Source organism: Mesorhizobium sp. M0028, from assembly GCF_040323855.1.
Taxonomy (GTDB): Bacteria; Pseudomonadota; Alphaproteobacteria; order Rhizobiales; family Rhizobiaceae; genus Mesorhizobium.
On record NZ_JAMYVG010000002.1, the window covers coordinates 109,668 to 163,713 of the forward strand.

The window sequence follows — 54,046 nt, forward strand, 5'->3', positions numbered from 1 at the left end:
GGCACCTCGGAAGTCGAGCATGTGCTGGCGACGCAGACGCTGATCCAGCGCAAGGCAAAGAACATGCTGGTGCGTGTCGACGGCGCGCTGCCGGAAGGCGTCACCGCCAAGGACATCATCCTTGCCATCATCGGCGAAATCGGCACGGCCGGCGGCACCGGCTATGTCATCGAATATGCCGGCGAAGCGATCCGTGCGCTGTCGATGGAAGGCCGCATGACGATCTGCAACATGTCGATCGAAGCCGGCGCCCGCGCCGGCCTGATCGCGCCCGACGAGACCACCTTCGCCTATGTCAAGGACAAGCCGCGCGCCCCCAAGGGCGAAGCCTGGGATGCCGCGCTCGCCTATTGGAAGACGCTGCAGTCCGACGAAGGCGCGCATTTCGACAAGGTGGTCGTGCTCGACGCGGCAAAGCTGCCGCCGATCGTCTCCTGGGGCTCCTCGCCCGAGGACGTCGTTTCGGTCCAGGGCATCGTGCCGAACCCGGACGACATCACTGATGAGAACAAGCGCACCTCCAAGCAACGCGCGCTCGACTATATGGGCCTGACGCCGGGCACCAAGATCACCGATATCGAACTCGATCGCGTCTTCATCGGCTCCTGCACCAATGGCCGCATCGAGGATCTGCGCGCCGCCGCCAAGGTGATCGAGGGCAAAAAGGTCAATCCGCGGGTCAGTGCGATGATCGTGCCGGGCTCCGGCCTGGTCAAGGAACAGGCCGAGGCCGAAGGTCTCGACAAGATCTTTGTCGCCGCCGGTTTCGACTGGCGCGAGCCGGGCTGCTCGATGTGCCTTGCCATGAACGACGACCGGCTGAAGCCGCATGAGCGCTGCGCCTCGACCTCGAACCGCAATTTCGAGGGCCGCCAAGGCTTCAAGGGCCGCACCCATCTGGTGTCGCCGGCAATGGCGGCAGCAGCAGCGATCGCCGGCCATTTCGTCGATATCCGCGAGTGGAAATAGCGCAGGGCACGCAGTCGGATATGAGTTGCCCGAGCCGCAGTGCGGTTCGGGCATTTCTTCAGCTGGGGCGCCTGACGAATTCGTGGAATCCCTCACGGCGGCCGGGTTGGTCCTTTGCGACGACCAGCGCCAGTTGGCGCTCGTCGAAGAGCTTGAACCATTCGTCCCATTCGACCAGTTCATAGCCGCCGGCATTGATCGGGCGTTCGGCCTCGTCCTGATCCTGGTAGGCGTGCTGGCCGAAGACCAGCCTCAGCATGGCCTGGGTTCCGGCTTCAGGCGACACGTCGACGATCGCCGGAAAGCCGGCGCGCGCCGCGGCCCATGAGCGAATTGCATCGTGATCGGTCAGCATGATCGTGTCGGCCATCAGAGCGTCTCCTGGTTGCCGTCGTGAAACGCCGCCCGCCGTTCCCGGTTCCGTCCAGCAGCTTCACCGATGAATCCGTCGTATATTCGCCTTCGCTTAACCGCTTGTTTGGGCTTCCGCTCTAATGTCTCCTCAGGGGAAGCGAGGGGAACTTACAGCGCTTGGACACCGGCCTGCTCATAGCGCTGCTCAATCCAGGCATCGCCCTCACACTCGGCGCGGCATTTCTCGTGCTGTGGTTCTATCAGCGCCACCGTCCCTATCTGATCGTGCTGGCGGCGGGCTACTCGGCCTCGGCCGCAGGCTTCCTGCTCCAGTATTTCACGCTGCCGGTCGGTATGGCGCCGACCAAGCTCATGTCCATCCTATGCTTCACCTTCGCGACCTGCTGTCTCGCCGGCGCGGTCATCGCGCGCTACGGGCGGCGCGTGCCGTATCCAGCGATAGGCATTCTGGCGGCCGGCGGCCTTGCCGCGGTCTCATGGTTTCTCTTTGCCCGGCCGGATATCACCTGGCGGATCCTTGCCATCAATTTCAGCTTCGGCGGCATCAGCCTGGTTGTCGCCGCCGAGCTGCGCGTGGTGCGCAACAACGGCCCGACGGAAATGATCCTGTTCGTGCTGTCGCTGCTTTCCGGCCTGAACTTCCTGGTGCGGACCCTTGCCGTCGTCATCGCGCATGGTCCATTTGCCAGCTATGAAGGGCTTTACTCCTCGTCCTATTGGACGACGGCACTGCTGTCGCATGCGCTGCTGTCGCTGCTTATCGCGCTTTGCCTGTTCGGCGCCGCCGCGCTCGATGTGATGAAGGCCCTGAAGACCGAAACCCTGACGGACCCGCTGTCGGGCCTGCTCAACCGCCGTGGCTTCGAGGAGCGCGCCATGCTTGTCCTGCAGCACTGTGCCACGGCGCGATTGCCGGTTGCGCTGGTGTTGGCCGATCTCGATCATTTCAAGGCGCTCAATGATCAGCATGGCCACGCGGCCGGGGATCGCGTCATCGCCGACTTCGCCGCCAAGCTTCTATCGGCTGCAGGCACGCGCAGCGTTGCCGGCCGCATCGGCGGCGAGGAGTTCGCCGTGCTCTTGCCGCTCAGTGACCTTGGCGCGGCAAGACTGTTTGCCGAAGCCATTCGCACGCTCTATTCGGCGGGCAGAATCGACGGGCTTCCGCCCGACACAAGAGTGACCGCGAGCTTCGGCGTGGCCGCCCGTACGGGCGACGAAGGGCTGGACCCGCTGATGCGCCGTGCCGACGAAGCGCTCTACAAAGCCAAGAGAAATGGCCGCGACAGCGTGTGCCTGTCCTATCAGCGGCCTGAAACGGTGTTCTTTCCCGATCGGACCAGTGCCGGCTGAGCGTCAGCGGCGGCCTCGAATTAACGTCTTTTTCGCGCCTCGGTGGTTTGCTGTTCGGCGGGGAGTGCCAAAAACGCAATGGGCAGCGCCAATTTCATCCTGGTGATCAACCTGTTCGTTGCCGGGCTGCTGGCGGCGGCCTTCATGACGATCGCCGTCTATGGCGCAGGACGGGTGTCGGCGCGCTGGCTTGCGTTCGGCTATGTACTGGGCATGGCCTATTTCGCCATCGAATTCAGCATCCCTGCCTTCGACAATGCACGACCGCTGGTTGTTGCAGCCTTTGCCGCTTTCCTTGGCGCTACCGTCGCCTTCAATGGCGGGCTTGCCCATAAATACGGCGTTTCGCGCCCTTGGCCGCCGATGCTCTTCTTCCTGGTCTTCGCCACCGTGGCGGTCTACGTCGTACAGGACCTGCAACGTCAATCCTTTGTGCGCATGGCGGCCTACCAGTTTCCCTATGCGGCCATGCAATTCACCGGGCTGACGATCGTCTTGTCGTCCAGGCAAAGACGCGAGCGGCTCGACTATATGCTGATGGCTGTCCTGGCAGCCAGCACCTTGCAGTTCGCCAGCAAACCCTTCATCGCCCATACGCTTGGCGGCTGGGGCGCCAACCCGCAATCTTATGCGCAGACCAGCTACGCGTTGGTGTCGCAGTCTATCGGCACCGTGTTCGGCCTGGCGCTTGCGCTGGTGACGTTGGCTATCCTGGTCCGCGACGTGCTCGCCGAGGCGACGTCGAAATCGGAAACCGATACGCTTTCACGGCTGCTCAACCGTGGCGGCTTCGAGCGCCATGCCGAGATCGCACTGCGCGACGCCATGCGGCGGGCTGTCTCGGCGGCACTGGTCATTGCCGATCTCGACCATTTCAAGCGCATCAACGATACGTACGGCCACGCGTCCGGCGATCGGGTCATCGAGACCTTTGCCGGTTTTCTCCGCGATGCCGCGGCCGACCATCATGTCGCCGGCCGGATCGGCGGCGAGGAATTCGCTATTTTCCTGCCGGGGACCAATCTAGCCGCCGCCCGGCTCTTTGCCGAGGGCACGCGTACCGCCTTCGGTGCCACGCCCATCGACTGCCTGCCGGCGGATCATCGCTGCAGCGCCAGCTTCGGCATTGCCGAGCTTGGTCCGGGCGAAAGCTTTTCCGACCTGCTGCGGCGCGCCGACAAAGCGCTCTATCAGGCGAAGGGCAGCGGCCGCGATTGCGTGCGTGTCTCGGCCGGGCCGGCTGCTGCCCAGCCGGCGCCGGCGACAAACGGCAGCGCGGCCGTCAGCGGCACGGGCTGAGCTCCGGCATCTCGCCGTCGGAGAGGCCGTACATATAGCTGCGGCCCTTCACGAAAACCGGCGGCCTGTAGCAGTCGCCGTTTCGGACCTCATCCGAGTCGTTTTCATAGATCACCTCGGGCTGGCCGGCGCTGGTGTAGTCGGACAATTCCTTGGCCAGCTTGCCCTCGCCGACGAGGATGCGCTTGTAGCCAGCGGCGCTTTCGATGACTAGGTTGCCGAAGGAATCGGCATAGACGCGGTCGTGGTGGCGCGTTCCGGCGAATGCCGGTGCGGCGATGCCGACGGCGAGCGCCGCCAATAGGAACCCACGAAGGCACGATCTTGCTGAATTCGAATGCATGGCGAGCTGCTCCATTGCTGAGAGGCAAGCCTCCTCGAATCAGAAATTAACCTTTTATTAACCTTTGTTAAGAGGGCAACCGCCGCCGCTGCGAGGTCTCGGAAAACATGGTTAATATTCGAGCGGCCACCGGCCATCATTCGGCCATGCTTGTTCCCACCATCGCCGGCATCGAGCGCGACTCAAAAAGCATGAAATCCGGCGGCTTGCCGGGGCATCGCGGCCGGTTTCGAGGCGCGGGGAAGCAGCATATGAGATTACGCCGCACGTTTCGAATAGCGCTGGCCGTCTCCTCGCTGCTGGCTGCCGCCGCCTGCACGCCGCAGACCAGTGCGTCCAAGCTCGGGAATACAGTGGCCGCTTCTGTCGCGATCACTCCAACCGAATCGACACCGCAGCCGCGCACGGCGACCTACAAATGCGCCGACGGGAGCATGATGACCATCGAGAATCTCGGCACGTCGGTGCGTGTGCTCGGCCCGGACGGCACCAGCGCCGAGCTGCCGGCCTCACCGGCCAATCAGACCAGCCGTTACGGCGAGGCGCATGACGCAATCGTGATCGACGGGCGTGACGCGCTGGTGATGAAGGGCGGTGCCTCACCGGTGGCCTGTAAACGCTGATCGACCCGGTGCGGCAGCCATATTTTGCAGTGCAGCGACATTGTGCCGGCTCAAGGCCACAGCCCTAATCGATTGAAGCTGAAACCTTCGCTTTCATCAGACTAAATTACGTTTTCAAAACGGTTTTCCGGCTTTGACGCGGTGCAAAAAGAGCATTAGAAACCGGCTGTCCGAAGTCGCAACCGGAAGCGGTAATGCCGCATTTCCACCTGAGGCTCCAGAGACGCCGAACTGGGGGAGCCATGAGCAAATCACCAGCCACCCGCGAATTTACCAGACGTGAACGGCCGCTTTCGCCGCATCTGACCGTCTATCGGCCGCCGATCACCATGACGATGTCGATCGTCCACCGCATCACCGGCGGGGCGCTCTATTTCGGCACGCTGCTGGTCGCGCTGTGGCTGATGGCGGCGGCGAGTTCGGAGGCGACCTTCAATGCCGTCAACTGGGCCTTCGGCTCGTGGCTCGGGCGGCTGGTGCTGTTCGGCTACAGCTGGGCGCTGATGCACCACATGCTGGGCGGCGTGCGCCATCTTATCTGGGACACGGGGGCCGGGCTGGAAAAGCATACGGCCTCGAGGATCGCCTGGGCGACGCTGGCCGGCTCGGTCACGCTGACGCTGCTGATCTGGATCGCCGGCTACATGGCGCGGGGGAGCCTGACATGACCGGCAAAAACACCGATATGCGCACGCCGCTGGCCAGGGTCCGCGGCCTCGGTTCGGCCCGCGAGGGCACCGGCCATTTCTGGCGCCAGCGGCTGACGGCGATCTCCAACATCCCGCTGGTCCTGTTCTTCGTCGGCTTCCTGATCGCACTCAACGGCGCCAGCTATCTCGAGGTGCGCGCCGCACTTGCCAATCCGTTCGTGGCACTGGTGCTGGCGCTGGTGCTGCTGTCGGTGCTCTACCACATGCGGCTCGGCATGCAGGCGATCATCGAAGACTATGTGCATGGCGAGGGCACCAGGCTGGCGTTGCTCGCGCTCAACACATTCTTTCCCGTAGTCGTCGGCGTCGCCTCGGTCTTCGCCCTGCTTAAACTGGCATTTGGAGGCTGATTTTTGGCCAAGGACGCGAAGAACGCCAATACGGCTTCCGCCTATAGCTATGTCGACCACAAATTCGACGTCGTGGTCGTCGGCGCCGGCGGTGCCGGCCTGCGCGCCACGCTCGGCATGGCCGAGCAGGGCCTGCGCACCGCCTGTATCACCAAGGTGTTCCCGACGCGCTCGCACACGGTCGCCGCTCAGGGCGGCATCGCCGCCTCGCTCGCCAATATGGGCCCCGACAACTGGCAGTGGCATCTCTTCGACACGGTCAAGGGCTCGGATTGGCTGGGCGATACCGACGCGCAGGAATACATGGTGCGCGAGGCGCCGGCGGCGGTCTACGAACTCGAACATTACGGTGTGCCCTTCAGCCGCACCGAGGACGGGAAAATCTACCAGCGCCCGTTCGGCGGCATGATGATGAATTTCGGCGAGGGGCCGCCGGTGCAGCGCACCTGTGCGGCCGCCGACCGCACCGGCCATGCCATGCTGCACACGCTCTACGGCCAGTCGCTGAAGCACAATGCGCAGTTCTTCATCGAGTATTTCGCGCTCGACCTGATCATGGAGCCGGACGGCACCTGCACCGGCGTCGTCGCCTGGAACCTCGACGACGGCACCATCCACCGTTTTTCGGCCAAGATGGTGGTGCTGGCGACCGGCGGCTATGGCCGCGCCTATTTCTCGGCCACCTCGGCGCATACCTGCACCGGCGATGGCGGCGGCATGGCCGCACGCGCCGGCCTGGCGCTGCAGGACATGGAGTTCGTGCAGTTCCACCCGACCGGCATCTACGCCGCCGGCTGCCTGATCACCGAGGGCGCGCGCGGCGAGGGCGGCTATCTCGTCAATTCCGAAGGCGAGCGCTTCATGGAGCGCTATGCGCCGTCGGCTAAGGACCTTGCTTCGCGCGACGTGGTCTCACGTTGCATGACGCTGGAGATCCGCGAAGGCCGTGGTGTCGGCCCGAAGAAGGACCACATCTTCCTGCATCTCGACCATCTCGACCCGGCCGTGCTGCACGAGAGGCTTCCGGGTATTTCGGAATCGGCAAAGATCTTTGCCGGCGTCGACCTGACCAAGGAGCCGATCCCGGTGCTGCCGACCGTCCATTACAATATGGGCGGCGTGCCGACCAATTACTGGGGCGAGGTGCTCAACCCGACCGCCTTGAACCCGGACCAGGTGTTGCCCGGGCTGATGGCCGTCGGCGAGGCCGGCTGCGCCTCGGTGCACGGCGCCAACCGCCTGGGTTCGAATTCGCTGATCGACCTGGTGGTGTTCGGCCGTGCGGCGGCGATCCGGGCCGGCAAGGTGATCGACCGCACATCGGCGATCCCCTCGCCAAACGAGGCCGCCGTCGAAAAGATCATGGACCGCTTCGACCGGCTGCGGCACGCCAACGGCTCGACGCCGACAGCGGTTTTACGCGAAAAGATGCAGAAGGCGATGCAGGAGGACGCTGCGGTGTTCCGCACCCAGGAATCGCTGGAAAGCGGCTGCAGGCGCATTTCGCAGATCTGGGGTGAACTCGGCGACGTCAAGGTGTTCGACCGCTCGATGATCTGGAACTCCGACCTGGTCGAGACGCTGGAGCTGGAAAACCTGATGGCCAACGCTATCACCACCGTCTATGGCGCCGAAGCGCGCAAGGAAAGCCGCGGGGCGCACGCGCGGGAGGACTTTTCGGCCCGCGACGACGCGAACTGGCGCAAGCACACGCTGGCCCGGCTCAACGAGGCCGGCGAGGTGGCGCTCAGCTACCGGCCGGTGCACACCGAGACGCTGCTCAAGGAGGCAGACGGCGGCATCAATCCGGCCAAGATCGCGCCAAAGGCCAGGGTGTATTGATCATGGCGCTGGCGGCAGCTGGATATTCCGGCACGCCCCTTCCGGCCAAGCTCGGCCTGAAGGACGGGATGATTGCCGCCTTCGTCGCCCTGCCGCCCGAACTCGACGATCTGACCGACGCCGTCGACTTTGCCCACGTCGACCGGCTGGCTGACTGGTCGGCGATCTCTGGCGTTCATGAGAAATACGATGCCGTGCATGCTTTCGCCCGGCGGCGTGTCGAAATCGAGGACCGTCTTGGCGACGTAGAAGCGGCGATTAAGCGGCACGGCATGGTTTGGGTGTCGTGGCCAAAGAAGGCATCGAAAGTGCCGACCGACGTCACCGAGGACGTTATCCGCCCCGAGGCGCTGAAGCTCGACCTCGTCGACGTCAAGGTCGCCGCCATAAACGGGATCTGGTCCGGGCTGAAGCTCGTCATCCGAAAGGACCTGAGATAATGGTCGAACTCACGCTTCCGAAAAACTCGAAGATCATGGCCGGAAAAACCTGGCCGAAGCCGGAGGGCGCGACCAACCTGCGCGAATACCGCATCTATCGCTGGTCGCCGGACGATGACGAGAACCCGCGCATGGACACGTATTTCGTCGACATGGACGATTGCGGGCCGATGGTGCTCGACGCGCTGCTCTGGATCAAGAACAAGATCGACCCGACGCTGACGCTGCGCCGTTCCTGCCGCGAAGGCATTTGCGGCTCCTGCGCCATGAACATCGACGGGTCGAACACGCTGGCCTGCACCAAGGGCTGCGACGACATTTCCGGCGCGATCAAGGTCTACCCGCTGCCGCACATGCAAGTGGTCAAGGACCTTGTGCCCGACCTCACCAATTTCTACGCCCAGCACGCCTCGATCGAGCCGTGGTTGAAGACGGTGTCGCCCGAGCCGGCCAAGGAATGGCTGCAGAGCCATGAGGACCGCGAAAAGCTCGACGGGCTCTACGAGTGCATATTGTGCGCCTGCTGCTCGACCTCCTGCCCGAGCTACTGGTGGAACGGCGAGCGCTATCTCGGCCCGGCGACGCTGCTGCAGGCCTATCGCTGGCTGATCGATTCCAGGGACGAGGCAACGGGCGAGCGGCTCGACAATCTCGAAGACCCGTTCCGGCTCTATCGCTGTCACACGATCATGAACTGCGCCCAGACCTGCCCCAAGGGGCTCAACCCGGCCAAGGCGATCGCCGAGATCAAGAAGATGATGGTGGAGCGACGGGTTTAGCAGCAGATGAAGCAGCTACCTGCCGATTTTTCATCTGACGCCGTCGCGGCGATCCGGGCGCGACTCGATGTCGTGCGAACGCAAGGCGTGACGATCCTGTTCGCCATCGAAAGCGGCAGCCGCGCCTGGGGGGTTCCCGTCTCCCGACAGCGACTATGACTGCCGTTTCGTCTATGTCAGGCCGGCATCGGATCACCTTGTGTTGGAACAGGCACGCGACGTGATCGAATTTCCCATCGAAGGCGAGATCGATGCCGGCGGCTGGGATCTGCGCAAGGCCTTGCTGCTCGGGCTCGGCGGCAATGCCGTCATCGTCGAATGGGCAAAATCATCAATCGTCTACGAAGAGGTCACGGGATTTCGGCGGCGCCTTCTCGACCTGCTTACCGAGATCGTCGATCCGGCAAAAGTAGCGCGTCACTATCTCGGCCTGGCGCGTTCACATGTTGCCAAGATCGGCAGCTTTTCCGGCGAGGTGAAGCTGAAGAAGCTGTTCTATCTCATTCGACCATTGGTCGCGTTGGACTGGATGGAGCAGCGCGGCCTCGCCGGCCTACCGCCGATGAACCTTGGCGAGTGCATCGACCAGATCGAGATGCCAGTGCAGGCAAGCGATGAAATCCGCAGCCTGATCGACCGCAAAAGCCAGACGCGGGAAATGGGGACCGGTCTCATCCCGACGGCGATCGCGCGCTATCTTGAGGCGCGCTATGGTCACCACGAAATGAACCTTGCCGGCGTGATCCGGGATGAAGCCCGCCAGGCGCGAAACCGTGTCCTTGCAACCGACTTTTACCGCCGGGAGGCTGAACTTCAATGAGCGATGAGCTTCCCATCCTCTCCCCCATCGAGGCGCGTGTGCTCGGCTGCCTGATCGAGAAGAAGGAGCTGACGCCCGACGTCTATCCGCTGACGCTCAATGCGGCACTTGCCGCGGCCAACCAGAAGACGGCGCGCGAGCCGGTAATGTCGGTCGAGCTTGCCGAGGTTAGAAGGGCGCTTGGCCAGCTCGAGCAGAAGGGCCTGGTCAGGCAGGTGTTCGCGTCGCGCGTCGAGCGCTATGAGCATGTCGTGGCGCAGCGCTTTTCCCTGACCTCGGCGCAGATCGCGCTGCTCGGCCTGTTGCTGCTGCGCGGCCCGCAGACGGCCTATGAATTGCTGGCGCGAAGCGAGCGCATGGCACGGTTGCCGTCGATCGACGAGCTTCGCGGCAATCTCGATCTGCTGATCGGCCGCAGGCCGCCGCTGGTGCAGCAGATCGACCGCGGCCCGGGCCAGCGCGAGGACCGTTATGTCCAACTGCTCAGCGGGCCGGTGCAGCTGTCGGCTGCCGCGGCGCCCCAGCAATCGCCCTTGCCGGCCTCGAATCTGGAAATGCGCGTGCAGGCCCTCGAGCAGGAGGTCGCGGCATTGCGCGCCCGCCTCGACGCGCTGACCGGCGAGGGGCACTGAATCGCGACCTCATCTCCTGCTGTGGACGCCGCTCGCCTCGCCTCCCGGATCGACCAGCCGCAACTGCCGGCCATTCAACTGCCAGCTCAGCGAGACCGGCTTCAGGTCGCCGGCGCCGAACTTCCAGGTGCCGGTCAGATCGGGCCGGCAGCCATTGACGGATTTGTAGGTTCCGGCCTTAGGCGTGAAGACCAGCGTCGAGCCGTGCACGGTCGTCGTGCCCGTCTTCAGCGTCAGCGACTGGATCTGGCCGCAGCCGTCGACCAGCGAGGATTCGAACAGCGCATATTGCGTGCGCCCGTTGGCGCCGAAGGTGAAGGAGATGCTGCCGCCGCTGCCCGGCGCACAGTGGCCGAGCGTCGTGCAATAATCGCCGCTGGCGACTGCAAAGCCCCATTTGCACCCCATTTGCCGACAAGTGCTGGTGGTATCGAGCCCTGGCGCGAACGGGCTGTCTGCCCCTTGCCTTGGCCGGCGGCATCGGCCGGGCCGACGGCCAGGCAACCGGTCAGGCCCGCCAGTGTGACAAAAACCGCCAGGCGCGCGGGTGAGGAGCCGGTCAGCATCCCTTGCTCGCGATAAGCTTGTGCAGATGGGCAAGCCGCGTGGCTATGACATTGTTGACGATCGCTGTTTTGCCAGGCGGTGCCATGCCGCCATATTTCTTCGGCGAAGGCCCATGGTTCCTGGCCTCCTCGTAGCCGGCGGCCTGTTGCCGCAACTCGGCACAGGACATGCCGGCATATTTCGCCTGCTCCTGCGGGCTGATGACACCCGATTGCGCCATGCCGATGGAGTTTGCCGCCGCCATGCCGCCGAGGCCGACAGCCGCGGAAATCGGATTGAGGCCGACGCAGCCGGAAAGGCCAAGGCACAGCATCGGCGCCGCCAAAAAGGCATATCGCAGGCTCATGGCTGACGCTCCCCGATGCGTGGTGGCAGCTTTAGGTCGCGATCATGGGTGGCGGTTTTTCCGAGCGCAAGCGACAGGAGATAGACGCGCGGATTGAAGCCCGCCGAGGCGAGCGCCGACAGCGTCCTGAGCAGTTGCAGGTGATACATCGAACCCCCTTGTGGTGGTCATTGCCGATGGATTTCCGGTTTTGGAAACGGGCTGCAAACTACGTCCGATGAGACAAGCCGGCTTGGACGAGACGGCCCTAAAAACGGCCTAAACGGCCCTGTATTGACGTTTCAGGGGGCTCGGCGCATATCAGCGCGCTCTCGGGCTGGGGGATGCCGATGAATGCGACGACCTCGTTCAGGCTGATGACGGACGCGTTTCCGGAGCAAGATCGCGTCGAGGTGATGCGCGAGGTCTACGGCCGCACGGTCCTCAAGGTCGAGCTCGATCCGCTCGCACCGACGCGTGTCGACATGAAAGTGCGTGCGCTGCCCGGCCTCGGCATTGCCACCGGCACTTCCTCGGAATTCCGGGCGCATCACTCGATGCCGCTGATCGACAGCGACGACCTCATCCTGTTGGCGGCGCTCGATGGCGCGAGCGTCATGAAGCATCGCGGCCGCGAGGAACCGATCGGCAACGGCCGGGCGCTGATGATGAGCGGCGAAGAGGTCGGCCTCAACCTCATCCAGCCCGGCGGCATGCGCTTCGTCAATATGAGCTTCTCGCTGAGGCAGCTTTCGCCGCTGATCGGCGATCCGGCTTCGGTGCTTATGCAGCCGTTGCCGACCACGAGCGGGGCGATGCGGCTGCTGCTCGACTATGTCCAGTCGATCCAGGATGCAGACGATGCGCTGACGCCGGAAACCTGGCAGCTGGCCGCGACTCACATTTTCGACCTTGCCGCGCTTGCCATGGGGGCGACCAGGGATGCCGCCGAAATTGCGCGTGGCCGCGGCGTGCGGGTGGCGCGACTGCGCGCCATCAAGGCCGATATCCTCGCCCATGGCGGGCACGGCGAGCTGTCGGCCGACGACATCGCCGCCCGCCACCATCTCTGCGCCCGCTATGTGCGAAAACTGTTCGAGAGCGAAGGCACGTCGCTGTCGGACTTCATGCTGCGCCAGCGGCTAGTGCGCGCGCATCGCATGCTGGGCGATCCTTCTCATGCCGACCGCAGCATCACGGCAATCGCCTTCGATGCCGGCTTCAACGACCTTTCCTATTTCAACCGGGCGTTCCGCCGGCGCTATGACGCGACGCCGTCGGACGTGCGCGCTGCGGCCTTAAAGAACTGACATTGGGTTACGCCCGGGCATGATGGGAGCCCGTGGGGCCCCCGACTCTCAAGACTGGGTTCCTCCCCCACCGCGAAGCGGGGGAGAGGTGGCCGCGAAGCGGGGGAGAGGTGGCCGCGAAGCGGCCGGAGAGGGGGCTTCATAGAGCGCGGTTCCCCTCTCCCTGGGGGGGGGGGCGGCCCCCCCCCCCCCCCCCCGGGGGGGGTTGGGGGCGCCGCGCGGGGGGGGTCGGGGCCCCCCCCCCCGCCCGGAGAGGGGGCTTCATAGAGCGCGGTTCCCCTCTCCGTCTCGGCTTCGCCGAGACACCTCTCCCCACTGTCGTGGGGCGAGCAACCCAAGCTGGAATAAAGCCGCGATCTTCCCTCTATCCTGCCAGCCCCCCGCAAGGGAGATCGGATGGCCGCTATGCTGTCGCCAATCATCGACCGGCTGTTCGATGCAGGTTTGCTTACGGCTCACCCGAGACTGGCGTCGAGCGATACTTTGATGGCGCCGAGCGCTTTCGAGACTGGGCATTCGGCCTTGGCCTTTTCGGCCAGTTCCTTGAACTTGGCGGCATCGATGCCCGGCACCTTGCCGACCAGCGTGATCGCGCTGCCGGTGATGCCGGTGCCGGGGACCAGCGTTACCACGGCCTTGGCGTCGAGCTCGGCAGCCGGAGTGCCGTTCTCGGCGAGGAAATGCGAAAGCTGCATGGCGTAGCAGCCGGCATGGGCGGCGGCGATCAGCTCTTCCGGGTTGGTGCCGGATTTGCCGCTCTCGTCCTCAAAACGCATCTTGGCAGAATAGGGCGTACCTTTCAGCGTCCCGCTCTGGGTTTCGAGCGTGCCTTTGCCTTCCTTGAAAGTGCCTTTCCAAACGGCGTTGGCGGTGCGGTCCATCAATTCCTCCTTGATTGTCGTGATTGAGCCCGTGATCGGCATCCAGTCGACTATAGCGCGCGCTGGAGCGAAGGCCACCCGCGCTTTCGTATCGGCGGCAGCGTGACACATCATGGTCACGCAAAAAATCGCTCGGGAAAAAAATCGCGAAAAAAATATGCGTGCAAAAATGTCGACTTCCATCTGTCCCGGCCGTCCTGCGGGCGGCCATGGAATTGGTGGCTGGATGGAGGATCACATGAACAATCTGTTTTCTGCTCACTGGACAAACACCAGCCACAGGGCCGGTGAACAACAAGCCGACTGGTCGCGCCTGCCGCCTTCCGGCTTCGGCCGGCTGCTTGCGGCGATTGCCATTATCGGGATTGCGGTGTCCTTTCTGGATTATGCAGCGGGGCTCGATCATACAGCGGGCAAAGGCCCGGCCGAGATTTCCCTAGCCTCGGCTGCCGCTTCAACCCAGGAATGGAGGTAAAGATGAAATACGTTTGCCTGGTCTACGGCGAAGAAAAAGATCTCTACGCAATGACGCCTGCGAGGCTGGCCAAGCTCGACGCCGATTCGCTGGCCTATGACAGGTCGGTGGCGCAAAGCGGCCGGCTGATCATCGCGCAGGCGCTGCAATCGGTGCAGACGTCGAAGACCGTGCGCCAGCGCAAAGGCAAGCGGCTGGTCACGGACGGCCCCTTCGCCGAGACCAAGGAGCAGTTGCTCGGTTTCGTCATGATCGAGGCCGGGGACCTCGACGAGGCGCTGGAGATCGCCGGCGGCATTCCGCTGGCAGAAATCGGCACGATCGAGGTGCGGGCGATCTACAATGTGCCGGGGTCGTAGAGATGTCGGCGGCCGGCGACTGGCGCAGGCTTTCGTTTTCTTCAATTGACGCAACTTTTGCGTGTTGAAGCGAAACGACACTTCTCTTATCGTCGCCTGAGATTGGGGATCTTGGGCATGCATATATTGATTGCTGCAATCGGCCTGCTGGGGGCAGCGGCGTTCTGGTGGTACCGGCTGAAGACCATGAACGACGCGGCGCGTGAGGTTGCCGACGTCGTTGGCCGCGTCCAGGGCAATGTCCGCCGCAAGAAACTGCGCAAGCAGGCGGCGCTCTCGCCGTTGACGGCGATCGACGATCCGGTCGTGGCGGCGGCGACGCTGATCACCGCCATTGTTTCCGAGCATGGTCCGGTGCTGCCGCAACGCGAAGCTGCCATTCGATCGGTGATCTCGGAGATTGCCGACAAAAAGCAGACCGATGAAGCGGTGATCTACGCCAAATGGGCGGCCTCGCAAATCGACGATGCCACGGTCGTCATCGACAAGCTGGCACCGTTCCTGCGCGAACGCCTCGACGCGGCTGAAAGGAACGATCTGCTACAGATGGTCAGCCGTGTCACGGAAGTCGGCGGGCAAAGCCAGCAGATTTCCGACCAGCGCATGCTCCGGCTGCGCCAGAAGCTCGGTTTCGAGGTCAATTAGGGTGTGCTGATATTCAGGTGATGCCGGCCTGCAAAGGGTGGCTTCCTGCGCTTCCTATTCTCACGTACCCAAACGCACGCTCCGCTCCGGTTCTCGGAAGCCACTGTTGGTCGCTTCGCGCCCCGTCTTCGACTCCGGCTCGGCCTGACCTGAATCTCAACACATCCTGGCATGTCTGTGAGATGGATCAGATCGCCTCGCCCTTCAACAGCTTCGGCGTGTCGCCGGACAGACCCGACGCCTGGCGGATGAAGAACCCCTTCAGCCGCGGCATGCGTTCGACAAGGCCAAGACCGACGTCGCGCAACGTACGCAGCGGGCCGAAATCGTTGGAAAACAGCCGGTTCAGCACATCGGTGGTGATGCCCATCTGCACCGTGTCGAAGCGCCGCCATTGCTGGTAGCGCTCAAGCACGTCGAGCGCGCCGATGTCCCGGCCGAGCCGGTCGGCCTCGACCACCACCTCAGCAAGTGCCGCCACGTCCTTGAAGCCCAGATTGAGGCCCTGGCCGGCGATCGGGTGGATGCCGTGGGCGGCGTCGCCGGCCAAGGCGATGCGCGGCGCGACGAAGGCGCGCGCAATGGTCAGCCCGAGCGGCCAGGCGCGGGGCTTGTCGGCGATATGGATTTCGCCGAGCTTGAGGCCAAAGCGGTGCTCGAGCTCATACTCCAGGACCAGGGTGTCGCCCGCGACCAGCTTTTCGGCATCCTGCGACCGTTCGACCCAGACGATCGACGAACGGTTGGTGCCGTCCTTGCCCGGCTTGAGTGGCAGCGTGGCAAAGGGGCCGGCCGGAAGAAAATGCTCTTCGGCGCGGCCGTTGTGCGGCCGCTCATGCGCCACCGTGCAGACGATGCCGGACTGGCCATACTCCCATTTCACCGTTTTGATGCCGGCCATGTCGCGCAGCTTCGAGTTGACGCCGTCGGCGGCGACCAGCAGCCGCGCCTTAAGCGTCGCGCCATCGGCAAGATGCACGGTGATGCCGGCGCCGTTGGTATCGAAGGCGCTGACGGCGACGCCCTCGATGATGCCGATGCCGAGCTGTTCGGCGCGCCGGCGCAAGGCGCCGTTCAAATCCTTGTTGGCGACCATATGCGCAAAGGGTTCGCCGGGCGCGACCTCGCCGTCGAAGGTGAGGAACACCGGACGGACCGGATCCGTTGTGCGCGAATCGGTGACGATCATTTCGGTGATCGCCTGCGCCTCCGGCGCGATCTCGTTCCAGACGCCGAGCTGGTCGAGCATGCGGCACGCGGCGGCTGCAATCGCCGAGGCGCGGCCGTCCTTCTGCCAGACGCCGGCGGGTGCTGCGTCGACGACGGCAACGGCGAGGCTCGGCCGCGCCTGCTTCAGCGACACGGCGGCGGCCAGGCCGATATAGCCGGCGCCGGCGACCAGAACGTCGAGCGAATTTTTGCTGTCCACCATGGCAATTCCTTTCGCAGCCTGACTGTCGCCGGGCATTCCGCCCTTGACTGCCCGCTGTTCCTGTCGGAAACCGCCATGGTAATTTTGCGGCGAGGTCAAGATGACGGCAGCCATGGACGAGCTTCTCGGCATTCTCGACCTCGAGCAGCTGGAACACAACCTGTATCGCGGTCGCAGCCCCAAGCTCGACTGGCAGCGCATCTTCGGCGGCCAGACCATCGCCCAGGCGCTTGTCGCCGCGCAGCGAACGGTCGAGGCCGAGCGCCATGTGCACTCGCTGCATGGCTATTTCATGCGACCGGGCGACACCAAGGTGCCGATCATCTACGAGGTCGACCGCATCCGTGACGGCGGCTCCTTCACCACGCGCCGCGTCGTCGCGATCCAGCACGGCCAGGCGATCTTTTCGCTGGAAGCCTCATTCCAGCAGGATGAGGTCGGCCTGGAACATCAGGTGCCGATGCCGCAGGACGTGCCGGCGCCCGACACATTGCTGTCGCAGCGCGAATTGCTGGGCAAGTTCGGCGAAGCCGTGCCCGATGGCATCAAGCGCTATTGGGAGCGCGACCGGCCGATCGAGATGAAGCCGGTGATGCTGAAGCATTACACCAGCCGGGAAAAGCTCGAGCCGAAGCAGAACATCTGGATCCGCACCACCGGCCCGGTGCCGGCCGACCGCGCCACGCAGGCGGCCGTGCTCGCTTACCTCTCCGACATGACGCTGCTCGACACCTCGACCTTTGCCCATGGCCGCGCCATTTTCGATCGCGACATCCAGGCAGCGAGCCTCGACCACGCCATGTGGTTCCATCGCAGCCATCCGCTCGACGACTGGATGCTGTACACGCAGGACAGCCCGTCAACGCAAGGATCGCGTGGCTTTACCCGCGGCTCGCTGTTTGCCCGCGACGGCACGTTGATCGCCTCGGTTGCCCAAGAAGGACTCATCCGGCTGAAGCGGCCGCCTGCGGAGTAGGCATTTTTTTAAATTTGCCTATTTTTTAATCAGTTGCATTGCCGCGACTGTGAACAGGCAGCCGACAAACCTTCCCGATTTCCTTGTTTAACAACAGCTTAACACCCTGCTTCGGCAATTGGCACGGAGCTTGAATCCTAGCGGGCACTCTCCGGCTCTCATGGGGATCGGCGAAGTCGTGCAAACGCGGGGACCCGCAACAGCAAAGGGTGAAACCTTATGAAGATCGTGATGGCAATCATAAAGCCGTTCAAGCTCGACGAGGTGCGCGAGGCGCTCACCGCAGTCGGCATCCAAGGCCTGACCGTCACCGAAGTAAAAGGCTACGGACGTCAGAAGGGGCACACGGAAATCTATCGCGGAGCGGAATACGCGGTCAGCTTCCTGCCGAAGATCAAGATCGAAGTCGCGGTCGCCGTCGACATGGTCGACAAGGCCGTCGAAGCCATCACCGCGGCGGCCAAGACCGGCCAGATCGGCGACGGCAAGATCTTCGTTTTCGGCATCGACCAGGCGGTGCGCATTCGCACCGGCGAAACAGACACCGACGCGCTTTGAGCCGCGGACACGTATTCCAATGGAGAGTTCAATGAATATTCCTTCCACCTTGAAGATAACGGGACGCGCGGCCGTTTTGGGTTCGCTCGCTCTCGCTGCACTGGGCACGGTTGCTGCGTTCGCTCAGGAAGCGGCTCCGGCAGCACCGGCAGCGGCGCCGGCATTCACCGTCGACAAGGGCGACACGACGTGGATGATGATCTCCACCATTCTGGTGCTGCTGATGACCATTCCCGGCCTTGCCCTTTTCTACGGTGGCCTGGTTCGCGCCAAGAATATGCTGTCGGTGCTGATGCAGGTCTTCACCATCACCAGCGTGGTCATGATCGTCTGGGTTTTCTACGGCTACAGCCTGGCCTTCACCCCCGGCAACGCCTTCGTCGGTGGCCTTTCCAAGATGTTTCTGGCCGGCGTCGACGTGACGACGGTGTCCGAAACCTTCACCAAGGGCGTGGCCATTCCCGAACTGGTGTTCGTCCTCTTCCAGATGACCTTCGCCTGCATCACGCCTGCCCTGATCGTCGGCGCCTTCGCCGAACGCATCAAGTTCTCCGCCGTGATCCTTTTCACCATCCTCTGGGTCACCTTCGTATACTTCCCGATCGCTCACATGGTGTGGTTCTGGGGCGGCCCGAGCGCTTATAGCGATCCGTCGGGTCTCATCTTCGGCTTCGGCGCCATCGACTTCGCCGGCGGCACCGTCGTTCACATCAATGCGGGCATTGCCGGCCTTGTCGGCGCGCTGATGATCGGCAAGCGTATCGGCTACCAGAAGGACGTCATGGCGCCGCACTCGATGACGCTGACCATGGTCGGCGCCTCGCTGCTGTGGGTCGGCTGGTTCGGCTTCAATGCCGGTTCGAACCTGGAAGCGAACGCCTATGCCGTGCTGGCCATGGTCAATACGTTTGTCGCCACGGCGGCGGCGGCAGTGACCTGGATCGTGCTTGAAACGCTGCTGCGCGGCAAAGCATCCATGCTTGGCGCCGTTTCGGGTGCTGTCACCGGCCTCGTCGCCGTGACACCTGCCGCCGGCTTTGCCGGACCGATGGGCGCCATCGTGCTCGGTCTCGTCGCCACTTGCGTCTGCTACTTCTTCGTCTCGGTGGTGAAGAACAAGTTCGGCTACGACGACAGCCTGGATGTTTTCGGCATCCACTGCATCGGCGGCATCATCGGCGCGCTCGGCACCGGTATCCTGGTCAATCCCGCTCTCGGTGGCGCCGGCATCGTCGATTACTCGACAGCCGACTTCGCCGCCGGCTATGCCGGCACGGCCACCCAGCTGATGTCGCAGTTCAAAGGTGTGCTGGTGACAATCCTGTGGTCGGGTATCGGCAGCGCGATCCTCTACAAGATCGTCGACCTGATCGTCGGCCTGCGTCCGACAGCCGATGCAGAGCGCGAGGGGCTCGATCTCACCTCGCACGGCGAAGTGGCCTATCACCCGTAAGCTCGTCCGGGGCGGCCTCGGCCGCCTCGCGACGTCCCATCCCGTCGTGATGCTCCCGCAAGGGCTCACGCCTTGAGGCCCGGAAATCTTCCGGGCCTCTTTTTGTGCGCGGATGGCCGTGACGGCTCGATCACGATCGCTTGATCAAGGTGCTCGATCCGTCGGCGGCGTGAAACATCTGCCGCCGCGGCTCCAGCGTGCCCGCCATTTTCGCCGAGTCAGCGTGGTTGCCAATGCCTGTCGCAGGATCACCGCCGCGTTTGAACAGGAAGTCAGGCATGACATCCTGCGCCCGTTCCGCAGACGCAGGCTGCCCATGGTTAATGCGCCCTTAACCTTCCCGCCGCTAGTCTGACAGCCGAATCTGCCGTGTTGCGCGTCCGCGCCCGGCCGGGCAACGACAGACGAGGAAGAGCATGCGTTCAGGGGCTTCAGCACCGCTTGCGCTGGCCGATACGGGGCACGGCATCCGGGCGTTCGCGAGGCGCCAGGTCGGGCGGCTGGTCGGTGCCGGGCTGTTTGCTCTGGTTGGCTTCGGCGTCGCCGCCCTTGCCACCTGGAACGTCGCCGATCCGAGCTTCTCGCACGCCACCGATAATATCGTCACCAATGCAATGGGTTATGCCGGCGCCGTCTTTTCCGACATTGCCATGCAGTTCTTCGGACTCGCCGCCGTTGCGGCGCTGGTGCCGGCGGTGATCTGGGGATTTCTGCTGTTTACCGCGCGCGGCGTCGACCGGCTGCCGAAACGGGCGCTGGCCTGGTTCGGGTTTTCGCTGCTTGGCGCGGCAATTGCCGGCTGCGTGGTGCCGCCCAAGACCTGGCCGCTGCCGACCGGCCTCGGCGGCGTCTTTGGCGACATGGTGCTCAACATTCCCGGCCTGGTCATCGGCGGCTATCCGACCGGCCTCGTCGCCAGCGTGCTTGCCGTGCTCCTTGCAGCACCGGCGCTGGGGCTGTTTCTGTATGGTTCGGCGCTGATTTCACGCAAGAACGGCTTTGCCGTGCTTGATCAGCCCACTGCTGCCGATCCGCAGGACGACCTGCTTTTCGACAATGAAGAGGACGAGGGCGACGAAGGCATATTGGCGCTTGGCGCCATCACCCATTGGTGGCTGTCGCTGCGGGCCTATCTGCGTCGCCGCGCCGCGCGCCGGCGCGAGCGCGACGATTTCGAGCCGGAGATGGAGCCGCGGGCCAGCGCCTGGCGGCGGGCGGCAGAACGGGTCGAATCGGCCGAGTTCGCCGAGGCGCGGATGAGCCCGGGCGGGCGCGCCCGCGTCGAGCCGGAATTCTTCGCCGCCATGGTCAACGACCGCAGTGCCTCGATCGACCCCGACGATGCCGATGTCTTCGATAACGACGACAATGACGACGACATGGATTTCGCGCCCGAGCCGGCCGGCCAACGCCGCGCCGCGCCGACGGCGAAGGTGCAGAACTTCCGTTCCGATGCGGCGACACGCGTCGAGGCGCCGGCGCCGCGGCCGGCACCCGGCGCCCGGGTCCAGCGCGAGGCGCAGACCTCGCTGATCGGCTCGGAAAAATTCGAGATGCCGTCACTGCATTTCCTGTCGGAACCGAAGAACGTGGTGCGCGACGCCAGCCTGTCGAAGGACGCGCTGGAGCAGAACGCCCGCCTGCTCGAGGGCGTGCTGGAGGATTTCGGCGTCAAGGGCGAAATAATCCATGTGCGCCCGGGTCCGGTCGTCACGCTTTACGAGCTGGAACCCGCGCCCGGCATCAAATCGTCGCGGGTGATCGGCCTGTCCGACGACATCGCCCGCTCGATGAGCGCCATCGCCTGCCGTGTCGCCGTGGTGCCTGGCCGCAACGCCATCGGCATCGAATTGCCGAACGCCAGGCGCGAGACCGTCTATTTGCGCGAGATCATGGCCAGCCGCGATTTCGAGACCACCAAGGCCAAGCTGGCGCTGGCGCTGGGCAAGACCATCAATGGCGAGGCGGTCATCGTCGACATCGCCAAGATGCCGCACGTGCTGGTCGCCGGCACCACCGGCTCGGGCAAGTCCGTCGCCATCAACACCATGATCCTGTCGCTGCTCTACCGGCTGACGCCGCAGGACTGCCGGCTGATCATGATCGATCCGAAAATGCTGGAACTCTCGGTCTATGACGGCATCCCGCATCTTCTGACGCCGGTGGTCACCGATCCGAAGAAGGCGGTGGTGGCGCTGAAATGGACCGTGCGAGAGATGGAGGACCGCTACCGCAAAATGTCGAAGGTCGGCGTCCGCAACATCGACGGTTTCAACGCGCGCGTGCAGCAGGCCGAGAAAAAAGGCGAAAGGATCTCGCGCACCGTGCAGACCGGCTTCGACCGCCAGACCGGCGAGGCGATCTACGAGACCGAGAACCTCGACCTCGAGCCGATGCCCTACATCGTCGTCATCATCGACGAGATGGCCGATCTGATGATGGTCGCCGGCAAGGACATCGAAGGCGCAGTGCAGCGCCTGGCGCAGATGGCGCGCGCCGCCGGCATCCATGTCATCATGGCAACGCAGCGGCCGTCGGTCGACGTCATCACCGGCACCATCAAGGCCAACTTCCCGACCCGCATCTCCTTCCAGGTGACATCGAAGATCGACAGCCGCACCATCCTGGGCGAGCAGGGCGCCGAACAGCTGCTCGGCATGGGCGATATGCTCTACATGGCCGGCGGCGGCCGCATCCAGCGCGTGCACGGTCCCTTCGTTTCCGACGACGAGGTGGAGAGGATCGTCGCGCATCTGAAATTGCAAGGCGTGCCGGAATATCTCGACGCCATCACCGAGGATGACGACAAGGATGATGATGAGCCGTCGGGCAAAGGCAATGGCGGCAGTGGCGATGGCGGTAATTTCGAGGATTCCGACGATCCCTACGACCAGGCGGTCGCGGTGGTGCTGCGCGACGGTAAGGCCTCGACCAGCTACATCCAGCGCCGGCTCGGCATCGGCTACAACCGCGCCGCCTCGATCATCGAGAAGATGGAGAAGGAAGGCATTGTCGGCCCGGCCAACCATGCCGGAAAACGCGAAATCCTGGTGCCGACGGAGGACGACAAGTTCTAGAGCGCATCCGCGCCGGCAACTTTGAACCTCTCGGCGCGTTGCAACGGATGAGCGCTGCGCGCCCGCCAAACTTAAGCCCAACTGGGGGGCCAGACCAATATAACGAGCAAGCAATCAGATGATGGTGACCGGCATGAAAAACGCATCTTTCGCCCCGAGCAGGGATTTCGCCCCAACCCGCCGACAGGTGCTCGGCCTCGGTCTGGTCCTGGCCGGTGCCGCGGCCGTCAACGTCGTGCCCGGCTTCCAGCTGCTGGCGTCGGCGCAAGCAGCGGTTCCGGCGACGGCGCAGAAGATCGCCGATCATTTCTCCTCGGTCAAATCGATGAGCGGCGAGTTCGTGCAGTTCGGGCCAAAGGGCGAGCAGACCGGCGGCAAGTTCTTTCTGGAACGGCCGGGCAAGATCCGCTTCAACTATGACGGCGCCTCGAATTTCAGGGTGATTTCCGACGGCAAGTCGGTGGTCATCCTCAACAAGAAGCTGCGGACCTCCGACCTCTACCCGCTGTCGAAGACACCGCTGAAGCTGCTGCTCGACGACAAGATCGATCTGTCGGGCGGACGCGTCAGAAGCGTTAAGGAAGAAAACGATCTCACCACCATCCAGCTTGCCGACAAATCGGTGTTCGGCAATTCGAAGATCACCATGATGTTTGATCCGAAATCCTATGAATTGCGGCAGTGGACCATCACCGATGCGCAAGGCAAGGACACGACGGTGATGATCTTCAACACCAAGGAGGGCGTCAGTTTCGCGCCCGACACCTTTGCCATCGACTATACGGCCAACCGGGAACTGAACACCAAGTCGCGCTAAGGTGTGTCGATATTCAGGTGATGCCGGCCTGCAACGGCGGTTTCCTGCGCTTCCGGCCTTCGCCGGCCAAAGCACTCATGAGCGGTCGTGGCAGTTAAGGCTACGGCCGGCGTAGGCCGGTGCTCACGTACCCAAAAGTACGCTCCGCTCCGGTTCTCGGAATCCACCATTCTGGTCGCTTCGCGCCCGTCTTCGACTCCGACTCGGCCTGACCTGAATCTCAGCACACCTTGGGCTTGGTTCCTGTATTGATATTTCTGGAAAGTCATGGGCCGCGCCCCCAAGGCGCGGCCGGCTTGTTTTTGCGGTGCGCGGCTGGCAGTAGTTTCCGCGATTGACTTCCGTCGGGCCATCCGGCGGATCTTGCGTTGTCCGGAACCCCACGTGCCGTTTTCCGTCGCTACCTGGAACATCAACTCCGTCCGGCTGCGCATGCCGATCGTCGAGCGTCTGCTGGTCGAGCAGGCGCCGGACGTGCTCTGCCTGCAGGAAACCAAGGTTCCTGACGAATTGTTTCCGGAGAAGGCGTTCCGCAAGCTTGGCTACGAGCACATCGCCTTCCATGGCCAGAAGGGCTACCACGGCGTTGCGACGGTGGCACGGCGGCCGATCGAGGTGGTCGAAAAGCGCCGCTTCTGCGAGATCGACGACAGCCGGCATCTGTCGGTCACCGTCAAGGCTGGCGGCAAGGCGATCCTGCTGCACAATTTCTACGTGCCGGCCGGCGGCGACGAGCCCGACCCGGCCGTCAACCGGAAGTTCAAGCACAAGCTCGATTTTGTTGCCGAGATGAACGCCGTCCGCGCCGAGCATGACGAGGTTTCCGGCTCGATCCTGGTCGGCGATCTTAACATCGCGCCGCTCGAGCACGATGTCTGGTCGCACAAGCAGCTGCTCAACGTCGTCAGCCATACGCCGGTCGAGACGGAAAATTTCGAAGCGATGCGGCTCGCCGGCGACTGGGTCGACCTGATGCGGCTCAATGTGCCTTACGAGGAGAAGCTCTACACCTGGTGGAGCTATCGTGCACAGGATTGGCAGGCGTCAAATCGCGGCCGCCGCCTCGACCATATCTGGTCGTCGCCAAACCTGGTGCCGCAGTTTGCCGGCTATGAAATCCTGCGGCCGGCGCGCGGCTGGGAGCGGCCCTCCGACCATGTGCCGGTGATAGCGCGCTTCGATCTGGACTAGGATGTGCTGAGATTCAGGTGATGCCGGCCTGCAAATGGCGGCTTCCTGCGCTTCCGGTGCTCACGTACAAAAAGTACGCTCCGCTCCGGTTCTCGGAACCCGTGATTTTCGGCCCGGCGTGACCTGGATCTCAACACATCCTGGCCCTCTTCCCCCTCACCGAAACCTGAAGGCATCCGCGATATAGTCGGGGCGGGCGTTCAGCGTGGCGAAAACGTCCTCCAGGTCAGGCGCCCCCGCCAATATGCCGGACAGGACCAGCGTCGTCGCGACGCCGACGCCGTTGCCGCCGGCGATGTCGTGCTCGACGCTGTCGCCGACGCAGACCGCGTTGCCGCGCTCCGGGTTGCCCGCCAGCGCCAGCGCTGCCTCGAATATCTGCGGATAGGGCTTGCCGATGCGGGTGACGCTGCCGCCGAGGTTCTCATAGAGATCGGCCAGCCGGCCAGCGCCGAAGCAAGGCCCGACGGCAGTCAGCATGATCTTGTCGGGGTTGGTGCAGAAGCACGGCACCTGGCGCTTCGCCGCCGGACCGAGAAGCCGGCGATAATGGTCGAGGTCGTAGCGATCGCCCTCGCTGGCGGAAATCAGTACCAGTTCTGCATCGTCGCCGTCCTTGGCCAGGACGAAGGGCAGGCCGTCGACAGCCGAACGGTCATTATCGCGGCTGATCAGCAGGCATTTTGTCTGCGGGCGCAGGGTCCCCGATGCCGCCATTTCGTGGAAGGAGCGCCACGCCACCTCGCCGGAGGAGACAAAATGGTCCCAGCTTCCCGGTGCGAAGCCGAGCTTCAGCAGGCGGCGCTCATTGGGTTGCGCCCGCTTGCCGGAATTCGAGATCAGCACGATGGTCTTGCCGGCGCGCTTGAGTGCCGACAAGGCTTCGATAGCGCCTGGATAGGCGCTGGTGCCGTCGTGCAGCACACCAAATTGGTCGAGCAGGAACACCTGATAGCGCTCGGCCAGCGCGGCGATGCCGTCGAGGTGCTGAATTATCTTGGCCGTCATAAAAGCCCCGCTGCGCCTGCGCCCATCAGCGCCAGCCGCGCCGTGCCGGCGGCGGCCTCCTCCGAAAGAGCCGGCACGAGAGCGACGCCAAGCTTGCGCTGCCGGATCGCCGTCCAGGCCGGATTGGCCGCACCGCCGCCGACGCTCCTGACCGATGTAAGCCGGGGTGCGCCGAGTTCGGCAAGCCGGCGATAGCCGAGCGCTTCGATCGCCGCAACACCCTCGAACATCGCTTTCAGATAATCGGCGTCGTCGGCGGGCCGCGGCTCGAGGCGGGGCGGCAGCGCCGGATCGGCTATGGGGAAGCGTTCGCCCGGCGCCGGCAGCGGGTAATAATCGAGGCCGGTCTCTGTCGCCGGGTCGATCTTTTTGCTGAGTTCGACAATGCGGGCGACGGGGAAATGCTGGGCCAGCACCTTGCCGCCGGAGTTCGAGGCACCGCCCGCCAGGTAGGTGTTTCCCAGCCTATGGCTGTAGATGCCGAATTGCGGCGCCGAGATCGGCCGGTCGGAGAGGATCTTGATGGTCAGCGATGAGCCGAGCGCGGTGACGCCGGCGCCCGCGGCAGTCGCACCGGTCGCCAGGAACGACGCGCATCCATCGGTGGTGCCGGCGACGACAACCACGTCGCGCGGCAGGCCGAACATTTTCGCAGCGCTGGCGGTGAGCGTGCCCGTGACATCGCCCGGCCGCACGATTCGGGGCAGGAATTCCATGCGCATGCCGGTCGCCGCGATCCAGTCCGGCCAGCGCCGGGCCTCGACGTCGTAGCCGGTTTTCAGCGCGTTGTTCTCGTCACTGACATCGAAGCGGCCGGAAAACTGTCCGGCGATCCAGTCGGCCTGGTGCAGCACAGTGGCGACGCCGGGCAGGTGCTGGAAAGACAGCGCCTTGGCGAGACCGGACGTCGCCCCAAGTGCAGCGCTCGTTGCCGGTGCCGCGCCGGCTATTGCAGTCAGAATAATGTCGTCGGCGACCTTGTCGTTGTACATCAGCGGTTCGGCCAGCGGCCGCCCGGAGCCGTCGACCGGCAGCAGCGTGCCCGACGTACCGTCGACGGCGATCGAGAGCACTGCCGCGCGATCGATACATTTGAGCACTTCCGCCAACGTCGCGCCGACCGCCTCCCACCATACGGCGGGGTCGCGGCCGTTCAGCCCAAATCGCTCAAGGGCAATTGCGGAATGCGCGGCGATGGAAAAGTCCGGGCGCATTGCGACGGCGCGCGCGCCGGATGTGCCGATGTCGATGCCGATGGCAAGCGGGCCAGTTGATAGCGGACTTGACGAACGCGGCATGTCAGCTGCCTCCGGCATTGAGTTTCTGGCGATATTTTTCGGCGTCCCAGTTGATCAGTTCGTCATTCTCCGCCGCTGTCAGATAATTCAGCTTCGCAGCGACATCGACCCGCGCCGTGACGTCGGCGAGGCAGCGCTGCATGGCGTCGGCGCCGGCGCCGGCGTCGCCGCGCATCAGCACGCCAAGGCCGGGAAACAGGATCGCCACGGGTGCGGCGCCGCAGCGCTCGATCACGCGCTTCACATCCTCGTCCGGTCTCGCCACGACCGAACCCTCGCCGAGAAAGATGACGTGGTCGGGGTAGAGGCTGCCCCCTGCCGCCATGCGGCAGCATTCGGGGTCGATCGCCACCGCATGCGCCTCGACGTCGGCCGGCAGTCTGTAGCCGCTGCCGCCGGCGAGCGCCGTCAGCGCGGCAATGTCCGGCTCAGCCACCTGGCGCGGCGGCCGCGCCAAGAGCCGGGTTACGCGGCGTAGCAGCATGTCGGCCGCGGCGACGGTCTCGGCTGCAACGACCAGGCCGTGATTGCCGAGGATCAGGATGTCTACGCCTGGCCGCAAGCGCTCGGCGATGCCCTGGGCGAGCGGCAGCCCCGGCCGGCGATAAGGAACATACGCCCATTGGTGGCCATCGAGCCGCCTGGCGATCTCGGCCTCGCAATCGGCCTGCACTGCCAGCGAAATGGTCTCGACGCAGTGGACATGCAGAACGATGCGCTGCGGCATCAGCGCATGCACCGTGGTCTCGATCGACGGACGCAAGCCGCGTGGATTGAGGGCGCCGATGGCGAAGGCCTGCGGCTGTTCGGCGGCCGGGTCGCGCCGTTCGATGGCTTCAAGCAATGGCGGGATGCTGACCGGCACCATGATGTCTGCGGTAAGCGCGTCCTTCAGCCAGGTACCGGAGGCCTTGATCCAGAGCGTGTCGCCGGCTTTCAGCGAGGTATTGCCGCCGGCGGCCTGGGTCAGATGCGGGTCGCTGCCGATGACGGCCGAAAGCGACCGCAGCGCTGCCAATTCCTGCGCATCCGCACTGATCGTCATCGAAATTCCTCTACAAACCGGCCGCGTGGCCACGGCTTTGGACGGCCCGTTGCCGGGACTAAGACCGACGCTGGTATCGCAGATGCGAGTAAGTTACGTCAACAGTGATGTTATCGCGTCAAATCACGCTTGCAATCCGAGGCCCGTTGAGTAAGTTGCACCAATTGCCGTGCAAAATGGCAATGCCGTGCAAAATGGCTTGGGAGGCAAGCGCATTGGGAGGTAAGGGTTGAGCGACTCCGGCCGCCAGCGCCAGATTGTCGAGCTTTTGCGAGACCGGCCTTTCGCATCGGTGCGCGAGCTGCAGGAGCGGCTTGGCGTGTCGGCGGCGACGGTGCGGCGCGACATCGACAAGATCGACGAGGCCGGCGAAGCGCGCAAGGTCTATGGCGGCATCTCGGCGCTCGATGGCGCTTCGCAAGTCGGCGTCGCCTATGCCAGGCCCTATGACGAGAACCGCGACCTCGCCGTCGAGGCCAAGCGGCAGATCGCCGCTCTCGCCGCCACCATGGTGCGCGACGGCGACGCGGTCATCGTGCATGGCGGTTCGACCTGCTTCCATCTCGGCGTCAAGCTCGCCGACCGCAACATCCGGCTCTACACCAACTCGATGCCGCTCGCGGCCTATCTCAGCGATCACGGCCATTGCAGCCTGACCGTCGCCGGCGGCGAACTGCACCGCGAGCCGGGTATCATCCATTCGCTGACCCAGACGGTGCCGTTCTACGCCTCGAAGTTCTTTCTCGGCGCGCAAGGCATCGGCCAGGAAGGCCTTCTGGAATCGCACCCGCTGCTGGTCCGCTCGATCGTCGAGCTCAGCCTCTGCGCCGACCAGATCGTCGTGCTGGCCGACAGCCGCAAACTGTCGATCCACGCCCGCAACGTGGCGCTGCCGCTGTCGCGGATCGGTACGCTGGTCACCGATGAGGGCCTGTCCGACACCGACGCGCGCATGCTCGAAGATGCCGGCGTCATGGTGCGCATCGCCGCTTCCTCGGGAGGCGCCCAGTGAAAGTAGCCGTCCTCGATTTCGGCAAGACCAATTCGAAGCTGTTCGTCTTCGGCCAGGACGGACGCATCCTCGACGAGCGCCGCACCCAGCCGAGCTGGATCCGCAAAAACGGCTTCAGCGTGCTCGACGAGGCAACGCTGCACGACTGGGCGGCCCGCGCCATCGATGACGCCGTCGACACGCATGGCGTGGAAGGGCTGATGGTATCCGGCCATGGCTGCACCTTCGCGTTGGTCAACGACGCCGCGCTGACGCATCCGATCCTCGATTACGAGCAGGAACCGCCGGCCGAGATCGCCGCGCAAATCGATCGCCGCATTCCGGATTTTGCCGAGACCTTTTCGCCGCGCCTGCCGCTTGGCTTCAACTACGGCCGCCACATGTTGTGGCTGAAGGAGGTGGACCCCGGTGCCTTCGCCGCAGCGAAATCGATCCTCGGCTACCCCCAATACTGGAGCTGGCGCCTTGGTGGCCGGCCGGTATCGGAAGTGTCCTATCTCGGCTGCCACTCGCATTTATGGGCGCCGCGCAAACGCGATTTCAGCTCGCTGGTCGATGCCGAGGGCTGGCGCGGCCAGATGCCCGCCTTCGAGCGTGCCGGCGCGGTGATCGGCGAGCAGCGCTTCGGCCGAGCCGCGAAGCCGGTCGCCATCCATAATGGCGTCCACGACAGCAATGCCGCGCTCCATGCCTACCGCCGGCAGCAGCTCGGGCCGGTGACCGTGGTCTCGACCGGCACCTGGGTCGTCGTTCTCAACCCGGACTGTCCTCTCGACGCACTCGACGGCGAGCGCGACATGCTGGTCAACGTCGATGTCGATGGCGGCCCGGTGCCAACCATCCGCTTCATGGGCGGCCGCGAATTCGCGACGATCAGCGCCGGCTGGCAGGGCGCCATCGCGCCGTCATCGATACAGCGGGTGATCGACGCCGGCATTATGGCGCTGCCGAGCTTCGCGCCCGGCGGCCCGATGGCACACCGGCGCGGCGAACTGGTCGGGCGCACGCCCAACGCCGACGAACGCGCGGCCATGGCGCTGCTCTATGTCGCGCTGATGGTCGATTTGTGCCTCGAGCTGATCCATTCCGATAATACCGTCATCGTCGACGGCGGCCTGAACAATGGCGGGCTGCTTGCCGCGCTGCTGGCGCAAGTGCGTCCCGGGCAGGCCTTCCTGCAGGGCGCAACGCTGGAGGGCAGCGCCACCGGTGCCGCAGCACTTGCCTTCGAAAGCGTCGGACGCGAGTTTGCCACCGAGGCGCCGGAGGCGGTGCATGCGGCAAGCTTCAGCGGCCTTGCCGGCTACCGCAACGACTGGCGCGGCCTTGCCGCCGATCGGGGTGCCCCCAGAGCAGCTGCGGGAGGTGCGCGATGAGCGCCATCGCCCGGATCGAGACGGTGCGCCAGCCGGTGCTGGAGATGCGCCACATCTCGAAGACATTCGGCCCGATCCGCGCCCTGCACGATGTGTCGCTGACCGTCCATGCCGGCGAGCTGCACGCGCTGATGGGCGAGAACGGTGCCGGCAAGTCGACGCTGATGAAAGTGCTGTCCGGCGCCTACCGGCCGGATCCCGGCGGCGAGATCCTGATCGACGGCATGCCGGCCGCCACCGGCGACCCGATCAAGGCACGCGCCGCCGGCATTGCGGTCATCTACCAGGAGCTGTCGCTGGCGCCCAATCTGTCGGTGGCGCAGAACATTTTCCTCGGCAACGAGCCGCGACGGTTCGGCATCGTCGATCGCGAGCAGTGTAACCGGCGCGCCAGCGACATCATCGCGCGGCTCGGCGTGACTTTTTCGGCGCGCACCCCGGTCACCAGCCTGTCGCTCGGCGAACGCCAGTTGGTCGAAATCGCCCGCGCGCTGTCGACCAATGCGCGCATCATCGTCATGGACGAGCCGACCACGTCGCTGACCTCGCGTGAGACCGACCGGCTGTTCGAGGTGATCGCGACGCTGAAGTCGCAAGGTATTGCCATCATCTACATCAGCCACCGCATGGAAGAGGTCTACCAGCTCGCCGACCGCGTCAGCGTGCTACGCGACAGCGGCTATGTCGGCACGCTCGACCGCGCCGATCTGAACGCCTCACGCCTGGTATCGATGATGGTCGGGCGCGATCTGTCGACGTTCTACAAGAAGGATCACCGCCCGCCGGACAGCAAGCGCGCCGTCGCGCTGTCGGTGCGCGGCATGTCGGACGGCAATCTCATAAAGAATTGCTCCTTCGACCTCCACAAAGGCGAGGTGCTGGCACTGGCAGGCCTGGTCGGCTCGGGCCGCACCGAACTGGCACGGCTGATCTTCGGCGCCGACAGGCACATATCGGGCACGCTGGAGCTCGGCGGCAAACCGATATCCATCGGTTCGCCAAGCGAGGCGCTGGATGCCGGCATCGCCTACCTGACCGAGGACCGCAAGCAACTTGGCCTGTTCCTCGACATGTCGATCTCCGACAACATCAGCATGGGCGTGCTGGCAAGGGACGCGAAGGCCGGCGGTCTGCGCGACTTCACGGCCGCCGAAAGGCGCGCCGCCAAGGCGGTGTCAGACCTCTCGATCCGCACCAGCTCGGTGCAGGCCAATGCCGGCTCGCTGTCGGGTGGCAACCAGCAGAAGGTGCTGCTCGCCCGCCTGCTGGAAACAGAGCCGCAGGTCGTCATCCTCGATGAGCCGACCCGCGGCGTCGACGTCGGGGCGAAGTCGGAAATCTACCGGCTGATCGACAATCTGGCCAAGAAAGGCATCGCCATCCTGATGATCTCCAGCGAACTGCCGGAGGTGATCGGCATCGCCGACCGCGTGCTGGTGATGCGCGACGGCACCATTGCCGGCGAGGTAACGGCGTCGGAGGGCGAGCCACTGCGGCAGGAAGCGATCATGGAACTTGCAACGGGAGCGGCTCAGCGATGACCGACAAGGTGGCCGACACGATGAAAGCGGACGACCGGGCGGTGGGCAGGAGCACAAGGTGGCGCACCGCCATCGCTGCGCTCGGCATGCTGCCGATCCTGATTCTGCTGGCGGTCGGCTTCCAGTTCATCAACCCGCGCTTTTTCACCCAGACCAATCTGCTGATCGTCATGCAGCAATCGTCGATCAACATCGTGTTGGCGGCCGGCATGACCTTCGTCATCCTGACCGGCGGCATCGACCTGTCCGTCGGCTCGATCCTTGCCGCCTCGGCGATGGTGGCGGTGATGGTGTCGCTGGTGCCCGATTGGGGACTGCTGGGCGTGCCGGCGGCCATTCTCGTCGGGCTCGGCTTCGGCGTCATCAACGGCCTGCTGATCGCCTACATCAAGCTGCCGCCCTTCATCGTCACGCTGGGATCACTGACCGCCGTGCGCGGCGTCGCCCGGTTGCTTGGCCAGGACACGACGGTGTTCAACTCGGACCTGCCGTTCGACTTCATCGGCAACGGTTCGCTGTTCGGCGTTCCATGGCTGGTCATCATCGCGCTGGCGGTCGTGGTGCTGTCCTGGCTGGTGCTCAAGCGCACCGTGCTTGGCACCTGGATCTACGCCGTCGGCGGCAACGCCGAGGCCGCCAGACTGACCGGCATCAAGGTGCCGCTGGTGCTGCTCTTCGTCTACGGCGTTTCCGGCCTTCTGGCCGGCCTTGGCGGCGCCATGTCGGCGGCCCGGCTCTATGCCGCCAACGGGCTGCAGCTCGGCCAGTCCTACGAACTCGACGCCATTGCCGCGGTCATCCTCGGCGGCACCAGCTTCGTCGGCGGCGTCGGCTCGATCTGGGGCACGCTGATCGGCGGCCTGATCATCGCCGTGCTGTCAAATGGGCTCATCCTCGCCGGTGTTTCCGACATCTGGCAGTACATCATCAAGGGATTGGTCATCATCGTGGCGGTCGCCCTCGACCGTTACCGGCTCCAGGCAGGAGCAAGAACGTGATGGCCCTTAGTCGCCGGCGTCCATCGAGCCGGTTTCATGTGTAACGCACCGTGAGAGGCGCGGGCATCAGGAGGAAAATAAAACTATGAAGATCATCGCTAAACTGCTCTGCGGCGTCGCCCTTGCAGCCGCCGTCATCGCGCCGGCATCGGCCAAGGACCTGAACAAGGTCGGCATCTCGGTCGGCCTGCTCGGCAACCCGTTCTTCGTCGCCACCATCAAGGGCATCGAGGACGCGGCCAAGAAAATCAACCCGAATGTGCAGGTGACATCGGTATCGGCCGACTACGATCTCAACAAGCAGGTCTCGCAGGTCGATTCCTTCATCGCCGCCGGCGTCGACGTCATCATGCTCAATGCCGTCGATGCCAAGGCGATCGCACCGGCGGTGAAGAAGGCACAGGCGGCCGGCATCGTCGTTGCCGCTTTTGACGTTTCGGCGCCGGGCGCCGACGTCACCGTGATGACCAACAATGTCAAGGCCGGCGAAGAGGCGTGCCAGTATCTGGTCGACCATACCGGCGGCAAGGGCGACTACGTCATCCTCAACGGCCCGGCCTCGTCGTCGATCCTGGAGAGGGTCAAGGGCTGCAAGGACGTGCTGGCAAAACACCCCGACATCAAGGTCCTTTCAGACGACCAGAACGCCGAAGGCTCACGTGACGGCGGCTTGAAAGTGTTTCAGTCGCTGCTGACCCGTTTCGACAAGATCGACGCGGTGTTCGCCATCAACGATCCGACGGCGATCGGCGCCCAGCTTGCGGCCAAGCAGCTCAACCGCTCGGAGTTCATCTTCACGGCGGTCGACGGCGCGCCCGATATCGAGAAGGAACTCGCTTCCGGCACGTCGATGATCAAGGCCTCGGCCTCGCAGGATCCCTATGTGATGGCCGGCCAGTCGCTGACGATGGCGGCTGACCTGCTTGCCGGCAAGAAGCCGGCCGAGCCGACGGTGCTGCTCGACCCGAAGCTGATCACGGCCGACAATTTGAAGGATTACAAGGGCTGGACCGCAGCTCGCTAAACCTCCCAAGCGTGGTGGGGCGGTTATTACCGGCCGCACCTTTTTTGTCTGAGCAACGGATTGCCAAACACCGATTTGGACTTGGGTCCGCTACTGCTGGAATAACCGGAGACAATCATGTCGCGCATCGGAATCCACTCATTCGTCTGGTCGGCGAGCTCGACGCAGAGCGATCTCGAGCGGACGCTGGCCAACACCAGCGAAGCCGGCTTCGACCTGATCGAATTCTCCTATCTCGACCCCGCCAATGTCGACATTGACGGCTTGGCCAAGCGGATAGCCGATCTCGGCCTCGGCGTCGCGATCAGCATCGGACTGCCGGCCGACGGCGATATTTCGAGCGCCGACAAAACGATTGCGGCGCACGGCGTCGAAATCCTGAAACGTACGATCGCGCTGACTCGCGATCTCGGCGGCCAGAAGGTTGCCGGCATCCTCAGCACCAGCCACGGCTTGCAGAGCGAGGCGCCGACGCGCGACCAGTGGAACCGCAGCGCCGGCACGCTTGCCGAGGTGGCGGAGACGGCAAAGTCAGCCGGCGTCACCCTCAACCTCGAGATCGTCAACCGCTTCGAAAGCAACCTGCTCAACACCGCCGCGCAAGGCATGGCCTTTATCGAGGACAGCGGCTCCGACAACATCTTCCTGCATCTCGACACGTTCCACATGAACATCGAGGAGGCCGATGTCGGATTGGCCATCCGCAACGCCGCAAAGAAAATCGGCTATGTCCATATCGGCGAGAGCCATCGCGGCTTCCTCGGCACCGGCAATATCGATTTCGCCGGGATATTCGATGCGCTGACCGCTATCGGCTACAGCGACGACCTCAGCTTCGAATCCTTCTCGTCGGAAATCGTCGACGAGAACCTGTCGCGGAAAACCGCGATCTGGCGCAATCTGTGGACCGACAATATGGAGCTGGCCAAACATGCGCGCCGCTTCATTGCGCTCGGACTGGAGACCGCGCGGCGCAAGGCGGAGCTTGTTTCCGCAACGCACCGGCCTTGAGAACTCGCAAATTCCGAAATCTGGTTAAACCAGAGGCGCTACATTAGCCGGCAAAACGCGGCCCAAGTTCCTCGATCCGGCGGATCATCGCCTGGAAATCCTCCAATATGCGCTGGTGCAAGTGAACCGCCAGCTCCGGATATTCCTCGAGGATGCGGCGGAACATCTTGCGGCTGAGCCGCAGCACTTCCGAATCGATTTCGGCGGAGGCGCTGGTCAGCCGGTTGGTGTCGGCGATCAGCGCCAGTTCGCTGAGTATGGTGCCGGGACCGGCGGTGCCGATCGGGATGCGCTCCCCGTCGTGCTCGCGATAGAGCACGATGCGGCCGCTGACCACGATGTAGGCCGAATCAGCTTCGTCGTCCTCGCGATAAAGCTTGTGGTCGGCTTTCAGCATGGTGGTTTCGGCGCCGAAGGCGAGCAGACGCAGCTGTTCCTGCGTAAAGCCCTCGAAGAGCCTCACGGTGGACAGGATGCGGATGTCGTCATCCAGCGCCATCTAGCTATGTCCCCGAACCGTCAGTCCCACTCCTCCCTAGAGCGCCGCGCGTCCCCCGGACGCGCAAGGCGTTTCAAAAATCGGTTCCGCTCCTTGGACCCGATGCCTCCGCGAGTTCGATCCAGACCCACCTCCAGCTCAGGACCGTACCCGAAAAGCGCCCCGCCCGGATCGCTTATTTGAATAATGAAATGTTTAAGGAACCAGCTTGTAGCCGCCGCTTTCTGTCACGAGAATTTCCGCGTTGGAAGGATCCCGCTCGATCTTCTGGCGCAGCCGGTAGACGTGGGTTTCGAGCGTATGCGTGGTGACGCCGGAATTGTAGCCCCAGACTTCCTCCAGCAGCACGTCGCGGGTCACCACCTTCTGGTCGGCGCGGTAGAGATATTTGATGATCGAGGCTTCCTTTTCGGTCAGCCGCACCTTGGCGCCGCGCGGGTCGATCAGAAGCTTCTGGCTGGGCTTGAACGTGTAGGGGCCGACCGAGAAAGTGGCGTCCTCGCTCTGCTCGTGCTGGCGCAGCTGGGCGCGAATGCGGGCCAGCAGCACGGCAAAGCGGAACGGCTTGGTCACATAGTCGTTGGCGCCGGCCTCGAGACCAAGGATCGTGTCGGAATCGGTGTCGTGGCCGGTCAGCATGATGATCGGCGCCTTGTAGCCGCCCTTGCGCAATATCTTCACCGCCTCGCGGCCATCCATGTCGGGCAGGCCGACATCCATGATGAGCAGGTCGATAAGCCCGCCGCGCGCCGCGGCGACGCCTTTGGCGGCGGTCGCTTCCTGCAGGACATCGAATTCCTCATAAAGCGACAATTGCTCGACAAGGGTGCCGCGCAGGTCGTCATCGTCGTCGACGATCAGAATGGTGCGTGAAGTCATGGATCAATCCGTTGTTTTGAAAAGAGATTTCAGTTGACCGCTGCCTGTTTATGCGGAAGCTGACCGGCACAACAGCCGTTCACAGTGATTTGTTCCGTGGCACGATCATACAAGAAAAAACACGATCGCAATGCAGTCGGCGCAATTTTGCCGAAAGGGCTCACCGTGCTCACCGTGCGCGCGCGGCCCGGCCATGTCAGCCAGGGCTTTCTACAGGCCGGCAAACTCGTGTTTCCATGTGCGCTGGGGCATGGCGGCATCTCGGCCGGCAAGCGCGAGGGCGATGGCGCCACGCCGCTCGCCTCGATGCGGATATTGTCGGGATATTTTCGCGGCGACCGTTTTTCCAGCGGCCGCCGGACGCGGCTGGCGATGACGCCGATCGGCCGCGACCTCGGCTGGTGCGAAGTGCCTGGGGACCGCAACTACAACCGCCCGGTCAAAATCCCCTATGGCGCCAGCCATGAGCGGATGCAGCGGGCCGACGATCTCTACGATGCTTGCCTGGTGCTGGACTGGAACATTGTGCCGCGCCGGCGCGGGCGCGGCAGCGCCATCTTCTTCCACCTGGCGCGCCCCGGCTTCACGCCGACGCAAGGCTGCGTCGCGGTAACAGCCCGCACCATGGCATGGCTGCTGCCGCTGCTGTCGGAGCGGACGGTGGTGAGGGTGGTAAGGTAAGGGAATAGGGGAATAAGGGAGGAGGGGAATAGGGCAGTAAAAGTAGAGACAGGGGCGGGCGCGCCGCTTAGCTCCCCTACTCCCCTACTCCCCTACTCCCCTACTCCCCTACTCCTTTGCCACCCTATGTCGAGAAGGCCGAGCCGGCCGAGTTCGCGGTCCATGGCGCGTGCGATGTCCTTGCGTTCGCTACCGATGTCGCGCAGCTGGCGATCGGAGAGATCCTCGACATTCTCGTAGGGAAGATTGGCCGCGATTCTCGCGTGCCGAAGCCAGTCGAGCACGGCGCGCAGCCAGGCCGGGCGGAGGGTTACAGAGCGCAAGGCGATATCAGACATGGTGCAATCCGCTTCTCCGGACATCAAATCCGGTTTGATGTTTCTTCGATGCTCAGATCATGGCGGATTGAAATTCAAACGAGAAACGAGTAGTTTTTTCTACATCTTCAAGTTTTGTTTGATGATTGGAATGCTCGACCGAACTCTCCTCGTCTGGCACTGATGGCGCGCCTGCTGCCTGGAACCCGTGCGCTGCGGACGCTGGAGGCAGCGGCCCGGCACCTCAATTTCACCCGCGCCGCCGACGAGCTCGGCCTGACGCCGGCAGCGGTCAGCCACCAGATCAAGGAAATCGAGGATCAGCTCGGCATCATGCTGTTCACACGCACCAGCCGCACAATCCGGCTCACCGAGGCGGGTGCGGTGCTGTTCGAGGCCTCGACCGACGCGCTCGACCTGCTTGGCCGCGCGGTCTCACGGGCGCAGAAGACGGCGCGCGGATCGGCGCTGCTGAAGGTCACCCTCGATGCGCAATTCGCGACGAAGTGGCTGATGCGGCGCGTCGACGATTTTCGCAAACAGCATCCGGCAATCGAGCTGCGCTTCGATATCAGCTATGAGGTGCGCGATTTCGAACGCGACGATGTCGATGTCGGCATCCGTTTCGGCGCCGGCAAATATCCGGGGCTTCGCTCGCACCGGCTGTTCGAAAACGTCATCATTCCCGTCTGCAGTCCGGCCTTGCTGCGGTCAGGGCCGCCGCTCAAGGAGCCACGCGACCTGTTCCATCATACGCTGGCGCATATCGAGTGGTCGCGCCAGGGCGTCACCTGGCCGAACTGGAGCATGTGGATGGCGGCGGCGGGCGTCGACGATTTCGACGACAGCCGGACCATCGTGTTCGGCAATTCGACGGATGCCGTGCAGGCCGCGCTCGACGGCAACGCGGTTGCGCTCGCCGATTTCGCCATGGTGGCAAACGACCTTTCGGAAGGCCGGCTGATCCGGCCCTTTGAACTCGGCATCAAGGTCGCGCCCGAATTCGCCTATTTCCTGGTCTATCCCGAAAGTGCGGCGAACGATCCGCGCATCGTCGCCTTTCGCGATTGGCTTCTCGAGGAAGTCGCCAAGACCCCAACCTAAAGGTCAGCCTGTCGCCGCCGCGCCGAACCAGCCGATCACCGCGCCGATGAGAAGCATCACGCCGAGCCAATGGCCGACATCGATGAGCGTCAGATCCCAGCCGAAACCTTCGTAGCGATGGTTGACCGAAAGCGTCGTGGCGACGAACCCCAGCCAGAGAACGAAGCCGAAGATCACCCCGGCAAGCAGGCTCGGTTCGCCGCCGGTCACTGCGCCGATGATCAGCGACATGACCAGCGCCATGACAAGCTCCGCGACGAAGGAGACGACGAAGGGCAGCATCGACTTGCTCATCGTCGCCGGATCAAGCTTGGCGGCCTTCAGCCACGGCTTGCTCAAGCCCATATACCAGGCCGCGCCGAACAGCCACGCCACCACGGCGGCGACGATTACCGCCAGCCAATTGATTGCTGAAAAATCCATAATTCCCTCCGGTCGATTGCGCGATGGAACGCCTGTTCGGCGATGCCGTCAAGCAAGGCACCAGACGGTGGTGCGCTTGACCTCGGCGTCCTCCAGCGCGCGGGTCACCGCCACTTCGTAGACGGCAAGCGGTTCCAGCCCGGCATTCGGCAGATAGGAGCGGCCGGGATCGCCGACGAGGATGTCGGCGCCGCGCGCCTTCAACGCCGCGAACCACGGCATCAGCCTGTCGGCGAAAGCTTTGTCGTAGAAGACGTCGCCGGCCAGCACCAGATCCCAGCCCGCATCGGTGCCGATGCAGTCGCCGGCGAGGAATTCTATCTCGACGCCATTGGCCTCTGCATTGAGGCGGATCGCGGTCGCGCAGAACGGGTCGATATCGGCGGCGATCACCTCGGCAGATCCGGCCATCACTGCTGCAATGGCGACAAGGCCGGAGCCGGAGGCGAAGTCGAGCACGCGCCTGCCGCGCACCGCCGCCGGATTATCGAGGATGTAGCGGGCAAGGCCTTGGCCGCCGGCCCAGGCGAAGGCCCAGAAGGGCGGCGGCAGGCCGATTTCGGTCAGCTCATCCTCGGTCCGCTGCCACAATTCATGCGCCTCGTCGGCCAGCTGCAGGCGTATCTCCGGCACATGCGGCGGCGCCATCAGCGCCGTGTTGTCGAGGATGAATTTCTTGGCGCTGTCCGGCGTCAGCGCCGTCATGGCGCCGGCGTCAGTCCGCTCATGCGGCAGACCTCCTGCCATTCGGCAGGCGTCACCGGCTGCACGGACAGCCGCCCGAGCCGCACCAGCGCCATGTCGGCCAGCTTTGGATTGGCCTTGGCCTGTTCCAGCGTCACCGGCTTCGGCATGTCCTTGAAGGCGCGGATATCGACGCACTCCCAGCGGGGATCGTCGGTCGTGCTGTCCTGATGGGCCAGAGCGCAGATTTCGGCGATGCCGACTATGTCGAGCCCATCATTGGAATGGTAGAAAAAGCCGAGATCGCCGATCTGCATCGCCTTCATGTTGTTGCGCGCCGCATAATTGCGCACGCCGTCCCATTGCGTGCCGGCCTTGCCCTTGGCCTTGAGGTCCTCGAAGGAGAAGACCGAGGGTTCGGATTTGAACAGCCAGTAGTTCATTGTCTTGCTCCTCCTCAGGTGCCGTCGCGACTAAAAGCGCGTCGCGTTCGACCGGCGTCATGCGACGCGCTTCAGGTTCTTGTTTATGCATGTCGTTATCACAAAACCGCTGCACACTTTTGCGCGACATGCATTTAGATACCCGCCGGTTTGTTGAAGCTCCAGTTCCACTGCCGGATTTCGACGCTTTCGAACAGCCCTGCCTTGGTATAGGGATCGGCCGCCGACAGGGCTTTTGCCGCAGCCAGATCGGGCGCCTCGACAACGGCGAGAGTGCCGTTCGGCTTGCCGTCTGCGTCGAGGAACGGGCCGGCGAAGGCCAGTTTCTTGTCGCCGTTCAGCCCTTCCAGGAAGGCAAGGTGCTTAGGCCGCGTATCGAGCCGCACCTGCAGGCTTCCTGGCTTGTCCTTGCAAATCAACGCAAACAGCATCTTTCCATCTCCGCAATCGTTCGGGATTACATGTCGGTTTCGGTTTTGAGCGGCCTGGTCATCAACGCCGACACAGCCTGGTCTATGGTGACGGTGCCGTCCAGTATGGCGGCGACGGCGGCCATGATCGGCGCGTCGATCCGGCGCTCGCCGGCGATGCGGGCGGCGATCGCCGCCGTCGGCACGCCTTCAGCCAGAGGCAGGCCGGCAAGCGGCTTGCCTTGCCCGAGCGCCAGCCCATAGGCGAAATTGCGCGACTGGGCGGACGAGCAGGTGAGCAGCAGGTCGCCGAGGCCGGAAAGCCCCATCAGCGTCTCCGGCTTTGCGCCGAAGGCGGCACCGATGCGGCGCAATTCGACGAAGCCGCGCGTCACCATTGCGGCCTGGGCGCTGGCGCCGAGCCCGGCGCCGGTGACGGCACCCGCGGCGATGGCAAAGACGTTCTTCAGCGCGCCGCCGATCTCGACGCCGATTAGGTCGTCGCTCGAATAACAGCGCAGGTTTTCAGCCGAGAAACGGGCGGCAAGGTCGGCGGCCAGGGCCTCGTCACGGGCGGCGACCACGACGGCCGTCGGCAGGCCCCTGGCGACGTCGGTGGCAAAGCTTGGGCCCGACAGGGCGGCGACCGGATTTGCCGGCAGGATTTCCTCGGCAATGGACGACAGCAGCGCGCCGGTGTCGCGCTCGATGCCCTTGGCGCAGAGCACCAGCGGGACGCCTTTCGGCACATGGCTGGACGCGGCCGTCAGCATGGCGCGCAACGATTGCGCCGGCGCCACCGCCAGCACGCAGTCGGCGTCGGCGAGAGCCAGTTTGATGTCACTTGTCGCCGCGATGCCGGAATCGAGCGCGATGCCGGGCAGATAGCGCGGATTTTCGCCACGGTCGATCGCCGCCACGGTCTCCGGGTCGCGCGCATAGAGGCGGACGAAATGACCGGCGCGCAGCATGGCCAGCGCCAGCGCCGTGCCCCAGGCGCCGCCGCCGAGCACGGCGACACGCCAGCCGGTGCTGGCTTTGCGCGTCATGGCTTTGCTCGTCACGCCTTGGCCCCGCGCCGGCCAGAGCCGACCATCGGGGCCGAGACGCTGTCCAGCGGCCAGCGCGAGCGCGGCACGAAATCGGCGGCGTTTTCGCCTGATATGCCGGCGCGCAGGCGCTCGATGCCGGCCCAGGCGATCATCGCCGCATTGTCGGTGCAGAGGTTAAGCGGCGGGGCGACGAAGCTGAACCCGGCCTGCTCGCACAGCGCTTGCAATGTCGCCTTGATCGTCCGGTTGGCGGCGACGCCGCCGGCGACAACCAGCGCAGGCTCAGCCTTGTCCGGGAATTGCTGACGGAACCTGGTCAGCGCCCGCGAAACACGGTCGCCGAGCGCATCCGCCACCGCCGCCTGGAACGAGGCGCAGATATCGGCGACGTCCTGGTCGCTCAGCGGGGCAATCGCGGTTGCCGCCTGGCGCACCGCGGTCTTGAGGCCGGAGAAAGAAAAATCGGGCTGCACCGAGCCCTTCATCGGGCGCGGAAACGCAAAACGGGCCGCGTCGCCATTTGCCGCCGCCTTCTCGACATTCGGTCCGCCGGGATAGGGCAGGCCGAGCATCTTAGCCGTCTTGTCGAAGGCTTCGCCAAGCGCGTCGTCGATGGTCGTCGCCCAGCGCTGGTAGTCGCCAACGCCGCGCACGGCGACGATCTGGGTATGGCCGCCGGAGACCAGCAGCAAGAGGTAGGGAAAGTCGAGCCCGTCGGTCAGCCTGGCGGTGAGCGCGTGGCCTTCGAGATGGTTGATGGCGATCAGCGGTTTTTTGGCTGCCGCGGCGATGGCTTTTGCCGTCATCAGGCCGACGATCAGCCCGCCGACAAGACCGGGACCGGCGGTGGCAGCAATCGCATCGATGTCGGCGAGGTCGACGCCGGAATCGGCAAGTGCTGCCTCGATGATGCCGTCCAGCGCCTCGACATGGGCACGCGCGGCGATCTCCGGCACGACGCCGCCGAAAGCGGCATGCTCCTCGATCTGGCTGAGCACGATGTTCGACAGGATTTGGGGCGCGCTGCGATCGTCCAGCGCCACCACGCTGGCGGCGGTCTCGTCGCAACTCGTCTCGATGCCCAGAACGCGGATCAATTCGTCGCTGTCTCCAAGGATTGTACGGCCTGCCTTTCCCCGATAGGAGAAAGCCGGGAAGACGGACCTCGATCCTGCCGGGGGTTATCACGGACGGCGCGCCATGCAAACAACCTTGAAAATCGGAACACGCGGCAGCCCGCTGGCATTGGCGCAGGCGCATGAAACGCAGGCGCGGCTGATGACGGCGCATGGCATGCCGGCGGAAGCATTCGAGGTGGTCGTCATCTCGACCAGCGGCGACCGCATCCAGGACCGGCCGCTGTCGGAAGCCGGCGGCAAGGGCCTGTTCACCAAGGAGATCGAGGAGGCGCTGCTGGCGCGGCGCATCGACATCGCCGTGCATTCGTCGAAGGACATGCCGACGCTGTTGCCCGAGGGGCTGGAACTGGCCGCCTTCCTGCCGCGCGAGGATGCGCGCGATGCTTTCATCGGCAAGGCGGCGCGAACGATTGCCGGCCTGCCGCAAGGCGCCAGGGTCGGTTCGTCGTCGCTCAGGCGCCAGGCGCTGATCCGGCGGATGCGGCCGGACATCGACGTGGTGATGTTTCGCGGCAATGTGCAGACGCGGCTGCGCAAGCTCGACGAAGGCATCGCCGACGGCACCATCCTCGCCTATGCCGGGCTGAAGCGGCTCGGCCTCGAAGACGTCGTCACCGACCTGATGCCGCTCGACGTCTTTCCGCCGGCGCCGGGACAAGGCGCGATCTGTATCGAGAGCCGCATCGGCGACCGCGACGTGGAAGCGATGCTGACGGCGATCCACGACGTGCCGACCGGCGAGGCGCTGGCCTGCGAGCGCGCCTTCCTGGCGGCGCTCGACGGCTCCTGCCGCACGCCGATCGCCGGCCATGCGACGATATCGGGCGGAACGGTTTCCTTTGCCGGGCTGATCATCTCGCCCGATGGCACGCAGTCGCATGAGGTCAAGCTGCAAGGGCCGGCGCAGGAGGCGGCGCGCATTGGCGCGGAAGCCGCCGCGACCGTTCGGGCCAAGGCCGGCGAAACATTCTTCGACGGCTGGACCTGACATGCTCCGCGTCCTGGTGACGAGGCCCGAACCGGGCGCCTCGCGCACGGCGCGCCGGCTCGCGGATGCCGGCTTTCAGGCGATCCTGCTGCCGCTGACCGAAACGGTGGCGCTGCCGGTCGACGCCGGCGCGCTCGCCGATGCCGCCGCGGCGGTCGCGGTCACCAGCGCCAATGCCCTTCGGCATGCGCCGAAAGAAGTGATCGCGGCGCTCGCCGGCTTGCCGTGCCATGCCGTCGGCAGGAAGACAGCGGAAGCCGCCCGCGCGGCCGGGTTTCTGTCGGTCAGCGAAGGCCCGGGCAATGCCGAGGCGCTGGCCGATGGATTTGCTGGCGGTTACGCGGGGCAGACCATCGTCTATCTCTGCGGGCGCGTGCGGTTTCCGGTCTTCGAGGAGCGGCTGCAGGCGGCGGGCTTTCAGGTCCGCGCCGTCGAGACCTACGACACTCTTGCGCTGGATTATTCCGACGAGGCAGTGCTTGCGCGCCTGTCCGCCCGGCCGGTCGAGGCGGTGCTGCTCTATTCGGCCAAGGCGGCCATGGCGATGCAGGCCCTGGCTAGCCGGCCGGCGGTGCGCGGTTTTTTTGAAGAGACGCGCTTTTTCGCATTGTCGGGACGTATTGCCGCGGCCTTGGATGATGCCGCTGGCGAAAGGATCCGGATTGCGCCTGAGCCCAGCGAAGATGCCTTGCTGGGGCTTTTGCAGGCGCGGCGCTGACCGGCATCCGCCTGTTCCGGACGTTGGCATACCTCCTGCCGGCATCCTCAATTTATTCCGCAGCAGGCGCTGTCGGCGAAGCTGCCGATCTCCCCCGCAAGGGGGGAGATCGGCAGCTTGGCGGGCAGCCACCAACCTGAGACAATTGCGCTCGGGCACATTTTGTTCTTGCTTTGTGCCGGCAGCTATGCTAGAAAATCACTTATGGTGCTGATTCGCGCCGACGACCCGCCGCCGAGGCGGGTTTTTCGTTTCTGGTCCTGCATGCCGTATCCCAAACCGCTGCGGCGTTTTGCCAAAACTGAACTCCAAGCCCTAGCGTCATCACGCCGCCCCTTTTCACCGCTTGGTGATGTGCTAGACCCTTTGAACCATCCCGAAGCGAATTTTGCGGAGCCCGAGCATGGTCAAGACGCCGAAGATGCGGCATTCCAAGAGCCGCCGTGAGCCGGTGACCATCGAGCTCGAGCCCGGCGCCGTCTCGCGAGTCGCCGACGAACAGGATGCCAGCTCGCACCAGCCGGCCGCGGCGCAGACCTACGAGGCGCGGGCCGAGGAAGCGGCGAACGCATCGCAGCCGGAGCCGCCTGAGGAGCCGGTGCATGCCGACCAGACCGATCTCGAACCATGGGAACATGCCGACGCAGCCGCGCGGGCCGGCACGCAAGAGCCGACGGACGCAGGCGCCGATTCTGCCAGGGAAGCGGAAATCCCTTATCCGGCCGGTTCGGATGCGCCGGTCGGTCGCTTCACGGCTTCCGACTACAGTTTCGAAGATGCACCCAGCGGAACCGGGGCCAACGAACCGAGGATACCAGGTTCCGGCGAGAAGACAGCTGAGACGAGGGACGACCATATGGCAGCGCAGCCGAAGCGGAGCGGCATCAACGGCATCGCCGCCGGTATTGTCGGCGGCGTCATCGCGCTGGCCGCCGCCGGCGGGCTGCAATTTGCCGGCCTGCTCGGGGCGCCGGGGTCGGGCGGCGTGTCGCTCGACCCCGTCAATAGTGAGATCGCTTCGCTGAAACGCGAGGTCGCGGACCTCAGACAGGCCGACGCCAACAATGACGCATCAGCCAAGGTGGACGGGCTGTCGTCGGCGCTGGATCAGGTCAGGGCGGACGTCACGGCGCTCAAATCGGCGGTCGAGCAAGGCGGCGCCGGCGACAATGCCGGGCTGGCCGCACTTGGCGACAAGGTCCGGCAGATCGAGACGGCGGTCGCGGGCCTCGGCAAGGCCGGCGGCACGGCGCCGGTCGATCTCGAGCCGCTCAACGAAAGGCTGGCCGCGCTCGACGCGCTGGTGAAATCGGCCGGCGAGACGGCAAAGGCGCAGGAAGGCCGGCTTGCGGCGCTGGAACAGTCGGTTTCACAGCTCTCGGGCAAGGTCGATGCACAGGCTTCGCAGCCGAAGATCGCGCTGGCCATTGCCGCCTCGGCGCTCAAGGCAGCGCTCGACCGCGGTGCGCCGTTCGCGACCGAACTCGAAACCTTTGCCGCGATCTCACCCGATGCACCCGAGATCGCGACGCTGCGCGCCTATGCCGAAAAGGGCGTCCCAACGCGCGCCGAGATCGCCGCCGAAGCGGACGCCACCGCCAACGCCATGGTCGCTGCCGCGACGCCTGTCGACCAGAATGCCGGCATCCTGCAAAAGCTGCTGTCGAGCGCCGAATCGCTGGTCAAGGTCAGGCCGATCGGTGCGGTCGAGGGCGCCGGCGCCCCGGAAACCGTCGCCCGCATGGAGGTCGCCGTCAATCAGGGCGACTACGCCAAGGCGCTCAGCGAATACGAAACGCTGCCTGAAGCGGCCAAGGCCGCCGGCGCCGACTTTGCCGGCAAACTGAAAGCGCGGATGGAGGTCGAGACGCAGATCGATTCGCTCATCGCTGGCGCGATGAAGGCGTGAGGAACCCGATGATCCGCATCCTCGCCTTCCTTGCCGTCGTCTTTGCGCTCGGGCTCGGGTTCGCCTGGCTGGCCGACCGGCCGGGTGAAATGCTCGTCACCTTCAACGGCTATCAATACCAGGTCAGCCTGATGGTCGCGGCGGTGGCGATCGTTGCCGTGGTTGCCGCGGTGATGATCGTCTGGTGGCTGGTCAAGGCGCTGTGGACCAGCCCCTATACGATCTCGCGCTATTTCCGCGTGCGGCGCCGCGACCGCGGCTATCAGGCGCTGTCGACCGGCATGATCGCCGCCGGCGCCGGTGACGGCGCGCTCGCCCGCAAGAAGACCAAGGAAGCGGCAAAGCTGATCCGCTCCGACCAGGAGCCGCTGATCCAGCTGCTCGACGCGCAGGCCTCGCTGCTCGAAGGCGACCATGAGGGCGCCCGCGAAAAGTTCGAGACCATGCTCGACGATCCCGAAATGCGGCTGCTCGGCCTGCGCGGACTGTATCTCGAAGCCGAGCGGCTCGGCGACCGCAACGCAGCCCGCCACTATGCCGGCCGTGCGGCGGCGGTGGCGCCGCAGCTGGCCTGGGCGGCCGAATCGACGCTGGAAGATCTGACCGGGCGTGGCGACTGGGATGGTGCGCTGAAACTTGTCGACGCCCAGAAGTCAACGCGGCAGATCGAGCGCGACGCCGCTAACCGGCGCCGCGCTGTGCTGCTGACCGCCAAGGCGCAGGCGCTGATCGACAGCGATGCCAATGCCGCCCGGACGGCGGCTCTCGAAGCCAACCGGCTGCGGCCGGATTTCGCGCCGGCGGCGGTCGCCGCGGCGAAATTGCTGTTTCGGCTGAACGACGTGCGCAAGGGCTCGAAAATCCTCGAGGCGGCGTGGAAGGCCGAGCCGCACCCGGAGATCGCCGAGCTCTACACCCATGCCAGGCCCGGCGATGCCGTGCTCGACCGGCTGAACCGGGCAAAGAAGCTGCAGGACCTGAAGAAGAACCATGCCGAGGCCTCGCTTGCCGTGGCGCGCGCCGCGCTCGATGCACAGGATTTTTCAACCGCCCGCCGCGAGGCGGAAGCCGCCATCCGCATCGATCGCCGCGAAGGCGCCTATCTGCTGCTGGCCGATATCGAGGAGGCCGAGACCGGCGACCAAGGCAAGGTGCGGCAGCTGCTGTCGAAAGCGGTGAGAGCGCCGCGCGACCCTGCCTGGGTCGCCGACGGCGTCGTCTCCGACCGCTGGGCTCCGGTATCGCCGATCACCGGCAGGCTCGATGCATTCGAATGGCGAGCGCCGATGGAGCGGCTCGGCCAGTTGATCGACAGCGATGAGGATACGCAGGAGGCATCGGTGCCGGCAATTGCGGCTTCAGCCAAGCCGGTACAGGAAACAGCCGAGGCGATCGAGCACACAGCGGTTGCTGCCGAGACACCGGGCACCGCGACCGAAGCAAAGACCGAAAACCGTGCCGGCGAGGATCATGTGACACCGGTCGCCGCGGCGGCGTTTGCCGCGGTGCCGGACGATGCCGAAGCCGTCGAGCCGGCGCAGGAGTTGACGCGGCTGCCCGACGACCCCGGCGTCGACCCCGACGACGAGGCGGGTAAATCGACGCGCCGGTTTCGTTTGTTCTGATCCGGGTCGAGTGGACCCGGTCTTATTGGGAATGATTTGATGTTCGAACGCGTTCTGTCGTTTCTAAGGGACCTGCCGTCCGGTAGTGGCGCCAGCGCCAGCGCCGACGATCCGCGCGTTGCCGCATCCGCCCTCCTTTTCCACGTGATGAACGCCGACGGCGTGCGCCAGGATACCGAATGGGAACGGTTCAAGAAGGTGCTGGCGGAAAGCTATTCTATCAGCGGCGACGAACTCGATGCGTTGGCGGCTGCCGGCGAGCGGGCCGACAATGAGGCGATCGACCTTTACGCCTTTACCAGCGTGCTCAAGCGCCATCTCGACGCCGAGGCGCGAAAGGCCTTTATCGGCCTGATGTGGGAGATCGTCTATGCCGATGGCGAGCTGCACGAACTCGAGGACAATACCGTCTGGCGGGTCGCCGAGCTGATCGGCGTCGAACGCCGCGACCGCGTCGAGGCGCGCCTCAAGGCGGCGGCCGCGGCTCCTGGTGCTGCCGGAACGTCAAGCGACGAATAGACAGGATCCCGCCTTTCAATGCCGCCCAAGCCAAGCCCGAGACCAAAGATCCTGATCGTGCTGCATCAGGAGCAATCGAGCTCGGGACGGGTCGGCCATATGCTTATCGAGGAAGGCTTCGATCTCGACATCCGCCGCCCGCCGCTCGGCGAGGCCTTGCCGCAGACGCTTGATGGCCATGCCGGCGCCGTGGTGTTCGGCGGGCCGATGAGCGCCAATGACGGCGACGAGTTCGTCCGCCGCGAGACCGACTGGCTCAAAATTCCACTCAACGAGAACCGGCCGCTGCTTGGCATCTGCCTCGGCGCGCAAATGCTGGTCAAGCATCTCGGCGGCAGGGTCGAGGGCCATGGCGAGGGCCTCGTCGAAATCGGCTGGTATCCGCTAAAGGCGACTGAAGCAGGCAGCAGGCTGATGCATTGGCCGGAGATGGTCTATCAGTTCCATCGTGAGGGCTTTTCGCTGCCGAAGGACGCGACGCTTTTGGCGACGGCCGAAACCTACCCCAACCAGGCCTTCCGCTATGGCGACAATGCCTGGGGCATCCAGTTCCATGGCGAATTGACCCGGGCGATGATGCAGCGCTGGGTGGTGCGCGGCGCCCATCGCTTCGAATTGCCCGGCGCGCAGCCCGGCCGCGACCATCTCGGTGGCCGGCTGATCTGGGACATGCACCTCAAGCGCTGGCTCGGCGAGTTCCTGCCCATGATTTTTGGCAAGCCGGCGCTGCGGTGAAGTCGGTGCATGTCGCCCAAAAGTGTGCAGCGGTTTTGGGAAAACGACATGCACAAACAAACGAACTAAAGCGCGTCGCGCTTTAGTTTCGCCCCCTGAGGTGACGCACCTTGCGCAGCTGCGGGAACAGCACCGCCCATAGGCCGGCAACAGCGATCGCCCCGACGCCGCCGATCACCACGGCGGGAACCGTGCCGATCAACGCGGCCATTGTGCCGGCGCGGAATTCGCCGAGCTCATTGGAGGCGCCGACAAACACCTGGTTGACGGCGTTGACGCGGCCGCGAACGTCGTCCGGCGTCCACAGCTGGATCAGCGTCTCGCGGATATAGACGCTGAACATGTCGGTGGCGCCGAGCAGGGCAAGGGCTGCGATCGACAGCCAGGTGATGGTCGAGAGGCCGAACAGGACGGTGAACGCGCCGAACAGCGCGACGAAGCCGAGCATGACAAGGCCGGCATGGTTGCGGATCGGATGCCCGGCCAGCCAGATGGCGACGCAGATGGCGCCGACGCCGGGCGCCGAGCGCAGCAGGCCGAGCCCCCACGGGCCGAGTTCGAGGATATCGCGCGCATAGACCGGCAGCAGCGCCGAGGCGCCGGACAGGAGCACCGCGAACAGATCGAGCGAAATGGCACCGAGCACGATCTTTTCGCTCCAGATATAGCCGAAGCCGGCGAACAGGGTCTGTACCGTCGGCCTGTCGGTCCGGCTGCGCTGGGCGGGCTTCGGGATGGTGAAGATCAGCACGGCGGCAATGAGCATCAGCACGGCCGCGGTGGTGTAGGCGGCTTCGGCCGAAAGCCCGTAGAGCAGACCGCCGGCGACCGGCCCGACGATGGTTGCCGTCTGCCAGGCGGACGAGTTCCAGGCGATGGCGTTGGCGAAATCCTCGGGCGGCACCAGATTGGCGAACAATGATGACGAGGCCGGCCCGAAGAAGGCGCGCGCGATGCCGAACATGGCGAGCACGATGAAGACCGGCATCGGCCCGGAGAGGCCGCGCAGCGTCAGCAACAGAAGCGCCAAAGCGCAGCCCGCCTCGACCAGCACCGCCAGCGCCATGATCAGGCGGCGTCCAAAACGGTCGGCAACGTCGCCAGTGACCAGCACCAGCAGCAGCGAAGGCAGGAACTGGACGATGCCGACAAGCCCAAGGTCGAACGGGTCGCGGGTCAGATCGTAGATCTGCCAGCCGACGGCGACCGACACGATCTGGGTGGAGAATGTCGAGAGGAAGCGCGCCGCCCAGTAGCTCAGGAACGGCCGATGGCGAAAGGCGGCATAACGCTGGTCAGGCGGTACTTGGGATTCTGTGGTCATGGATCAGGCCCCCTGGCGGCGATGTCGGCCGGCGGGGCACTTCCACGATGGGCGCTGGTCCGGCCAAGAGAGCCTTTAGCGCAGTTCAGCGCAGGGCGCGCGCAAAAATCCGGCCTGGATCAACAATTTCCGCTCCGCCGGGCGTTGCCGCTGGCGGAGCGACCGGACCTGCTCCGAACGCTTTAGGCCGTCGCCTTGGCCTTCCTGCCCCTGCCCTTGACGGGCGCGGGCGGGGCGGCCTTGCGGCCGAGACCGATTGCCTTGGCCAGCTGCGAACGCGAGGCCGCGTAGTTGGGGGCGACCATCGGGTAGTCGGACGGCAGGCCCCATTTGGCGCGATAGGCGTCGGGCGTCAGCCCGAAATGGACGCCGATATGGCGCTTCAAGGATTTGAACTTCTTGCCGTCCTCGAGACAGATGATGTAGTCCGGCGTCACCGATTTCTTGGGATTGACGGCAGGCGTCAGCGGCGCGGCGACCGGCACTGCCGGTTGCCCGAGCCCGCCTATGGAAGCGCTGACGCTGGCGATGAGATCGCCGAGGCCGGAAGCCGGCAAGCGGTTCTTCTCGACATATGCGGACACGATATGGGCGGTCAGCTCAAGCAGGTCGATGTCTTTGCGAGCGTTGTTGTTGTCGTCGGTCAATCTATTTCTCCGTCCGTGGGGGTCGCAGAAATTCCTAGTCGGCAAATCTGCGCAATGCAATGACGCCGCACCACGTCACACATTATTTTGAATAATAATACTAACGGCAGCGCGGGATTAACAACCCTGAGCCGGTGCTCGATAATATCAGACAATCAGCAATATCAGATAATCAGGGATTTGTCGCGCCACAGTCGAAATCCGCCCTCGAAGGCGCGTGTATTGTCGCCGCGTCTGCAATCGGCGGGCAAGTCGGCGAGTTCCTCGACATTGCCGCCGCCGATGACCACGTAATCCGGCTGCATGGCGGCGCGAAGCCGGTCGACCACGTCAAAGACGTGTTTGCGCCATTTCTTCTTGCCGCGCTTTTGCAGGCCGCGTTCGCCGACATAGTCTTCGAAACTGCCGCGCTTCTTGTAGGGAAGATGGGCAAGCTCCATCGGTTGGGCGACGTTGTCGACGATCATCGCGGCCCCGAGGCCGGTTCCGAGGCCGAGGAACAGCATGCGGCCGCCTTCATAGCTGCCGACGGCCTGCATCAGCGCATCGTTGACGACCTTCACCGGTTTGCCGAACTCAGCGGCGAAATCGCAGCCGACCCAGCCCTTGCCGAGATTGGCGGGTTCGGTGAGCGGCCGGTTGTGGTGCACCGGACCCGGATAGCCCATCGAGACGACATCGTATTGCAGCCCTTCGGCCAGCGTCTTCACCGCCGCGACCATCTGCTGCGGCGTCAGCTCCGGTCCGGAAGCGGTCTTGCGCTCGTCGCCGCCGGCGCTGGTGCGGATCTTGACGTGCGAGCCGCCGATATCGATCGCAAGCACGATCTTTTCGGCGTCGGGTGCCGGTCGCTTCACCGCTTTGGCCATCGCTTTCGCCTCCCAGAAATCATTTCGATGGATTGATCCAGCCGTTCGGCGGGCCGAATCCAGTCATCGCTTCGGTCGGCCCCCAGGTCTTTGGCGCGTAGATCGCGGGCGGCGTGGTGTCGCCGAGCACCGGGCCGACGATGCGCCAGGCGAGCTCGCTGGCGTCCTGGCGGGTGAACAGCTGGCCGTTGCCGTTCATAGCGTCGCCGATCAACCGCTCGTAAGGCGGCATGTCGCCCTTCGAATCGTCGAGCGCGGTGAGCTCGACCTGCTCGCCGACCATGTCGTCGCCGGGCGCCTTGCGCCGGGCTCCGATCGAGATCGCCACCTGCGGATCGATGCGGAAGCGCACGTGATTGCAGTCGCCGGGCTTGATTGGATCGAAGACGTCGAGCGGCGGCCGTTTCAGCCGCACGATGACCTCGGTGGCGTGCACCGGCAGGGATTTGCCGGCGCGGATGAAGAACGGCACATCTTGCCAGCGCCAGGTATCGACGAAAAAGCGCACCGCCGCGAAGGTCTCGACCGGCGAGTTCGGCGCCACGCCCGGCTCGTTGAGATAGCCGTCGAACTGGCCGCGCACGACATCGTCCCTGGTCAGCGTCCGGATCGCCCGCAGCACCTGCACCTTCTCGTCGATCAGATCGTCGGCCGAGCGGCCGACCGGCGGCTCCATGGCGAGCAGCAAGAGGATGTTGAGCAGATGGTTTTCGATGACGTCGCGGATGCAGCCGACCTCGTCATAGAAGCGGCCGCGGCCCTCGACACCGAAATCCTCGGCCATGGTGATCTGCACGCTCTCGACGAAGTTGCGGTTCCAGATCGGCTCGAGGAAGGAATTGGCGAAGCGGAAATAGAGCAAGTTCTGGATCGCCTCCTTGCCGAGATAATGGTCGATGCGGAAGATCGACTTTTCGTCGAAGACCAGATGCAGTACCCGGTTCAGCCAGCGCGCCGATTGCAGATCATGGCCGAACGGCTTTTCCACCATCAGGCGTGCGCCCTGGGCGGCGCCCGACTGCTCCAGTCCCTGGACGACGACCTCGAACATGGCGGGCGGCACCGCCAGATAGTGCAGCGGCCGCTGTGCGCTGCCGAGCGCGGTCTTCAGTTTATCGAAGGTCGCAGGCGCCCGGTAGTCGCCGCTGACATAGCGCAGCAGCGACGCGAGCCTTGCGAAGATCTTCTCGTCGATGCTGCCGATGGCGTTGACGATGCCGTCGCGGGCGCGCGCCTGCAGCTTGGCGATATCCCAAGGATCGAAGGCGACGCCGATCACCGGCTCGTTCAGCGTTCCCTTGGCCACCATGGCGTAGAGGGCGGGGAAGATCTTCTTGTGGGCGAGATCGCCGGTGGCGCCGAAAAGCACCAGCGTGTCCGATCGTTCCTGGCTCATGGGCGTGCCTCCCTGTCGCCCGTCACGAGCCGGCCTTGGGTTTTTCGACATGGCCGCCAAAGGCATAGCGCATGGCGGACAGAAGCTTGTCGGCGAATTCGGACTCGCCTTGCGAGGAGAACCTGTCGAACAGCGCCGACGACAGCACCGGCGCCGGCACGCCGGTGTCGATCGCCGCCTTCAGCGTCCAGCGGCCTTCGCCGGAATCCGAGACCCGCCCGCCGAACTGTGTCAGCGACGAATCGGCCTTCAGCACGCCGGCCGTCAGGTCGAGCAGCCACGAGCCGATGACGCTGCCGTGCCGCCAGACCTCTGCCACCTCAGCGATGTCGATGTCGAACTGGTAATATTGCGGGTTCTCGAGTGGACTGGTTTCGGCGTCGGCGGTGCGCTGCCGCTTGCCGGCGTTCGCCGATTTCAGGATGTTCATGCCCTCGGCATAGGCGGCCATGACGCCGTATTCGATGCCGTTATGGACCATCTTGACGAAATGGCCGGCGCCGCTTGGTCCGCAGTGGAGATAGCCGAAGGGAGCGGTTCCGGCGTCCTTGCCGGGCGCAGGCGAAGCGGCGTCGGCGCCGGGCGCCAGCGTTGCGAAGACTGGATCGAGATGCTGCACCGCGCTGTCGGGGCCGCCGATCATCAGGCAATAGCCGCGCTCGAGGCCCCAGACGCCGCCGCTGGTGCCGACATCGACATAGCTCAAGCCTTTCAAGGCCAGGCGTGCGGCGTGGTCGACGGCCTCATGATAATAGGAATTGCCGCCGTCGA

General features: G+C 64.6%; 61 protein-coding genes and 1 pseudogene (2 of these 62 only partly in view). 37 read left to right on the plus strand and 25 right to left on the minus strand.

What is annotated here, in order from left to right:
- Window positions 1-969: the 3' portion of a 3-isopropylmalate dehydratase large subunit gene (leuC, locus tag NKJ93_RS05520; RefSeq protein ID WP_023722709.1), read on the plus strand. It extends 441 nt beyond the left edge of the window; the window shows 969 of its 1,410 coding nt (coding positions 442-1,410); its start codon lies off the left edge, out of view; it ends in the stop codon at window positions 967-969.
- A gap of 58 nt (window positions 970-1,027) precedes the next feature.
- On the opposite strand, the gene NKJ93_RS05525 is transcribed toward leuC, so the two are convergent.
- Complete coding sequence (locus NKJ93_RS05525) at window positions 1,028-1,339, minus strand: hypothetical protein (RefSeq protein ID WP_023722708.1); 312 nt, start codon at window positions 1,337-1,339, stop codon at window positions 1,028-1,030.
- A gap of 161 nt (window positions 1,340-1,500) precedes the next feature.
- Here NKJ93_RS05525 and NKJ93_RS05530 point away from each other — a divergent pair, with 161 nt between their 5' ends.
- Window positions 1,501-2,697, plus strand: coding sequence for a GGDEF domain-containing protein (locus NKJ93_RS05530; protein ID WP_352588035.1), 1,197 nt, complete (start codon window positions 1,501-1,503; stop codon window positions 2,695-2,697).
- Window positions 2,698-2,775: 78 nt separating this feature from the next.
- A complete protein-coding gene (locus NKJ93_RS05535) occupies window positions 2,776-3,996 on the plus strand; it encodes a GGDEF domain-containing protein (protein ID WP_352588038.1) in 1,221 nt (406 codons plus the stop codon).
- Here NKJ93_RS05535 and NKJ93_RS05540 read toward each other — a convergent pair.
- On the minus strand, window positions 3,980-4,339 hold the full coding sequence (locus NKJ93_RS05540) for a hypothetical protein (protein WP_031195239.1): 360 nt from the start codon (window positions 4,337-4,339) through the stop codon (window positions 3,980-3,982). The two genes, NKJ93_RS05535 and NKJ93_RS05540, sit on opposite strands and share 17 nt — an antisense overlap.
- 251 nt (window positions 4,340-4,590) lie before the next feature.
- Here NKJ93_RS05540 and NKJ93_RS05545 point away from each other — a divergent pair, with 251 nt between their 5' ends.
- The 9 genes and pseudogenes from NKJ93_RS05545 to NKJ93_RS05585 all read left to right on the plus strand — a co-directional run bounded on the left by NKJ93_RS05545 (window position 4,591) and on the right by NKJ93_RS05585 (window position 10,535).
- Window positions 4,591-4,962, plus strand: coding sequence for a hypothetical protein (locus tag NKJ93_RS05545; RefSeq protein ID WP_352588041.1), 372 nt, complete (start codon window positions 4,591-4,593; stop codon window positions 4,960-4,962).
- A 242-nt stretch (window positions 4,963-5,204) separates the two neighbouring features.
- A complete protein-coding gene (gene sdhC, locus NKJ93_RS05550) occupies window positions 5,205-5,630 on the plus strand; it encodes a succinate dehydrogenase, cytochrome b556 subunit (RefSeq protein ID WP_023722703.1) in 426 nt (141 codons plus the stop codon).
- Complete coding sequence (gene sdhD / locus NKJ93_RS05555; protein ID WP_352481038.1) at window positions 5,627-6,022, plus strand: succinate dehydrogenase, hydrophobic membrane anchor protein; 396 nt, start codon at window positions 5,627-5,629, stop codon at window positions 6,020-6,022. The genes sdhC and sdhD overlap by 4 nt, the downstream gene beginning before the upstream one ends.
- A gap of 3 nt (window positions 6,023-6,025) precedes the next feature.
- On the plus strand, window positions 6,026-7,864 hold the full coding sequence (gene sdhA / locus NKJ93_RS05560; protein WP_352588044.1) for a succinate dehydrogenase flavoprotein subunit: 1,839 nt from the start codon (window positions 6,026-6,028) through the stop codon (window positions 7,862-7,864).
- Window positions 7,865-7,866: 2 nt separating this feature from the next.
- Window positions 7,867-8,304 (plus strand): DUF3052 domain-containing protein, encoded by a 438-nt coding sequence (locus NKJ93_RS05565; RefSeq protein WP_352494065.1) that lies wholly within the window; start codon window positions 7,867-7,869, stop codon window positions 8,302-8,304.
- Complete coding sequence (locus NKJ93_RS05570) at window positions 8,304-9,083, plus strand: succinate dehydrogenase iron-sulfur subunit (RefSeq protein WP_023722699.1); 780 nt, start codon at window positions 8,304-8,306, stop codon at window positions 9,081-9,083. Before NKJ93_RS05565 ends, NKJ93_RS05570 begins: the two co-directional genes overlap by 1 nt.
- A gap of 6 nt (window positions 9,084-9,089) precedes the next feature.
- Window positions 9,090-9,242, plus strand: coding sequence for a DNA polymerase beta superfamily protein (locus NKJ93_RS05575; RefSeq protein ID WP_352588046.1), 153 nt, complete (start codon window positions 9,090-9,092; stop codon window positions 9,240-9,242).
- A gap of 31 nt (window positions 9,243-9,273) precedes the next feature.
- A pseudogene (locus NKJ93_RS05580) lies at window positions 9,274-9,903 on the plus strand (nucleotidyltransferase domain-containing protein); the annotation flags it as partial.
- Window positions 9,900-10,535, plus strand: a complete 636-nt coding sequence (locus tag NKJ93_RS05585; RefSeq protein WP_352588049.1) for a YceH family protein — start codon at window positions 9,900-9,902, stop codon at window positions 10,533-10,535. The pseudogene NKJ93_RS05580 and the gene NKJ93_RS05585, both read left to right, overlap by 4 nt.
- A 9-nt stretch (window positions 10,536-10,544) precedes the next feature.
- On the opposite strand, the gene NKJ93_RS05590 is transcribed toward NKJ93_RS05585, so the two are convergent.
- The 3 genes from NKJ93_RS05590 to NKJ93_RS05600 all read right to left on the minus strand — a co-directional run bounded on the left by NKJ93_RS05590 (window position 10,545) and on the right by NKJ93_RS05600 (window position 11,597).
- Window positions 10,545-10,943: a hypothetical protein gene (locus tag NKJ93_RS05590; protein WP_352588052.1), complete on the minus strand. Its 399-nt coding sequence runs from the start codon at window positions 10,941-10,943 to the stop codon at window positions 10,545-10,547.
- A gap of 151 nt (window positions 10,944-11,094) precedes the next feature.
- The gene (locus NKJ93_RS05595; protein ID WP_352481033.1) at window positions 11,095-11,448 is read right to left on the minus strand and encodes a hypothetical protein; all 354 of its coding nucleotides are present in this window, start codon (window positions 11,446-11,448) and stop codon (window positions 11,095-11,097) included.
- Window positions 11,445-11,597 carry a hypothetical protein gene (locus tag NKJ93_RS05600; protein WP_352588055.1) on the minus strand — a complete coding sequence of 51 codons (153 nt, stop codon included), beginning with the start codon at window positions 11,595-11,597 and terminating at the stop codon, window positions 11,445-11,447. Before NKJ93_RS05600 ends, NKJ93_RS05595 begins: the two co-directional genes overlap by 4 nt.
- Window positions 11,598-11,777: 180 nt before the next feature.
- Between NKJ93_RS05600 and NKJ93_RS05605 the strand changes: the two genes are divergently transcribed.
- Window positions 11,778-12,737, plus strand: coding sequence for a helix-turn-helix transcriptional regulator (locus NKJ93_RS05605; RefSeq protein WP_352588058.1), 960 nt, complete (start codon window positions 11,778-11,780; stop codon window positions 12,735-12,737).
- Between the two features lie 455 nt (window positions 12,738-13,192).
- On the opposite strand, the gene NKJ93_RS05610 is transcribed toward NKJ93_RS05605, so the two are convergent.
- Window positions 13,193-13,618 (minus strand): OsmC family protein, encoded by a 426-nt coding sequence (locus NKJ93_RS05610; RefSeq protein WP_352588061.1) that lies wholly within the window; start codon window positions 13,616-13,618, stop codon window positions 13,193-13,195.
- 112 nt (window positions 13,619-13,730) lie between these two features.
- Here NKJ93_RS05610 and NKJ93_RS05615 point away from each other — a divergent pair, with 112 nt between their 5' ends.
- The 3 genes from NKJ93_RS05615 to NKJ93_RS05625 all read left to right on the plus strand — a co-directional run bounded on the left by NKJ93_RS05615 (window position 13,731) and on the right by NKJ93_RS05625 (window position 15,097).
- Window positions 13,731-14,093 (plus strand): hypothetical protein, encoded by a 363-nt coding sequence (locus NKJ93_RS05615; RefSeq protein ID WP_352588064.1) that lies wholly within the window; start codon window positions 13,731-13,733, stop codon window positions 14,091-14,093.
- A gap of 2 nt (window positions 14,094-14,095) precedes the next feature.
- Entirely contained in the window at window positions 14,096-14,452 is a 357-nt protein-coding gene (locus NKJ93_RS05620) for a YciI family protein (RefSeq protein ID WP_352588067.1), read from the plus strand.
- Between the two features lie 117 nt (window positions 14,453-14,569).
- On the plus strand, window positions 14,570-15,097 hold the full coding sequence (locus NKJ93_RS05625; RefSeq protein ID WP_023722688.1) for a hypothetical protein: 528 nt from the start codon (window positions 14,570-14,572) through the stop codon (window positions 15,095-15,097).
- Between the two features lie 187 nt (window positions 15,098-15,284).
- Here NKJ93_RS05625 and NKJ93_RS05630 read toward each other — a convergent pair whose 3' ends face one another.
- The gene (locus tag NKJ93_RS05630; protein WP_352588407.1) at window positions 15,285-16,529 is read right to left on the minus strand and encodes a ubiquinone biosynthesis hydroxylase; all 1,245 of its coding nucleotides are present in this window, start codon (window positions 16,527-16,529) and stop codon (window positions 15,285-15,287) included.
- Between the two features lie 100 nt (window positions 16,530-16,629).
- Between NKJ93_RS05630 and tesB the strand changes: the two genes are divergently transcribed.
- The 3 genes from tesB (at window position 16,630) to NKJ93_RS05645 (ending at window position 19,516) form a co-directional block, all read left to right on the plus strand.
- Window positions 16,630-17,505: an acyl-CoA thioesterase II gene (tesB, locus tag NKJ93_RS05635; protein ID WP_023722686.1), complete on the plus strand. Its 876-nt coding sequence runs from the start codon at window positions 16,630-16,632 to the stop codon at window positions 17,503-17,505.
- Window positions 17,506-17,724: 219 nt separating this feature from the next.
- Window positions 17,725-18,063: a P-II family nitrogen regulator gene (locus NKJ93_RS05640; RefSeq protein WP_023679755.1), complete on the plus strand. Its 339-nt coding sequence runs from the start codon at window positions 17,725-17,727 to the stop codon at window positions 18,061-18,063.
- 31 nt (window positions 18,064-18,094) lie between these two features.
- Complete coding sequence (locus NKJ93_RS05645) at window positions 18,095-19,516, plus strand: ammonium transporter (protein ID WP_352481028.1); 1,422 nt, start codon at window positions 18,095-18,097, stop codon at window positions 19,514-19,516.
- A gap of 130 nt (window positions 19,517-19,646) precedes the next feature.
- Here NKJ93_RS05645 and NKJ93_RS05650 read toward each other — a convergent pair whose 3' ends face one another.
- Window positions 19,647-19,796: a hypothetical protein gene (locus tag NKJ93_RS05650; protein WP_352588070.1), complete on the minus strand. Its 150-nt coding sequence runs from the start codon at window positions 19,794-19,796 to the stop codon at window positions 19,647-19,649.
- A gap of 136 nt (window positions 19,797-19,932) precedes the next feature.
- Between NKJ93_RS05650 and NKJ93_RS05655 the strand changes: the two genes are divergently transcribed.
- The 3 genes from NKJ93_RS05655 to NKJ93_RS05665 all read left to right on the plus strand — a co-directional run bounded on the left by NKJ93_RS05655 (window position 19,933) and on the right by NKJ93_RS05665 (window position 24,601).
- A complete protein-coding gene (locus NKJ93_RS05655) occupies window positions 19,933-22,593 on the plus strand; it encodes an FtsK/SpoIIIE family DNA translocase (RefSeq protein ID WP_352588073.1) in 2,661 nt (886 codons plus the stop codon).
- Window positions 22,594-22,726: 133 nt separating this feature from the next.
- Window positions 22,727-23,410, plus strand: coding sequence for an outer membrane lipoprotein carrier protein LolA (locus tag NKJ93_RS05660; RefSeq protein ID WP_352481025.1), 684 nt, complete (start codon window positions 22,727-22,729; stop codon window positions 23,408-23,410).
- 384 nt (window positions 23,411-23,794) lie between these two features.
- On the plus strand, window positions 23,795-24,601 hold the full coding sequence (locus tag NKJ93_RS05665; RefSeq protein ID WP_352588076.1) for an exodeoxyribonuclease III: 807 nt from the start codon (window positions 23,795-23,797) through the stop codon (window positions 24,599-24,601).
- Between the two features lie 156 nt (window positions 24,602-24,757).
- Here the strand turns inward: NKJ93_RS05665 and NKJ93_RS05670 are convergent, their stop codons facing one another.
- The 3 genes from NKJ93_RS05670 to NKJ93_RS05680 are packed head-to-tail and all read right to left on the minus strand — an operon-like array spanning window position 24,758 to window position 27,952.
- Window positions 24,758-25,609 carry a TIGR01459 family HAD-type hydrolase gene (locus NKJ93_RS05670; RefSeq protein ID WP_352481023.1) on the minus strand — a complete coding sequence of 284 codons (852 nt, stop codon included), beginning with the start codon at window positions 25,607-25,609 and terminating at the stop codon, window positions 24,758-24,760.
- Window positions 25,606-26,907, minus strand: a complete 1,302-nt coding sequence (locus NKJ93_RS05675) for an FGGY-family carbohydrate kinase (protein WP_352588079.1) — start codon at window positions 26,905-26,907, stop codon at window positions 25,606-25,608. Before NKJ93_RS05675 ends, NKJ93_RS05670 begins: the two co-directional genes overlap by 4 nt.
- A 1-nt stretch (window position 26,908) precedes the next feature.
- Window positions 26,909-27,952, minus strand: coding sequence for a class II aldolase/adducin family protein (locus NKJ93_RS05680; protein ID WP_352588082.1), 1,044 nt, complete (start codon window positions 27,950-27,952; stop codon window positions 26,909-26,911).
- A 229-nt stretch (window positions 27,953-28,181) separates the two neighbouring features.
- On the opposite strand from NKJ93_RS05680, the gene NKJ93_RS05685 reads away from it, so the two are divergent.
- From NKJ93_RS05685 to NKJ93_RS05710, 6 genes are all read left to right on the plus strand, one after another.
- Complete coding sequence (locus NKJ93_RS05685) at window positions 28,182-28,964, plus strand: DeoR/GlpR family DNA-binding transcription regulator (protein WP_023721392.1); 783 nt, start codon at window positions 28,182-28,184, stop codon at window positions 28,962-28,964.
- Window positions 28,961-30,340 carry an FGGY-family carbohydrate kinase gene (locus NKJ93_RS05690; RefSeq protein WP_352588085.1) on the plus strand — a complete coding sequence of 460 codons (1,380 nt, stop codon included), beginning with the start codon at window positions 28,961-28,963 and terminating at the stop codon, window positions 30,338-30,340. Before NKJ93_RS05685 ends, NKJ93_RS05690 begins: the two co-directional genes overlap by 4 nt.
- A complete protein-coding gene (locus NKJ93_RS05695; RefSeq protein WP_352494077.1) occupies window positions 30,337-31,881 on the plus strand; it encodes a sugar ABC transporter ATP-binding protein in 1,545 nt (514 codons plus the stop codon). The genes NKJ93_RS05690 and NKJ93_RS05695 overlap by 4 nt, the downstream gene beginning before the upstream one ends.
- 20 nt (window positions 31,882-31,901) lie before the next feature.
- A complete protein-coding gene (locus NKJ93_RS05700; RefSeq protein WP_502896313.1) occupies window positions 31,902-32,879 on the plus strand; it encodes an ABC transporter permease subunit in 978 nt (325 codons plus the stop codon).
- An 85-nt stretch (window positions 32,880-32,964) separates the two neighbouring features.
- Window positions 32,965-33,903, plus strand: coding sequence for an ABC transporter substrate-binding protein (locus tag NKJ93_RS05705; protein ID WP_023721388.1), 939 nt, complete (start codon window positions 32,965-32,967; stop codon window positions 33,901-33,903).
- Window positions 33,904-34,020: 117 nt separating this feature from the next.
- Window positions 34,021-34,914: a sugar phosphate isomerase/epimerase family protein gene (locus tag NKJ93_RS05710; RefSeq protein ID WP_352494078.1), complete on the plus strand. Its 894-nt coding sequence runs from the start codon at window positions 34,021-34,023 to the stop codon at window positions 34,912-34,914.
- Window positions 34,915-34,957: 43 nt separating this feature from the next.
- On the opposite strand, the gene NKJ93_RS05715 is transcribed toward NKJ93_RS05710, so the two are convergent.
- Together NKJ93_RS05715 and NKJ93_RS05720 are read right to left on the minus strand one after the other, a co-directional pair.
- Entirely contained in the window at window positions 34,958-35,413 is a 456-nt protein-coding gene (locus NKJ93_RS05715) for a Crp/Fnr family transcriptional regulator (protein ID WP_023680480.1), read from the minus strand.
- A 195-nt stretch (window positions 35,414-35,608) separates the two neighbouring features.
- Window positions 35,609-36,292: a response regulator transcription factor gene (locus tag NKJ93_RS05720; protein WP_023721386.1), complete on the minus strand. Its 684-nt coding sequence runs from the start codon at window positions 36,290-36,292 to the stop codon at window positions 35,609-35,611.
- A 144-nt stretch (window positions 36,293-36,436) separates the two neighbouring features.
- Here NKJ93_RS05720 and NKJ93_RS05725 point away from each other — a divergent pair, with 144 nt between their 5' ends.
- Window positions 36,437-36,973: a L,D-transpeptidase family protein gene (locus NKJ93_RS05725; RefSeq protein ID WP_352588410.1), complete on the plus strand. Its 537-nt coding sequence runs from the start codon at window positions 36,437-36,439 to the stop codon at window positions 36,971-36,973.
- Window positions 36,974-37,065: 92 nt separating this feature from the next.
- Here NKJ93_RS05725 and NKJ93_RS05730 read toward each other — a convergent pair whose 3' ends face one another.
- A complete protein-coding gene (locus NKJ93_RS05730; RefSeq protein WP_023721384.1) occupies window positions 37,066-37,311 on the minus strand; it encodes a hypothetical protein in 246 nt (81 codons plus the stop codon).
- Between the two features lie 162 nt (window positions 37,312-37,473).
- Here NKJ93_RS05730 and gcvA point away from each other — a divergent pair, with 162 nt between their 5' ends.
- Complete coding sequence (gene gcvA / locus NKJ93_RS05735; RefSeq protein ID WP_352588088.1) at window positions 37,474-38,394, plus strand: transcriptional regulator GcvA; 921 nt, start codon at window positions 37,474-37,476, stop codon at window positions 38,392-38,394.
- A 3-nt stretch (window positions 38,395-38,397) separates the two neighbouring features.
- Here gcvA and NKJ93_RS05740 read toward each other — a convergent pair whose 3' ends face one another.
- The 6 genes from NKJ93_RS05740 to tsaD all read right to left on the minus strand — a co-directional run bounded on the left by NKJ93_RS05740 (window position 38,398) and on the right by tsaD (window position 42,500).
- Window positions 38,398-38,817, minus strand: a complete 420-nt coding sequence (locus NKJ93_RS05740; RefSeq protein ID WP_023721382.1) for a DUF1761 domain-containing protein — start codon at window positions 38,815-38,817, stop codon at window positions 38,398-38,400.
- A gap of 48 nt (window positions 38,818-38,865) precedes the next feature.
- On the minus strand, window positions 38,866-39,522 hold the full coding sequence (locus NKJ93_RS05745) for a class I SAM-dependent methyltransferase (RefSeq protein ID WP_352588413.1): 657 nt from the start codon (window positions 39,520-39,522) through the stop codon (window positions 38,866-38,868).
- A complete protein-coding gene (locus NKJ93_RS05750) occupies window positions 39,519-39,944 on the minus strand; it encodes an EVE domain-containing protein (protein ID WP_352494080.1) in 426 nt (141 codons plus the stop codon). Before NKJ93_RS05750 ends, NKJ93_RS05745 begins: the two co-directional genes overlap by 4 nt.
- 134 nt (window positions 39,945-40,078) lie before the next feature.
- Complete coding sequence (locus NKJ93_RS05755) at window positions 40,079-40,375, minus strand: YciI-like protein (protein ID WP_023721379.1); 297 nt, start codon at window positions 40,373-40,375, stop codon at window positions 40,079-40,081.
- A gap of 26 nt (window positions 40,376-40,401) precedes the next feature.
- The gene (locus NKJ93_RS05760) at window positions 40,402-41,403 is read right to left on the minus strand and encodes an NAD(P)H-dependent glycerol-3-phosphate dehydrogenase (RefSeq protein WP_352588091.1); all 1,002 of its coding nucleotides are present in this window, start codon (window positions 41,401-41,403) and stop codon (window positions 40,402-40,404) included.
- Window positions 41,404-41,414: 11 nt separating this feature from the next.
- The gene (gene tsaD / locus NKJ93_RS05765) at window positions 41,415-42,500 is read right to left on the minus strand and encodes a tRNA (adenosine(37)-N6)-threonylcarbamoyltransferase complex transferase subunit TsaD (protein ID WP_352588416.1); all 1,086 of its coding nucleotides are present in this window, start codon (window positions 42,498-42,500) and stop codon (window positions 41,415-41,417) included.
- 106 nt (window positions 42,501-42,606) lie between these two features.
- Here tsaD and hemC point away from each other — a divergent pair, with 106 nt between their 5' ends.
- The 7 genes from hemC (at window position 42,607) to NKJ93_RS05800 (ending at window position 49,039) form a co-directional block, all read left to right on the plus strand.
- Window positions 42,607-43,533, plus strand: a complete 927-nt coding sequence (hemC, locus tag NKJ93_RS05770) for a hydroxymethylbilane synthase (protein ID WP_352588094.1) — start codon at window positions 42,607-42,609, stop codon at window positions 43,531-43,533.
- Between the two features lies 1 nt (window position 43,534).
- Window positions 43,535-44,251, plus strand: a complete 717-nt coding sequence (locus NKJ93_RS05775; RefSeq protein WP_352588097.1) for a uroporphyrinogen-III synthase — start codon at window positions 43,535-43,537, stop codon at window positions 44,249-44,251.
- Between the two features lie 117 nt (window positions 44,252-44,368).
- On the plus strand, window positions 44,369-44,698 hold the full coding sequence (locus NKJ93_RS05780) for a hypothetical protein (protein ID WP_352588100.1): 330 nt from the start codon (window positions 44,369-44,371) through the stop codon (window positions 44,696-44,698).
- Complete coding sequence (locus NKJ93_RS05785) at window positions 44,655-46,160, plus strand: COG4223 family protein (protein WP_352588103.1); 1,506 nt, start codon at window positions 44,655-44,657, stop codon at window positions 46,158-46,160. The genes NKJ93_RS05780 and NKJ93_RS05785 overlap by 44 nt, the downstream gene beginning before the upstream one ends.
- A gap of 8 nt (window positions 46,161-46,168) precedes the next feature.
- Window positions 46,169-47,785, plus strand: a complete 1,617-nt coding sequence (locus NKJ93_RS05790; RefSeq protein ID WP_023721373.1) for a heme biosynthesis protein HemY — start codon at window positions 46,169-46,171, stop codon at window positions 47,783-47,785.
- A 39-nt stretch (window positions 47,786-47,824) separates the two neighbouring features.
- Entirely contained in the window at window positions 47,825-48,304 is a 480-nt protein-coding gene (locus tag NKJ93_RS05795; protein WP_352481012.1) for a tellurite resistance TerB family protein, read from the plus strand.
- Between the two features lie 18 nt (window positions 48,305-48,322).
- Entirely contained in the window at window positions 48,323-49,039 is a 717-nt protein-coding gene (locus NKJ93_RS05800) for a glutamine amidotransferase (RefSeq protein WP_352588106.1), read from the plus strand.
- 82 nt (window positions 49,040-49,121) lie between these two features.
- Here NKJ93_RS05800 and NKJ93_RS05805 read toward each other — a convergent pair whose 3' ends face one another.
- The 5 genes from NKJ93_RS05805 to gnd all read right to left on the minus strand — a co-directional run.
- Window positions 49,122-50,363, minus strand: coding sequence for an MFS transporter (locus NKJ93_RS05805; RefSeq protein WP_352588109.1), 1,242 nt, complete (start codon window positions 50,361-50,363; stop codon window positions 49,122-49,124).
- Between the two features lie 182 nt (window positions 50,364-50,545).
- Entirely contained in the window at window positions 50,546-51,010 is a 465-nt protein-coding gene (locus NKJ93_RS05810; protein WP_023721369.1) for a Ros/MucR family transcriptional regulator, read from the minus strand.
- Between the two features lie 164 nt (window positions 51,011-51,174).
- Window positions 51,175-51,879, minus strand: coding sequence for an ROK family protein (locus tag NKJ93_RS05815; RefSeq protein ID WP_023721368.1), 705 nt, complete (start codon window positions 51,877-51,879; stop codon window positions 51,175-51,177).
- Window positions 51,880-51,898: 19 nt separating this feature from the next.
- On the minus strand, window positions 51,899-53,275 hold the full coding sequence (zwf, locus tag NKJ93_RS05820) for a glucose-6-phosphate dehydrogenase (protein ID WP_023721367.1): 1,377 nt from the start codon (window positions 53,273-53,275) through the stop codon (window positions 51,899-51,901).
- Between the two features lie 22 nt (window positions 53,276-53,297).
- A protein-coding gene (gene gnd / locus NKJ93_RS05825) for a phosphogluconate dehydrogenase (NAD(+)-dependent, decarboxylating) (RefSeq protein WP_352588112.1) crosses the window boundary here: on the minus strand, window positions 53,298-54,046 show its 3' portion. 268 nt of this gene lie beyond the right edge of the window; 749 of the gene's 1,017 nt are visible here — the last part of the coding sequence; its start codon lies beyond the right edge, outside the window — the gene reads right to left on this strand; it ends in the stop codon at window positions 53,298-53,300.

Bases quoted from the DNA above. Each gene is read 5' to 3' on its own strand.
- NKJ93_RS05710 (WP_352494078.1), top strand. From the start codon at position 34,021: ATGTCGCGCATCGGAATCCACTCATTCGTCTGGTCGGCGAGCTCGACG.
- NKJ93_RS05640 (WP_023679755.1), top strand. From the start codon at position 17,725: ATGAAGATCGTGATGGCAATCATAAAGCCGTTCAAGCTCGACGAGGTG.
- tesB (WP_023722686.1), top strand. From the start codon at position 16,630: ATGACGGCAGCCATGGACGAGCTTCTCGGCATTCTCGACCTCGAGCAG.
- NKJ93_RS05730 (WP_023721384.1), bottom strand. From the start codon at position 37,311: ATGTCTGATATCGCCTTGCGCTCTGTAACCCTCCGCCCGGCCTGGCTG.
- NKJ93_RS05650 (WP_352588070.1), bottom strand. From the start codon at position 19,796: ATGCCTGACTTCCTGTTCAAACGCGGCGGTGATCCTGCGACAGGCATT.
- NKJ93_RS05700 (WP_502896313.1), top strand. From the start codon at position 31,902: ATGAAAGCGGACGACCGGGCGGTGGGCAGGAGCACAAGGTGGCGCACC.
- NKJ93_RS05630 (WP_352588407.1), bottom strand. From the start codon at position 16,529: ATGGTGGACAGCAAAAATTCGCTCGACGTTCTGGTCGCCGGCGCCGGC.
- NKJ93_RS05610 (WP_352588061.1), bottom strand. From the start codon at position 13,618: ATGGACCGCACCGCCAACGCCGTTTGGAAAGGCACTTTCAAGGAAGGC.
- NKJ93_RS05570 (WP_023722699.1), top strand. From the start codon at position 8,304: ATGGTCGAACTCACGCTTCCGAAAAACTCGAAGATCATGGCCGGAAAA.
- NKJ93_RS05705 (WP_023721388.1), top strand. From the start codon at position 32,965: ATGAAGATCATCGCTAAACTGCTCTGCGGCGTCGCCCTTGCAGCCGCC.
- NKJ93_RS05775 (WP_352588097.1), top strand. From the start codon at position 43,535: ATGCTCCGCGTCCTGGTGACGAGGCCCGAACCGGGCGCCTCGCGCACG.
- NKJ93_RS05800 (WP_352588106.1), top strand. From the start codon at position 48,323: ATGCCGCCCAAGCCAAGCCCGAGACCAAAGATCCTGATCGTGCTGCAT.
- hemC (WP_352588094.1), top strand. From the start codon at position 42,607: ATGCAAACAACCTTGAAAATCGGAACACGCGGCAGCCCGCTGGCATTG.
- NKJ93_RS05605 (WP_352588058.1), top strand. From the start codon at position 11,778: ATGAATGCGACGACCTCGTTCAGGCTGATGACGGACGCGTTTCCGGAG.
- NKJ93_RS05760 (WP_352588091.1), bottom strand. From the start codon at position 41,403: ATGACGCGCAAAGCCAGCACCGGCTGGCGTGTCGCCGTGCTCGGCGGC.
- NKJ93_RS05740 (WP_023721382.1), bottom strand. From the start codon at position 38,817: ATGGATTTTTCAGCAATCAATTGGCTGGCGGTAATCGTCGCCGCCGTG.
- NKJ93_RS05615 (WP_352588064.1), top strand. From the start codon at position 13,731: ATGGTCACGCAAAAAATCGCTCGGGAAAAAAATCGCGAAAAAAATATG.
- NKJ93_RS05695 (WP_352494077.1), top strand. From the start codon at position 30,337: ATGAGCGCCATCGCCCGGATCGAGACGGTGCGCCAGCCGGTGCTGGAG.
- NKJ93_RS05575 (WP_352588046.1), top strand. From the start codon at position 9,090: ATGAAGCAGCTACCTGCCGATTTTTCATCTGACGCCGTCGCGGCGATC.
- NKJ93_RS05565 (WP_352494065.1), top strand. From the start codon at position 7,867: ATGGCGCTGGCGGCAGCTGGATATTCCGGCACGCCCCTTCCGGCCAAG.
- NKJ93_RS05755 (WP_023721379.1), bottom strand. From the start codon at position 40,375: ATGCTGTTTGCGTTGATTTGCAAGGACAAGCCAGGAAGCCTGCAGGTG.
- NKJ93_RS05720 (WP_023721386.1), bottom strand. From the start codon at position 36,292: ATGACTTCACGCACCATTCTGATCGTCGACGACGATGACGACCTGCGC.
- zwf (WP_023721367.1), bottom strand. From the start codon at position 53,275: ATGAGCCAGGAACGATCGGACACGCTGGTGCTTTTCGGCGCCACCGGC.
- sdhD (WP_352481038.1), top strand. From the start codon at position 5,627: ATGACCGGCAAAAACACCGATATGCGCACGCCGCTGGCCAGGGTCCGC.
- NKJ93_RS05625 (WP_023722688.1), top strand. From the start codon at position 14,570: ATGCATATATTGATTGCTGCAATCGGCCTGCTGGGGGCAGCGGCGTTC.
- NKJ93_RS05620 (WP_352588067.1), top strand. From the start codon at position 14,096: ATGAAATACGTTTGCCTGGTCTACGGCGAAGAAAAAGATCTCTACGCA.
- NKJ93_RS05545 (WP_352588041.1), top strand. From the start codon at position 4,591: ATGAGATTACGCCGCACGTTTCGAATAGCGCTGGCCGTCTCCTCGCTG.
- NKJ93_RS05795 (WP_352481012.1), top strand. From the start codon at position 47,825: ATGTTCGAACGCGTTCTGTCGTTTCTAAGGGACCTGCCGTCCGGTAGT.
- sdhC (WP_023722703.1), top strand. From the start codon at position 5,205: ATGAGCAAATCACCAGCCACCCGCGAATTTACCAGACGTGAACGGCCG.
- NKJ93_RS05680 (WP_352588082.1), bottom strand. From the start codon at position 27,952: ATGACGATCAGTGCGGATGCGCAGGAATTGGCAGCGCTGCGGTCGCTT.
- NKJ93_RS05750 (WP_352494080.1), bottom strand. From the start codon at position 39,944: ATGAACTACTGGCTGTTCAAATCCGAACCCTCGGTCTTCTCCTTCGAG.
- NKJ93_RS05645 (WP_352481028.1), top strand. From the start codon at position 18,095: ATGAATATTCCTTCCACCTTGAAGATAACGGGACGCGCGGCCGTTTTG.
- NKJ93_RS05595 (WP_352481033.1), bottom strand. From the start codon at position 11,448: ATGAGCCTGCGATATGCCTTTTTGGCGGCGCCGATGCTGTGCCTTGGC.
- NKJ93_RS05655 (WP_352588073.1), top strand. From the start codon at position 19,933: ATGCGTTCAGGGGCTTCAGCACCGCTTGCGCTGGCCGATACGGGGCAC.
- NKJ93_RS05585 (WP_352588049.1), top strand. From the start codon at position 9,900: ATGAGCGATGAGCTTCCCATCCTCTCCCCCATCGAGGCGCGTGTGCTC.
- NKJ93_RS05540 (WP_031195239.1), bottom strand. From the start codon at position 4,339: ATGCATTCGAATTCAGCAAGATCGTGCCTTCGTGGGTTCCTATTGGCG.
- NKJ93_RS05660 (WP_352481025.1), top strand. From the start codon at position 22,727: ATGAAAAACGCATCTTTCGCCCCGAGCAGGGATTTCGCCCCAACCCGC.
- NKJ93_RS05675 (WP_352588079.1), bottom strand. From the start codon at position 26,907: ATGCCGCGTTCGTCAAGTCCGCTATCAACTGGCCCGCTTGCCATCGGC.
- NKJ93_RS05785 (WP_352588103.1), top strand. From the start codon at position 44,655: ATGGTCAAGACGCCGAAGATGCGGCATTCCAAGAGCCGCCGTGAGCCG.
- NKJ93_RS05745 (WP_352588413.1), bottom strand. From the start codon at position 39,522: ATGACGGCGCTGACGCCGGACAGCGCCAAGAAATTCATCCTCGACAAC.
- NKJ93_RS05525 (WP_023722708.1), bottom strand. From the start codon at position 1,339: ATGGCCGACACGATCATGCTGACCGATCACGATGCAATTCGCTCATGG.
- NKJ93_RS05790 (WP_023721373.1), top strand. From the start codon at position 46,169: ATGATCCGCATCCTCGCCTTCCTTGCCGTCGTCTTTGCGCTCGGGCTC.
- gcvA (WP_352588088.1), top strand. From the start codon at position 37,474: ATGGCGCGCCTGCTGCCTGGAACCCGTGCGCTGCGGACGCTGGAGGCA.
- NKJ93_RS05600 (WP_352588055.1), bottom strand. From the start codon at position 11,597: ATGTATCACCTGCAACTGCTCAGGACGCTGTCGGCGCTCGCCTCGGCG.
- NKJ93_RS05670 (WP_352481023.1), bottom strand. From the start codon at position 25,609: ATGACGGCCAAGATAATTCAGCACCTCGACGGCATCGCCGCGCTGGCC.
- NKJ93_RS05805 (WP_352588109.1), bottom strand. From the start codon at position 50,363: ATGACCACAGAATCCCAAGTACCGCCTGACCAGCGTTATGCCGCCTTT.
- NKJ93_RS05715 (WP_023680480.1), bottom strand. From the start codon at position 35,413: ATGGCGCTGGATGACGACATCCGCATCCTGTCCACCGTGAGGCTCTTC.
- NKJ93_RS05815 (WP_023721368.1), bottom strand. From the start codon at position 51,879: ATGGCCAAAGCGGTGAAGCGACCGGCACCCGACGCCGAAAAGATCGTG.
- NKJ93_RS05535 (WP_352588038.1), top strand. From the start codon at position 2,776: ATGGGCAGCGCCAATTTCATCCTGGTGATCAACCTGTTCGTTGCCGGG.
- NKJ93_RS05590 (WP_352588052.1), bottom strand. From the start codon at position 10,943: ATGGGGTGCAAATGGGGCTTTGCAGTCGCCAGCGGCGATTATTGCACG.